Annotated in this window: 25 protein-coding genes; 12 read left to right on the forward strand and 13 right to left on the reverse strand. The window is 50.1% G+C overall.

Going from position 1 to position 41,950, the window contains the following annotated elements:
- Positions 1-614: 614 nt before the first annotated feature.
- Positions 615-5,405, reverse strand: a complete 4,791-nt coding sequence (locus ACEW9O_RS25910) for a two-component regulator propeller domain-containing protein (RefSeq protein ID WP_373553131.1) — start codon at positions 5,403-5,405, stop codon at positions 615-617.
- Positions 5,406-5,532: 127 nt separating this feature from the next.
- Between ACEW9O_RS25910 and ACEW9O_RS25915 the strand changes: the two genes are divergently transcribed.
- Positions 5,533-7,305 (forward strand): leucine-rich repeat domain-containing protein, encoded by a 1,773-nt coding sequence (locus ACEW9O_RS25915; protein ID WP_373553132.1) that lies wholly within the window; start codon positions 5,533-5,535, stop codon positions 7,303-7,305.
- A gap of 127 nt (positions 7,306-7,432) precedes the next feature.
- Here the strand turns inward: ACEW9O_RS25915 and ACEW9O_RS25920 are convergent, their stop codons facing one another.
- From ACEW9O_RS25920 to scpA, 6 genes are all read right to left on the reverse strand, one after another.
- Positions 7,433-10,282 (reverse strand): glycosyl hydrolase, encoded by a 2,850-nt coding sequence (locus ACEW9O_RS25920; RefSeq protein WP_373553133.1) that lies wholly within the window; start codon positions 10,280-10,282, stop codon positions 7,433-7,435.
- Between the two features lie 286 nt (positions 10,283-10,568).
- The gene (locus tag ACEW9O_RS25925) at positions 10,569-12,464 is read right to left on the reverse strand and encodes a heparinase II/III family protein (protein WP_373553134.1); all 1,896 of its coding nucleotides are present in this window, start codon (positions 12,462-12,464) and stop codon (positions 10,569-10,571) included.
- A gap of 78 nt (positions 12,465-12,542) precedes the next feature.
- Positions 12,543-14,330, reverse strand: coding sequence for a RagB/SusD family nutrient uptake outer membrane protein (locus ACEW9O_RS25930; RefSeq protein WP_373553135.1), 1,788 nt, complete (start codon positions 14,328-14,330; stop codon positions 12,543-12,545).
- Between the two features lie 23 nt (positions 14,331-14,353).
- Entirely contained in the window at positions 14,354-17,590 is a 3,237-nt protein-coding gene (locus ACEW9O_RS25935) for a SusC/RagA family TonB-linked outer membrane protein (RefSeq protein ID WP_373553136.1), read from the reverse strand.
- Between the two features lie 244 nt (positions 17,591-17,834).
- The gene (locus ACEW9O_RS25940; RefSeq protein ID WP_373553137.1) at positions 17,835-19,112 is read right to left on the reverse strand and encodes an erythromycin esterase family protein; all 1,278 of its coding nucleotides are present in this window, start codon (positions 19,110-19,112) and stop codon (positions 17,835-17,837) included.
- Between the two features lie 176 nt (positions 19,113-19,288).
- Positions 19,289-21,427 (reverse strand): methylmalonyl-CoA mutase, encoded by a 2,139-nt coding sequence (gene scpA / locus ACEW9O_RS25945; protein WP_373553138.1) that lies wholly within the window; start codon positions 21,425-21,427, stop codon positions 19,289-19,291.
- A gap of 196 nt (positions 21,428-21,623) precedes the next feature.
- On the opposite strand from scpA, the gene ACEW9O_RS25950 reads away from it, so the two are divergent.
- Positions 21,624-22,679: an Rpn family recombination-promoting nuclease/putative transposase gene (locus tag ACEW9O_RS25950; protein WP_373553139.1), complete on the forward strand. Its 1,056-nt coding sequence runs from the start codon at positions 21,624-21,626 to the stop codon at positions 22,677-22,679.
- Between the two features lie 15 nt (positions 22,680-22,694).
- Here the strand turns inward: ACEW9O_RS25950 and ACEW9O_RS25955 are convergent, their stop codons facing one another.
- The 4 genes from ACEW9O_RS25955 to ACEW9O_RS25970 form a co-directional block, all read right to left on the reverse strand.
- Complete coding sequence (locus ACEW9O_RS25955; protein ID WP_373553140.1) at positions 22,695-23,684, reverse strand: AAA family ATPase; 990 nt, start codon at positions 23,682-23,684, stop codon at positions 22,695-22,697.
- A 79-nt stretch (positions 23,685-23,763) separates the two neighbouring features.
- The gene (locus tag ACEW9O_RS25960; RefSeq protein WP_373553141.1) at positions 23,764-24,828 is read right to left on the reverse strand and encodes a hypothetical protein; all 1,065 of its coding nucleotides are present in this window, start codon (positions 24,826-24,828) and stop codon (positions 23,764-23,766) included.
- A 132-nt stretch (positions 24,829-24,960) separates the two neighbouring features.
- Positions 24,961-25,650: an OmpA family protein gene (locus ACEW9O_RS25965; RefSeq protein ID WP_373553142.1), complete on the reverse strand. Its 690-nt coding sequence runs from the start codon at positions 25,648-25,650 to the stop codon at positions 24,961-24,963.
- Between the two features lie 171 nt (positions 25,651-25,821).
- Entirely contained in the window at positions 25,822-26,997 is a 1,176-nt protein-coding gene (locus tag ACEW9O_RS25970) for a Pycsar system effector family protein (RefSeq protein ID WP_373553143.1), read from the reverse strand.
- 219 nt (positions 26,998-27,216) lie between these two features.
- On the opposite strand from ACEW9O_RS25970, the gene ACEW9O_RS25975 reads away from it, so the two are divergent.
- From ACEW9O_RS25975 to ACEW9O_RS26000, 6 genes are all read left to right on the forward strand, one after another.
- Entirely contained in the window at positions 27,217-28,143 is a 927-nt protein-coding gene (locus tag ACEW9O_RS25975) for a bestrophin family protein (protein WP_373553144.1), read from the forward strand.
- 79 nt (positions 28,144-28,222) lie between these two features.
- Positions 28,223-28,840, forward strand: a complete 618-nt coding sequence (locus ACEW9O_RS25980; protein ID WP_373553145.1) for a hypothetical protein — start codon at positions 28,223-28,225, stop codon at positions 28,838-28,840.
- 184 nt (positions 28,841-29,024) lie between these two features.
- Complete coding sequence (locus tag ACEW9O_RS25985; RefSeq protein ID WP_373553146.1) at positions 29,025-29,546, forward strand: gluconate 2-dehydrogenase subunit 3 family protein; 522 nt, start codon at positions 29,025-29,027, stop codon at positions 29,544-29,546.
- A 158-nt stretch (positions 29,547-29,704) separates the two neighbouring features.
- The gene (locus tag ACEW9O_RS25990; RefSeq protein ID WP_373553147.1) at positions 29,705-31,423 is read left to right on the forward strand and encodes a GMC oxidoreductase; all 1,719 of its coding nucleotides are present in this window, start codon (positions 29,705-29,707) and stop codon (positions 31,421-31,423) included.
- A gap of 168 nt (positions 31,424-31,591) precedes the next feature.
- Positions 31,592-32,200 (forward strand): gluconate 2-dehydrogenase subunit 3 family protein, encoded by a 609-nt coding sequence (locus tag ACEW9O_RS25995; RefSeq protein WP_373553148.1) that lies wholly within the window; start codon positions 31,592-31,594, stop codon positions 32,198-32,200.
- Between the two features lie 166 nt (positions 32,201-32,366).
- Positions 32,367-34,085 (forward strand): GMC oxidoreductase, encoded by a 1,719-nt coding sequence (locus ACEW9O_RS26000; RefSeq protein WP_373553149.1) that lies wholly within the window; start codon positions 32,367-32,369, stop codon positions 34,083-34,085.
- Positions 34,086-34,364: 279 nt separating this feature from the next.
- Here the strand turns inward: ACEW9O_RS26000 and ACEW9O_RS26005 are convergent, their stop codons facing one another.
- The gene (locus tag ACEW9O_RS26005; protein WP_373553150.1) at positions 34,365-35,078 is read right to left on the reverse strand and encodes an NUDIX domain-containing protein; all 714 of its coding nucleotides are present in this window, start codon (positions 35,076-35,078) and stop codon (positions 34,365-34,367) included.
- A gap of 159 nt (positions 35,079-35,237) precedes the next feature.
- Between ACEW9O_RS26005 and ACEW9O_RS26010 the strand changes: the two genes are divergently transcribed.
- From ACEW9O_RS26010 to ACEW9O_RS26025, 4 genes are all read left to right on the forward strand, one after another.
- Entirely contained in the window at positions 35,238-36,848 is a 1,611-nt protein-coding gene (locus ACEW9O_RS26010; RefSeq protein WP_373553151.1) for a carboxylesterase/lipase family protein, read from the forward strand.
- Positions 36,849-37,211: 363 nt separating this feature from the next.
- Positions 37,212-38,084: a DUF1080 domain-containing protein gene (locus tag ACEW9O_RS26015; protein ID WP_373553152.1), complete on the forward strand. Its 873-nt coding sequence runs from the start codon at positions 37,212-37,214 to the stop codon at positions 38,082-38,084.
- 297 nt (positions 38,085-38,381) lie between these two features.
- Entirely contained in the window at positions 38,382-39,227 is an 846-nt protein-coding gene (locus ACEW9O_RS26020; protein ID WP_373553153.1) for a sugar phosphate isomerase/epimerase family protein, read from the forward strand.
- A gap of 21 nt (positions 39,228-39,248) precedes the next feature.
- On the forward strand, positions 39,249-40,685 hold the full coding sequence (locus ACEW9O_RS26025; protein ID WP_373553154.1) for a hypothetical protein: 1,437 nt from the start codon (positions 39,249-39,251) through the stop codon (positions 40,683-40,685).
- Positions 40,686-40,952: 267 nt separating this feature from the next.
- Here the strand turns inward: ACEW9O_RS26025 and ACEW9O_RS26030 are convergent, their stop codons facing one another.
- Positions 40,953-41,645, reverse strand: coding sequence for a lambda exonuclease family protein (locus ACEW9O_RS26030; protein WP_373553155.1), 693 nt, complete (start codon positions 41,643-41,645; stop codon positions 40,953-40,955).
- Between the last annotated feature and the right edge of the window lie 305 nt (positions 41,646-41,950).

Below are 41,950 nucleotides of genomic sequence, written 5' to 3' on the forward strand. Positions count from 1 at the left end.
GGCTCTTGAGCGTGCGACCGTCGAGCCCGCTCGCGCAGCGAGCAATAAGGGACCGACGAGCGCCCACGAAGTGGCTGGTAGGGAGTTAAGCTATATCGGGTTTTTATTTTCGCGCTAAGTCGGACATCTTACGAGCGCCCACAAAGTGGCAGGTAGGGTGTCAAACTATATCAGTTTTTTCATTTTCGCGCTAAGTCGAACATCTTACACACCACTACGTGGGCGCTCGTCGGTCCCAAAATGCTCGCTGCGCGAGCGGGCTCGACGGTCGCAGGCCTCAGAGCCTACGTCACCCTGAACTTTTTACCCCTGTTCGATCAAAGGTAGGATCTAAAGCGTGCGACCGTCGAGCCCGCTCGCGCAGCGAGCAATAAGGGACCGACGAGCGCCCACGTAGTGGCTCGTAGGGAGTCACACATAACGCGATATTCATCCTTTGAGAACAGTTTTGCAGGTTATGTTGAAGGTTTTTGAAAGGGAGCATTTTTTTGAACATCTTACCAGCCGCTGCGCGGCGCGCTCGTCGGTCTTTTGCACGCGCTTGGGTCGCAGGTGCCCAGATCCTACCGCACCTTGAACATTTCACGCAGCTTGTGGTACTCTTCACTCTTCACTCACTTCACTTCCATCCTCTCCACCCCCGTCCAATCGTCCGGCACGCCCGTTTCGGCCAGGTGTTGGGCTTTGGCCAGCAGGATTTTGGCGGCAATATCGCGCGGGTTGCGGCGTAGCACTTTTTCTTTGAACACTTCCACTGCTGCTGCAAAGTCACGTTCAAAATAGAGATTTACGGCTTTGGAGAAGTCTTCCATAGTTGATCGTTTGTACCACAACATTTCGGGTTCATCACCGTCGATGCATTCGTAGATGCCCAGTTCGTGTTGTTTGCCCTTGAACAGGACTTTGCCCAAAAAGCGCAGGTTGAAGGGCGTTTTGTCCTCGATGCCCCGCAGGGAATCCTCACTAACGAGGATGTTGGCGCCATAAAACTTGGTCAAACTTTCGATGCGCGAGGTGGTATTCACCGTATCCGAAATGGTGGCCGCATCCATGCGTTTTTCGTCGCCGATGATGCCCATGATCAGGGATCCGGTGTGCATGCCCATTCCGGTTCGGATCAGGGAGCGCCCTTTGGTCAGGCGGGTCAGGTTGTAAGCCCGGATGTTTTTTTGCATCAGGATACAGGCCTTCAGTGCATCTTCAGGTTTTTGCGTAAAAATGGCCATGATGCCGTCGCCCAGATATTGATTGATGAAGCCTCGATTGGCTTGTACAATGGGGCCCAGGCGTCCGTGAAAAGCATTGACGAAGCGGAAGTTTTCTTCCGGCGTCATTTTTTCTGAGAGGCCCGTAAAATCGCGGATGTCGGAGAAGAGTACCGTTACCTCCTTCTCCGTCTGATCCCCCAATTGTACATCGGTGATGCTTTCCCGGCCCAGGGAACGAATGAACTCGATGGGCACAAAGCGCCCGGTGGCCGAGTGGATGCGGTGCAAATTGAGGTGGGTTTTCACCCGCGCCAAAAACTCGTCTTTGGTGAAGGGTTTGGTGATGTAGTCGTTGGCGCCCGTGTTGAGGCCATGCACCAAATCCTGCACCTGATTTTTAGCCGTAATCATGATGATCGGCAATTCCGAAGGCAGGAATTTTTTGCGGATCTGTTCACACACCTCGTAGCCACTCATGCGCGGCATCATCACGTCCAGCAAAACGAGGTCAAAATGTTTGCCGTTGTCCAGGGCTTTGAGGGCGTCTTCCCCATTGAGGGCGGAGGTGATGTCGTATTTCAGGGCGCTCAGGTGGCTTTTTAATACCTGTTGGTTGATCGGCTCGTCGTCGACCACCAGAATGTGTACCGGAGCTTCCCGAGAATCAACGACCAGTGCCGGAGCACCATTTTTGGGTGCTGCCGAGCTAAGGCTTTCCTTTTTCCCGGTCAGTGTAGCCACGGTTTCCTCTTGGGCTTTTTGCACTTCACTCAACAAGTTGCGCAGGGTTCCTTTACTTTCTTTGAGGCTAGGGACCTCTACTTTTTGCACGGGCATTTCCCCTTCCGAAATCGATTTGGGCAAACCAAAGAAAAACTTGGAGCCCTTGCCCACTTCGGATTCCAGCCACATGGTTCCGCCGTGCAGTTCCACCAGTTTTTTAGAAATAGACAAGCCCAGGCCCGTACCGGAAAAAGCGCGGGTCGTGGAGGCATCGCCTTGGGTGAATTCCTGGAAAATGGCTTCCAGTTTATCCGCAGGAATCCCCGATCCGGTATCTTCCACACAAACCACCAGGTTGTTGTCTTTTTCGGCAGCGTCGATTTTGATGTAACCCGTTTCCGTGAATTTCACCGCATTGCCCAGGAGGTTGTACAAAATCTGTTGCAGGCGGTTCTCGTCGGCCAGGGCCGCAGGGAAATCCACCGACACGCTATTGAGCAACTCAATGGACTTGCCCGCCACCAGGGGCGAGATGTTTTTGAGCACCACATCGGCCATGCTGTGCAAACTGATGGGGCGCTGGTCGAGTTCAATGTCGGCATTTTTGAGTTTGGAAAAATCCAGGATGTCATTCACCAAACTGTTCAGGCGTTTGCCCGAAGACACCACCATCGACAAATTGGCCTTGCGCTCGGGGTCGTTTTCGTCTTCCAGCAGCGCTTCCGACAAGCCGATGATGCCTTGCAGGGGCGTGCGCAATTCGTGGGAAGTATTGGCCAAAAACTGGTCTTTGAGTTTGTCCACCTGTTGCAAACGCTCGTTCATGCGGCGTTCCTTATCCAGTTGTTCGCGCTCCTGCTGGAGTTCTCGTTCGCGTTGTTTGAGGTTTTGGCGTTGGGTCGTCATGCGCCAGCGGTAGATCAAACCCACTCCTACGGCAAGTAAGGCTACAAAAAACAAAATCGCCCATACCGTCCGCCACCAGGGTGGGGTAATCACCACTTTGAGTGATTTAGGGCTGTTCATCCACAAGCCCTGGGCATTGGCTGCCCGTACTTTGAAGGTATAGGTACCGGGCGGAACATTGACGTATTGCGCCGATTGTTCCCCTTTGATCTCCCGCCAGTCCAGGTCGTAACCCTCCAGGAAAAACTGTACCCGGTTGTGGGCAGGATCGTCGTAGTGAAACACCGAAAAACCAATGCTGAATACATTGGAGCGGTAGCTGAGCCGAATCCGCTCTAAGGTATTCAGTGGCTGGGGCAGGATGCCATCGGTGCCCGGCGCGATCATTTTTCCCCCTACACTCAGTTCATTAAAACTCAATTCCGGAGGAATGCCATTTTTGCGCATTTGAACCGGGTCAAAAACGAAGAAACCATTGTTGGTACCCAGGCCCAATCGGCCTTTGCTTAGGCTGGTCAACTCGTACAGGTTGCTGGCAAACAATCCATTGCTGCGGTTGAAATACGAAAAGGCCTTCAGTTTGGGATTGTATTCAATCAGTTCGCTAGGGGTAGCCATCCAGATATGGCCTTCGGGGTCTTCTTCAATAAAACTAACCCGCCCCAAGGTGGCAGCGCCCAGGACTCCGGAGGGTTTGATTTCCGTAAACTGCGCAGTCGCGGGGTCAAATTTATAAATGCCTACATCCCGAATGGCCAGCCAAAATTTGCCTTTCTGATCCTGCAAAAGTGCACTCAACACGTTGCGCGGCACCTCATTGGGCCAAAAAGAAGTGATGCTTCCCGAATTTGGATCAAAGCGAAAAAATCCGCCGCCCTCGTTGATGTGAAAGGTTCTTTCGTCAAAATTAACCCCGGCGGCCAGCCAGATTTTTCCACTTTTGTCCACCGTTGGATAGGTGGCAAAAGTGGCCCGACTCAATTTCAGGTCCTCTTTTTCTCGAAGCACCCGCTGTACGGGTTTGGACAAGGGGAAGGTGGGCAAATCATAAAAGGCCAAAGAATCGTTTTGGGGAAAAAGGCGTGCTAAACCCTGAAAACCCGTGGAAATCCACAAAGCCCCGTCTTTGGTTTGCAACATTCCGGTAGGGAAACGAATCTTGTTGCGGCCCAAATCTGCCAGTAAGGTGCCCGCTGCCGAATATTTCAGGATGCGATTGGGCGATAAGATCCAGACATTGCCCATGCGGTCGTGAAAAATATGGCGGATGTCCAGTTTCTCCAACTTCCGGGCCTCGGCACCCGAAGGCCAGGCTTTAAACGTTTTTTGATCCAATTGGTATTGAAAAAAACCTTCTCCCGTCCTCATGATGACCTGATTGGGGCCATTGCCCAACAGCTTGAACACAAAGTTGATGCTCTGATCGGGTCGATCACTTAGGCTGTACCGTTGCAAACGGTCGGAGTGGCGGCGGATTTTATACACGATTTTCCCTTGCCCACCTGTAGAAACCAGCACGGTTCCATCCCGGGTTTCACAAAGGCGAAAGCAATACCTGGAAGGCAGGCGTTGCATGGGGTGGCGCCCTTGCTGCAAGGCGATGATGCTTCCATCCGCCGGATCATAGATGTTGAGGCCACCCCCGAAGGAGCCAATCCACAATTTTTTTTGTTGGTCTTCGTGGATGAAACTCACCTGCGAAAAAACCTGTTCGACTTGATCACTGGATGTTTTCCCCTTCCAATTCACGGGGTCAATGTCCCGTCGGGTAAAGCTGCGTTTATTTTGATCAAAGGTGAATAGGCCATTGCTGTTGGTACCCACCCATAGTTGGCCTTTTGAATCTTCTTCCAGCGCCCAAATCGCGTTGTTGGGGTTGTTCCCAAGGTTTAGGCCAAAGCGGGTGAAGGTACTGTTGCCGGGGCTATATCGGCTGAGCGTGAGGGTACTCGCGCCCCCGCCTCCCACCCAGAGGATGCCATTGTGATCGATCAGCAGGGATTTGATGTTTTTGGCCCCCACGCTTTGGGGGTCTTTGGGGTCGTACATAAAGCGGGTAAAACGTTTGGTCACGGGGTCAAACCGGTTGAGGCCGTCTTCGGTGCCGACCCAGATGTTGCCCACGTTGTCTTGCACCATACAGGTCACCAGATCGTTGCTCAAACTGGTCATCCGACCGGGTTCGTGTACAAAGCGGGTGAAGGTTTCTGTTTTGCGGTCAAACAAATTCAATCCAGCTTCGTAGGTGCCGACCCAAAGATTATTGTTTTTGTCCACCAGGCACCATTCGGTGTAGGAACTGGACAGGGAGTTGGCGTTTTGGGGGTCGTGGTACCAACTTTTGTACTGAAACCCATCGTAACGGTGCAAACCATCCTGGGAAGCAAACCACAGGTAACCTTCCTGATCCTGGGCAATGTTGTTGACACTATTGCCCGCCACATCTCCGGGCAATTCCAACAAATTGACGTGATAACCTGGGGTGAATTGACCAAACAGGCGCATTGTGCTCAGACACAAGCAACAAAAAAGAATAAAGGATAAGGTATAAAAATAGCGCTTCTGCATGTTCCTGACTCTAATAAACAAATATAGCCAATTTAAGAATAACTGAAGGGACAATGTTATTTTTGAATCGTTCCTTAGCTTGTGGGACTTTTTTACAAGCTGGACACCATCAAAAGTAAATTGATCCATGCGCTGTTACAACTTAACAACAGCTAGACAACACCTTGCGCAGGTCAGTTCCCTGATTCTGGATGGCCAACAATTGGAACAACTTCCTTCCGAAGTCTGGAAAATGCCCCTGTTGGAAACCCTGGATTTGCGGCGCAATGCCCTGAAGGTATTGCCCGAAACAATCGGAGCACTCAAATCTCTGAAATACCTGTTTTTGGGGAACAACCAACTGCAAGAACTTCCCCAATCCATGCCCAATGTAGTACAAATTGACCTGAGTGGAAACCGCTTCAGCCATTTTCCTACTGTTTTGGCCCAATTGGAACAACTACAAACGATCAATCTTGGTTCAAATCAACTGCGCGGGTTCCCCAATTTATCCTTTCCTGCCCTCAAAGAATTGCATTTATCCGGCAACAAAATAGCGGCTTGTTTGCTTTCAGCGGCATTTTTGCCCAAGTTGGAAAAATTGCATTTGTCGCGCAATGGCCTGCGTAAGCTCGAAATACAAGGGGCTTTTTCAAGCCTGGATACCCTGGATCTGGCGCACAACCACTTGGCTGCTTTGCCGGATGTTTGGTCGGACACTCCTTTTTTACGGCACTTGAATTTGAGCAACAATCAATTGGCCCAATTGCCTTCCACTTTGAGTCAATGTAGTTGGCTCAAAACTTTAAAACTCGCCAAAAATAAACTCAGTAGCACCCCCAATTATTTTACGGCCCTGCACCGTTTGGAGGAGCTAGATTTGAGCGGCAATGCCTTGCCCAGGTTTCCGGCACTGCCCACTTCTTTGCGCACCCTGGATTTGGCAAACAATCAGTTGACCCAAATTCCGGCAGCTTTTTTTCAAACCACCACCCTGCGCTACCTTAATTTGAGCCAGAATCCACTACGCCATGTCAAAGGGCTGGGGCAGGCGATCCAGTTGAAGCAACTGATGCTCAAAGGCCTAAATGCAGCCGAGCTGGCTTTTGAATTGTTGGCACTCCCATCCTCCGTGGCCATAAAAAGCAGCAGCAAAGACCCGCAATGGACTCGCTTGTTGAATTTTGTACACGCCTGCCAACGCAAACAGCTCCCCGCCCCAACCAGGAGTTTGCTTTGGAATGCGCAAGAGGGAAAAACGCCCCTTGGCAGCTTGCCCCTGCCGGTCGTGCTGCAAGGCATGAACCTGGGTATTCCCACTTTTCAGCAACAATTGCGGCAACACCTGCTGGAGGAGCGTTCACAGCCCATCGTGCCGGAATCGGGCGAGGGCATTCGCGCCTTGGCCATCATTGGGCGCAGCAGCCAAACGCTACAAGAACTAAAAACCCGCCTGGAACAACGAGGCATCACCTTGTTGAAACCCGATCAGTGTAGCCATTGGGTTTTGGCCAAAGCGCCTTACCCGGAAAACAGTCCGAATTCGCAGGAAATTCATTGGTTGGATGAGCGCAAGTTGGAGCAATTGCTCAGCACCGACTCCCTCGGGCTGGATGCCGATGAACAGCAAAATTTGCTGCAATTGCTGTTGCACAAGGAGCCTGAATATGTACAATTGGCGCTGCAATTGTTGACCCATCAGGGGGTTCCGCATGGGATTTTGCCTTACTTGTACCTGGTTTGGCGTTGGACCAAAGTGGCCAAGCTGCGACGGGAAATGCGGGCCTTGCTTGAGCGGTACTGGCCTTCGGCGCAGCGGGAGGTGTTGCGCAGCCGGGAAAAGGTCAGTCGGGATATTTCGAGGGAGGCCTTGGAGCAGCGGGTAGCGGAGTTGTTGGAAACATTGCGGGTGGGTTCTTAGGTGCCCCTTAAGTGTCTTAGGTTTCTTAGGTGGTGAAGAAAAAGCCTGCGTAGCAGGCAGTGTATTTTTCACCACCTAAGAAACCTAAGACACCAAAGGGGCACCTAAGAGACGGTAGTTTAATCGGTTACTCCCCACGCATCAGCCGCACTGGCCCCAACAGCCCCGAGTCCAACAACTGCCACTCCGGCCGAATCGTCACATTCGTTTTGGTGACCCGTTCATTTTGCGGTTTACCCCGGTCGCCCACCAGCCGATTGCGCCAGGAATTCACCACCATCACTTCCAGTTCATTGCCTTTGGCCTTCAACAAACCCGCGACCGGCACCCGGAAAGGAGGGCACCACAACACCCCCAGATCCTTGCCATTCACCTTCACATGTGCAATGCCCACATCTTTTACCGCACCCAGATCGAGAAACAGTTGCCCATTCAAATCCGCCGCATCGAAACTCGTGCGGTACATGGCAGCGCCGGAGAAATATTTGATGCCCGGCTCGGGGCGCTCGGTCCAGCTGATCAGCGAATCCAGTTGCATTTCTTGATGACCGTATTCGGGGTCGAAGAGCACGCGCCAGCGGGTTTTCAGGGTATCGATAGCGCGATAGCTGAGGTAGTTTGGCGCTTTGGAAGCAGCAGTACTACCTGCGGGCAAGCCCTTGCGAAAAACCACAAAGATGGAGCCATTGGGGCCAAATTCCAGCGGCACCAAGGTTTTGCCTTCCTTTTGGTAAAAAGTGCTGGCGGGGCGGATTTCCCCCGTTACGGCGTCCCACAATTCGGGCTGTTTGCCCTGCATGCGGAAAGCGACAGTAACTTGCGTACTCAGCGGATTTTGGCTGCTGATGAAATAAATGTCTTCCCCTCCGACCTGCCGATGGATGTAGTCATAAATTTTTCCTTCTGGTTTTTGCACAAAAGCGCAGTCGGGGGCCAGGGTAGCGTTCAAGACCTCCCGCGCCGTTTTGCCCCAAATTACTTTGCCGCTGCCTACGCTGCGCATCCCAACAGCCACCGGGGTTTTCCCCCACAAGTTGAGCACAATCAGGGCCCGCTCCTTTTCCGCCGCCGCGCCACCGACCAAACTGGCCGTACTCAATGGCGGCGTGCCAATCACCGTAGCACCCGCCAGTACCAAGGCCTGTACTTTTTTCAAAGCCGCCAAAGACAATACCTGGTGATTGGGCAATACCAGCACGCGGTAACTCACCCCATGCGACAGCACAATCCGGCCGTTTTTCACAGCCAGGGCCAATAATTTATCCTCGTTGATGAGGTCGTAGTCGTAGTCGGGCAGGGCACCAGCGGGGTCGTCTTCCTTGTAGCGCCCCAGGTTGGGAATGTGGTCGCCGTAGTAGTACAATACATCGGCCACCGAGCGCCCTTGTTGCAGCATCATTTGGCAGCGGCTCAGGTATTGGATGAAGGACCCGGAATAATGCCACCAGGTCACATTGGGGTTGAAATGGGTGCCTGCGAAATACTCTTGCCCTGGTAACCCCATCTCGCGTGGTGAGCAGGTGAAGGTATGCAGGTAAACGAGGTTCAGCCCGGCGCAGTACTCGTGGTCGGCACTGGGTTTCATGTCGGCCCAGATCACGTCGTTCCAGTGTGGGCCGATGGTGGTAAAGGATTCGGCGCCCACCAGTTTTTTGTCAAAAATTTTGGCTGCACTGGCGGCTTGTTTGACAAAAAAGCGGTCAATGGGTTTCGAGCGGTGGGGCGAAGGCGACCAAAATTCACTCATCATGATTTCGGAGTGGCTGTAGTTTTTGAGGCCGTCAAAAGGGCCAGCGTGTGGGCCCGCCGATTCGGGTTGGATGCCCAGACCGTATTTTTTGGCGCGTTCGGCAAAAACGCGGTAGTGATTGTCCGAAATGCAGTCACCCAGGGTTTTGCGCAAGTCGTTCAAAAAGCGGTTGCTGACCTCGCGGCTTTCGATGATTTTGCCCGCCAGCACGGGTAGGTAAGGAAGGGGATCATAACCCCGGCGTTTTTTGAACTCGGCCTCAAAGCCATCCGTCCAGTTCATACCTCCGGCCTCAAAGCTGTCGGTTTGCAGGTAGCGGAGGGTTTTGCCCGCCCGGTCGCCGATCATTTGCAGGAGCGGTTCCACGTGGGTATCCCAGTAGCGGTTGAAATGTTTGGCACTCATGTAGTCCATCACCCGGCCTTGCCATTTTCCGCTGGAGGTCGAAACGTGGGCATCGGTGGGCGAGTACCCCAGGCGAATGAGCGTCCAGTCTCCGGGTGGGGCTGCCCAGTCCAGTTGGCCATTTTTAAAATAGGCGTTGAGGTTCAAGACTTGTTTGAGGGCGGCATCTTCTTCCCCGGGGGTGCCGGGGATGTCCGTCAATAAGGGCCGGGTTTCAGGTACCGACCAACCTACTTCCCGCGTAGCGGCTTTATTGGCAAAATCGCGGATGGGCTGGCGCTCTTGGGTTGCTTTGTAGGGAATGGCCAACACCACGATGTCGCGGTAATAGTCGTCGCGGCTGGGCGGCTGCGCCAAAGTTTGTTGGATGCGGGTGCCGCCCTGTACTTTAGTTTCCGAAAAAACCACCTGTTTGGCGGCTTCTTCTGGGGTGATGTCGGGGCCACCCAAATTCCAGCCGCTCTGGATGCTGAGCGACATCACCAGGCCGTGTTTTTCGGCTTCGTTGATGGCGTGTAGGTAGAGGTCGCGCCAGTCCGGGCTGCCAAATAGGGGGCCTGCGGGCACCTGGGCATTGCCGCGTTGCTCCGCACCTCCAGCGTCAAAAATGCAGGCGCCACTGAACCCTTTGGCTTTCATCTCGGCCAAATCGCGGGAGATGGCCGCCTTGGTGACGTTGCCGTTGAGCCACCACCACCAGCAGCGGATGCCGTAGCGTTGGGGGGGCGTCTGGAAATCGGTCGGGGAGAGGGGGCTTTGGGGGGCTTGGGCATGGCCCATCGCCAAAAAGAGCAGGCAGAGGAGGCTGTAAAGGACGCGCATAAAGGATGGATTGGTGCTTGGGAAAAAATCGGGCATAAGGTCGGGATAAAATAGGAAGAGTGAATATAAAGAGATTTTAAACAGTTCGATATTCCAAATTTTGATGGTTTTTGATAGGGGTTTCTTTGGTGTTCCTTTGGTTTCTTGGGTGTCTAAGGTGGTGAAATAATATTTTGCCCTGCTGCGCAGGGCTTTTTGTTTTTCACCACCTTAGACACCTAAGAAACCAAAGAAACACTTAAGGAGGTTACACGTCCAGGATGCTAATTAGTGCTAATTTCATCCATCACTGCCCCATCAACCGAACCCCGATTTTCCCTTTACCACCCTTGAACAAATAAGCCGGGATCCGCAATTCAAGCCGCTTCAAACCCGGAATTTGCCGATCAAGCTCCAATGGTGCCGGATACAGGGAAATGACCGAGACACTGATTTCAGGATGGGAAAGGTTTTCCAGTTTCAATTTTTTGCCATTCTGGGTTAAAAGCGCACCTCCTTTCACGAGCTCGACATCGGCGGTAGTCATCAATTGCCAGGTGACCATTTTGGTGGTGGGAATGGTTTCAATTTGGTCTTCGATGAGCAAGGACTGAGGGCCATCCTTGACGAATCTACGTTGGGCACTTTTTAGTTGCCCCGCAAAGGTGGGGGTCATTTCAATACTCGCTTCGGGGTTGGGGCCTGATTTGAAATCAGCAATGGTGGCCAGGCCGTCCGTCACGTGTAAGGAATCGTTGACGGTCAGGGTACTGTGTCCGTAGTTGTTTTTGGTGAGCAGGGCCCAACGTTGGCAGGTTTGGCAGCGGCTCCACAGGTCAAAACCCACCTTTTCCAATAAGTGATATTCCTGATTGCCGGGGTCTACCACCCAGCGGACGCCATTCACTTCAAAAACAAACGAACCACCATCCATGTTGCCGTGGTTGACCGTTCCACGGCCCCCTTTGCCTCCGAAATAGTACTGGTGTGGGTCTTCGGGGCCACTTTTGAATATGACGATCGGGTTGGAGCCATTGCCGCGCCAGGCCTCCGGCACTTGGACGTCCTGGGCTTCTTGGTACTGCGACAACCAAACCAAACCAGCGCCGTCCAATCTGCCCAGTTTGCCCATTTTTTCGGCTGGGCGCAAAAAACGCTCTTTTTCAAAAAACACCTTGTTGCCTGTTTTTGCAGCAAACCAGGCCAGGGTGACATCGCCGTTTTCGCCACGCTTGTCGCCACAATCGGCAAAATTATAATACCAGCCGGATGGGGCCACATTGAGCACTTTGTAGGTGGCACTTTCCACAAAAGCGGGGTATTTTGACAGGCCAAAATCGGTGCCGAAGGCGCTTTCAAACATGGCCGCAGTCACGACGCTAAAACTGGTTCCGTAACCCCAATAGGTCGCGCCTTCGGGGTATACGCCATCGGGGCCGTATTCGTCCAGGGCATGGGGCATGCCTTCCAAAGCGCGATGAATGGTTTGAGCGGCAAGTTCAGGTTCCTGTTCGGCAATTACGATCGCCGCTGCGATCATGCCCCCGTGGCAGACTTGATTCCAATTGTTGGTGCCGTTTACCCAACCGGTATTGCCTGCTTTGTTGTAACTGGGTTTGATGCCTTTTTCGATGAGGGCGGTTTTGGCCAGGGCCGCGGTCGTTTTGGGCAAATCCTCGCCCGCCCAATCCAGCGCAAAGGCAACTGCCAGAGACATTTCAGCCACATCCAGGTAGTGGGAGGGGTTCCAGTCGGAGAACTTGCACACGGCCAGTACCTCTTCGTTGATGCGGTTCAGGATGGTTTTGTCTTTTTCCATCCGGTAGGTCATGCCCAGCATGTTGATCCGGTACAACATTTCGCGGGAAACAGCCAACAACCTACGGCCTTCCATCACCCGTTCAAGCAAGGGCGCAGTAGTGATTTTTTGGGCATTGAGGCGGATGGCCTGGTACATGCTTTTGATCACGGGATCGGCGGTGATCTTTTTTTTCAGTTCTTTTTCAATGTCGGCGTTCAAGACCAGGCGCGGGCTTTTTTTGCGCAGCTTTTCTTTCAGGTAGGATACGGACATTGGGTTTTCCAGCTTTGGTTCAGGGGTAGTGGTACTGTGGCTTGGCGACCAGACGAATGCAGTACTCAGGGAAAGTACGCTGGCCAGGGTAATGGAGAAAAAAATGGAAAGGGAGTTGAGTGTTTTCATTTGGTCTTATTGTGAAAATGATAATATTTAAGAACCTGTTCCATCTCTGCTAAACCGAGATGGAACAGGAAAAAGGGATCACCAGCCCGGATTCTGCTTAATGGCCGGGTTTTGCGACAAATCGTTCAAGGGTATCGGCCACAAGTAATGTTTGGCTTCATCGAATACTGGCGTGGCAAAGTCGGTACCCAGGTACACATTGATGTAAGGGACTCCGTTGACCAGACTGAACTTCACGTTGGCCTTCGGATACCGCGCTTTGGCAGCGTCGTCCCAGCGGATGCCGTAGGAGGGTACTTCCAGTTTTTTGCCTTGCTTCCAACGCCGAAGGTCGTCGTAACGGAAACCTTCCATGAACAATTCGATGCGGCGCTCGCGGCGGATTTCTACGATGAGTGGCGAAACGCCGTCATTCACGTAACGGGGATCCACGGGTACACTACCGATGTTCAAACTGGGCATGCCCACCCGGCTGCGCAGCTTGTTGATGGTGAGATCCAGGTCTGCTTGGGTAATGGTGCCCAACTCCGCCACAGCTTCGGCGTAGTTCAACAAAGCCTCGCCAAAGCGCATGGTAATGGCGGGCGTGTTGGAAATATTGTAGGTGGCATAAGCGGTGTTGTTGTCGTACACTTTGATGATGTGGTAACCCGTTTCGCTGGGCATGCCTCCGTCCATACCAGCCAGACGTGGGTAGGGGCGGGTATCATTGTTGCCGAAGGCGTAGAATTTTACGTCGTCGGGATGCAGGATGGTTTGCCGCAAGCGGGGATCGCGGTTTTCAAAGACGTCTTCAATCTTGGCATCCCCTTTATAAAGTGGAGACAAAGAAATCGGAAGCCCATCGGTGCAGAGGTAGTCTTCGACCATACTTTTGGTGGCACCACCATTGTATTCCCGATGGTAACTTTGTACATGGTTGGTAAACACCCCAAGTTGATACCTTCTCCAATACATGACTTCCGCAACGCCAGTTAGGTCATTCTGAATGCGGTGAATGGCATTGTAGTCGCGGCTAGGGGTGCCGGTGCTGTACAGTTTGTAAGGCCCTTTTTCAATGATTTCTTTGGCCGCCGTCGCCGCTTCTTGCAGCCATTTTTCGGGATTGGAGCCGCCGTGGTATTTTCTCCAGGTACCTTCAAACAAACATACCCGGGATTTTATTAACAGAGCTGCCCAACGGTTCATCCGGCCTGGACCAGCACCATCGCCCCAGTTGGCAGGAATTTTTTCGGTAGCAAAAGTGAGGTCGGCCAAAACATTGTCCATCACCTCTTCCCGGGGTGTACGGGCGGCATAAAGTTCTTCGGAATCCACCGTCAATTCGTGATCGACCCAGGGGGCATCGCCGAATTTGGCAACTTTATCCGCATAAAACCAGCCCCTGAACAAGCGAGCCTCACCGGCATATCTGTCGATGGTGGCTTGAGGAATTTTGGCTTTGTTGTAATTGTCCAGGCCAATATTGACAGCTCGAACAAAATTCCAGCCTTTGTAACCGTACCACTGACCATCGCCACCAGCACTCGAAGGCACGGTGTGTTTGCCAGACCGAAGCTGTTGATAAGCCAAATGGCGCGAATGCCTCGGCGCAATATTGTCGGAGTATTCATCAATGTACCAGATGCCGTATTTTAGACTCTCGAAGCCATCGTCGTGCCCCATCATGATGGATACGTTGTTGTCGTCAACGGCGGCAAGGTGGTAAAGGCCGTTGTTGTACACCCGCAGGTCGTTTTCGGAATTCCAGAAGGTTTCATTGCTGATTCGGTCCAATGGAGTTCGGTCCAGGAACTCGTCGTTGCAGCTGGTAAAAAGATAAACCACCACCACGAATAGAGGATATATTAATCGTTTATTTTTCATCTTATCTGGTATTTAAATGATGGTTAAAAAGTGATGTTGGCACCAAAGGAGAAAATCCGTTGCATGGGGTATTCTACTGCTCCATCGGAATTCAAACCAGAGTACTGGTCGTTGAAGACACTGGTGTGCAAGGATTCAGGGTCCAAAGGTTTGCGGATTTTGGAGTATTCCCACAAGTTCATCCCAGCCATGTAAACCTGCGCCCCACCAATTCCTACTTTCTGCAACATATTTTGAGGAAAATCATAACTCAGCGTCACGTTTTTCAAACGGACATAACTGGCGTTCTGGAGGTAACGCGACTGGGTCTGCACATTTTGCTTGGTGTTGGTAGAGATGTGTGCAGCGGGAAAATAAGCATCGCGGTTTTCCTCCGTCCAGGTATCGGTAATGTAGTACCATTCCACGTGGCCAGCATTGTATGGGTAGAACCAGGTCCAGTTGCCATCTGAAGGCGCATAGTCGCGTCTGCCAACACCCTGGAAGAACGTGCGTAAGGAAAACCCTTTGTAACTCAAGTCAAGATTTACGCCGAAGCTATATCTTGGCGTAGCATTGCCAATGATTCTGCGGTCACCTGGGTTAGCTAAGGTATTGTTGCCTGGGCTGATGATGCCATCGCCGTCAAGGTCAGCGTAGTGAACATCGCCGGGCCGCCAGTTGGCACCCAATCTGGATTGGTTGGCGGAAGCAGCCACTTCTTCAATGGTTTGAAAGATGCCGACGGTTTCATATCCCCAAATTTCGCCGATCTTTTGTCCCACATACCGTTCGGACAAAGCGCCGGTAGGATTATCGTATTTGGTGATTTCGCTTTGCCAGTCCGATAAGGCCAGTGTAATGCGGTATTTCCAGTTCTGCGCGATCTTGTCTCTCCAGGTTACAGAGGTTTCCCAACCCGAGGTTTTAAGGTCAGCAGCATTGGATCTGGGGGCGTTAGTACCCAGGATGGCCGGGTATTCCACGTTGGTCAACATGTCTTTGGTTTCCCGGGTGTAAATGTCAAACGAAGCATCCAAGCGTTGGTCAAGTACGGTAAAGTCGATACCCAGGTTTTGAGATACTACCGTTTCCCAGGTCAAGGTAGGACTGACCAGTCCGGCGGGAGATACGTAAGGTGAACGATTCCCCGACGACAACATGAACGGAGAGGTGCTGATGCCCATCGTGGAGATGTAGGGATAAAAATCGTTACCCAACAACTGGTTGCCCAACGTACCATAAGAAGCCCGAACTTTCAGGTTGTCCACAAATTTTCTGGTTCCAGCCATAAATGGTTCTTCCGAAATCCGCCATCCCGCAGAAAAGGAAGGAAAAAACCCGAAACGGTCTTCGCTGGGGAAGCGGGAAGTTCCGTCATAACGACCATTGGCTTCGAATAAATACTTGTTCTTAAAAATGTAATTGAAGCGATAAAACATTCCTCGCAAGGCCACATGCGATTTACCGCCAAAGGTTTGCTGAGCGCCCGTCGTTGCGTTGATGTCGGGTACCAGTGGCGTGATCAAAGATCTGGCCGTTGCCTGATGCCACTGGTTGCGCCCCCATTCCTGATTAAAGCCAACCATGGCTTTGATAGAATGACTGGGCGAGGGGTCGATCGAATATTCAGCATAGGCATTCAAAACAGAATATTGGTTGTAATCGCTGCGGTTCGTAATAAAGTCGTCGCCGCTGAAGCCATTGCCGACGCGAATACCCGCTACCAAATCCTGGTTTTCGAGTACATTGACCTTACTGGCTACATCCTCGTAGGAACGGTGAAAGTTGTTGTAGGAATAATCCCCCCTTATTTTTAGTCCTTTAAATGGGGTCAGGGTAATGCCTTGGGTCAACCATAGGTCATTCGCGGTAAAGGTTTCACGGCCACCTTGTTCCAGATAGGGGAAGAAGTTCAAGGTACCAAAATACATGCCGATGTATTGTGAAAACTGGTCGCGGTCCCCCGGCGTGAGGTAATATTCCAGGTCGGGAAACGCGATCGGGCGGATGGGATCAACCCTGGCTAAGGTATTGATGTTCACGTCCCAGTTGTAAAAGTGGGGTTGATCATTGAGTTGGGTATTGAACACCACTTTTTCGTCAAGGCTCAACCAATTGTTGACTTTAAACTCCGCTTTCACCAGACCATTGTAGCGTTTGAAATTTTCATTGTTGTCGTGTTTGAGGTACCCGTCCTTGTTCAACAAGCCAAGGGATACATAAAAGGAAGCCTTATCCGTAGCGCCCGAAACACTGAGGTCGTACTTTTGCTGTGGCGCCAAATCAGTCACCAGGCTATTCTGATAATTATTGAATCCATAGTGTTGCAATACCCCATTTACAACACCCCATGCTGGCCCTGTACCTTCGGAGTAGGCTTTGGTGCCTGCTACAAAATCCGGGTTGTAAGAAGGATTGCCGTTGGTGCGAATGTTGGCTTGATTGCGAGCCAAGACAAACTGGTACGGATCGTTCACGGGATCTATATTTAAAATGGGCTTGGCCGCGGATAATTCTGTAGAAAGTTGGATGTTAACTTTACCCGTCTTGCCTTTTTTGGTCTCTACCAGGATCACGCCAAAAGCCGCCCGCGCTCCATAAACCGCTGCTGCTGAGGCGTCTTTCAATACGTTCACACTGGCGATATCGTTCGGGTTGATCCGCTCCAAGGCCATCGGGACTCCGTCGACCAGAATCAGTGGGGATCCACCATTGATGGATTCGAAGCCGCGGATGTTGAAGTCGGCTGCGGTAGTGGGGTCACCATTCCGGATGTTAATGTTCAGGTTGGGAATGAGTCCTTGCAAGCCCTGGCCTACACTGACAATGGGTCGTTGGGCCAGCTCTTCGCTGGTTATGGAAGCGACAGCCCCCGTCAGGTTCACTTTCTTTTGAGTACCATAACCTACTACCACTACTTCATCAAGTAACTTGGAATTGGCGGCCATCACGATGTTGATCGAGCTGCGGTTGGCCACTGCAATTTCCTGGGTCAAAAAGCCAGTGTAAGAAAATACCAGTGTACTGTTTTCGTCCACTTCAATCGAATAGGCACCGTCCAGTTCAGTGACGGTACCTTGAGTAGTCCCTTTCACCAGGATGGAAACCCCTACCAGGGCTTCTCCATCTGCATCGGTAACCTTACCCTTTACGGTGAGGCGAGGGGGATCGAGCGAAAAATGAGCCTTGTTGCCCAAAAGCAGAAGGGGGCTACCCACAACTGCTACGAGCAAGCATAGCGTAAATGCCGATAGGTTAAAGTTGTTTTTACTGTTCATAACACCGACAATTTGATTTAAAACAATATGGTTTCGTAAAATGGTGTGCGTTCAGCGTTTTGCAAACGAATGATTGACAAGTTCAAGGCAGTATAACTTGTTGGGTATTTTTGTCTGTTTTCGAGAGGATATTCTATAATCTATCTTATTGACGGAATTTTTAAACGGGACACTTACTTGATACGGAATTTTTTTTCAAAAAGACAAAAAATAAAATAGGAACTGATATATATGAGGTTTAGTACTACTCAAAAAACTTCGGCCCCTTCACCTTTTTCACTACAATCAGCGCATCATACTTCTTAGTCGGCGTAAACAGAATCTTACCCCCACTTTCCAACTCAAAAGCGGGCAGCGGTTTGAACAACCAATCCTTGCCCTTACCCGGCTGTTGCCCGCGCAACTCCAGGAAATTGATCGCCTTGGGCAAGCGGCCAAAACGTTCACCAATGCCCCCGATGCTGTCATCTTTGAAGGGTTGCACATCGCGCATCCAGTGGCGGAATAGCTCGCCACCACTGGCGTACAAGCCGATGTTGTACACCTGCTTGCCAAAACGATCGGCGACGTAATTGCCTTGCATTTTGAGGGGTTTGCCAAAGATGTCCACCGAATTGCTTTCGGTGCCGATGTGGGCATTGTGCGCCCAGTAGATGATTTTCTGATTGGGGTAAGCCACATCGGCCAGCCACATCAGGTTTTCGGCCATGATGCGGTCGCGTAGTGCAAATTGTTGCTGGAGCCGGATGGCGCGGTAGTCGAGTGCCCAGTATTCCAGGTAGTTTTCCAGGGCCCGGCGGGTGAAGGCGGCGAGGAGCGGTTTTTGAGGAAAATCTTCCCGGATTTTGGCTTCGTTGTTTTCCAAAAAATCCAAAACCCGATTGATGACCCGCTCGTTGGTTCGAATTGCAGCGATGAGTTGGGTGCTGTCGGGAATGAGGCCGTAGAGGAGGGAGGTCGTCATGAAATTGTACTCCACATCGCGGGAAAGTTCGGTGTTGTACTTGCGCAGGAAGTCGATTAGGAAGTTGTTGAAATAATTGGAAGAAGACTGGCAATCGGGGCCAGCCAGCGCGAGTGGGCGATCCCCCCTAGCTTGGGTTTTGGCGTATTCAAAAAGTGGCAGCATTTCTTCAGCGCGGAAATTGCCAAACACGGAATTGTACATCAGGCTCTTGGCATCTTGGTCCTCCTGATGCAGCCAAGCCAAGTTAATGTCGCCAAAGCCACCCTCGATGACCAACACATCGAAGTTCATTTCTTGATGGAGGTACTCTACCAAGCGGGTTTTGAGCTGGTAAAATTCCGCCGCGCCGTGCGAACTTTCCCCAATTTGCACCAGTCGAATGTCTTCGAGTTTTTCCTGCAAAAAAGCCAGATCGCTGAAGTCATTTCCATCGACGCTGGCAATGGGGATGCTGTTTTTTTTCAACCATTTCAACTCCTGACCAGCGCGTTGGCAAGACAATTGGGGCAGGATAAACAACAACAATAGACCCAGGGAGAGGAAAAGACGCATCATTTGGTGTTCATTTTCCGGAAATATAGGACAAAATAAAGACTTATGAAAGGCGAGGGTTGAGAAGGTTTAGGGAAGTTGAGAAGGTTTAGGCTACCGCGAGCGATTTTGACAATGTCCTTGTCTAAGTCGCTCGCGGCAGCCTAAACCTTCTCAACCTTCCTCAACTTCCCTAAACCTTACGCTACCATCTCCATCAACAACTTCAATAAAGCAGCAGCAGCCTTGGAAATTTTTGTGCCGGGACCAAATACCCCCACTACCCCTTGCGCGTACAAAAAGGCATAATCTTGTGCCGGAATCACCCCACCAACCACCACCATGATGTCGTCGCGGCCCAGTTTGGCCAATTCGGCGATGGTTTGGGGCACCAGGGTTTTGTGGCCCGCCGCCAGGGAAGAGATGCCCAGGATGTGTACGTCGTTTTCCACCGCTTGTCGGGCAGCTTCCGCAGGGGTTTGGAACAAGGGGCCAATGTCCACATCGAAGCCCAAATCGGCAAAACTGCTGGCGATTACTTTGGCACCGCGGTCGTGGCCGTCTTGCCCCAGTTTGGCAATCATGATGCGGGGGCGGCGACCTTCCAATTCAGCGAATTGATCGGCCAGTTCCTGTGCTTCGTGAAAATCAATATCGCTCTTGGCTTCACTGCTGTATACCCCGGAAATGGCCCGGGTTACGGGGGTGTAGCGGCCAAAAATGTCTTCCATTGCGCTCGAAATCTCACCCAGGGTAGCGCGTAGGCGGGCGCAGGTGATGGCCAGTGCCAGTAGATTGCCTTCGCCAGTTTTTGCACATTGTTTCAAGGCTTGCAACGCGGCTTGACAAGCGGCTTCATCGCGCTTGTTTTTGGTCTCTTGCAAGCGGCGGATTTGGGCATCCCGCACGGCACCATTGTCTATTTCCAAGGTATCCATGGGGGCTTCTTGTTCCAGGCGGAAGACGTTCACCCCAACGATTTGATCTTTGCCACTGTCAATGCGGGCTTGTTTGCGCGCAGCGGCTTCTTCGATGCGCAATTTAGGCAGGCCTTCTTCAATGGCTTTGGCCATACCGCCCAGTTCCTCGACTTCTTCAATCAGGGCCCAGGCGCGTTTCACCAGTTGGTCAGTGAGGTATTCCACGTAGTAGCTGCCCGCCCAAGGGTCGACAGCTTTGCAGATGTCGGTTTCTTTTTGCAGGTAAATTTGGGTGTCGCGGGCAATTTTGGCCGAAAAATCGGTGGGCAAAGCGATTGCCTCATCCAGGGAGTTGGTGTGCAAAGATTGGGTGCCACCTAAGGCTGCTGCCAATGCCTCAATCGTGGTGCGACCCACGTTGTTGAAAGGATCTTGTTCGGTGAGGCTCCAGCCCGATGTTTGGCAGTGGGTGCGCAGCGCCATCGACTTGGCGTCTTTGGGGTTGAACTGCTGTACAATTTTGGACCACAACAATCGCCCGGCACGCAGTTTGGCAATTTCCATAAAATGGTTCATGCCGATTGCCCAAAAGAAGGACAAACGTGGCGCGAAATCATCCACATCCAGCCCGGCTTGGATACCCGCACGCAGGTATTCCCAGCCATCGGCCAAGGTGTAAGCCAGCTCCAGATCGGCAGGTGCACCTGCTTCCTGCATGTGGTAACCACTAATGGAAATGGAGTTGAACTTGGGCATGTGTTGGGCCGTGTAAGCAAAAACATCTGCAATGATGCGCATCGAAGGTTCGGGTGGATAAATGTAGGTGTTGCGCACCATGAATTCCTTCAGGATGTCATTCTGGATGGTGCCACTCAGTTGCGCCGGACTGACCCCTTGTTCTTCCGCAGCAACAATATAGAAGGCCATAATGGGAATCACCGCGCCATTCATGGTCATGGAAACTGACATTTCTGCCAAAGGGATTTGGTCAAAAAGGATTTTCATGTCCTCCACCGAATCGATGGCGACGCCCGCTTTGCCCACGTCGCCTTGTACCCGCTCGTGGTCGGAATCGTAACCGCGGTGGGTGGCCAGGTCAAAAGCTACGGAGAGCCCTTTTTGGCCCTGAGCCAGGTTGCGGCGGTAAAAGGCATTGCTTTCTTCGGCAGTAGAAAACCCCGCGTATTGCCGGATGGTCCAGGGGCGAATGGTATACATGCTGGCATAGGGGCCGCGCAAAAAAGGTGGAATACCTGCCGCGTAGTTCAGGTGTTGTACTCCCTCTAAGTCGGAGGGGCCGTAAGCAGATTTGACGGCTATTTTTTCCGGACTTTGCCAGGGTTCAGTACCTTCCTCAGGGGGATTGGCTCCTCCCAGGTTGAGATCGAGTAGAATATTGCGAAAATCAGGGCGCGCCATAGGGCTGGGTTGATAGACTTTATGAATAGAAAATCTAAAGATTCAAGTGGCAAATTAAGCTATTTTGGGTGGAAAGCAAAGTGAGGGTATGGATTGGGAGGGGGTGACTTTTTGCAGCAGGGTTGAAATTAAATCAAAAATTAAATAATTTTTTAAATTTAAAACTTTTTATTTATTTTTGACCAAATTTTACCCTATGCCTAAAAAGCCCTCCAAACCACACGACGAATTCTTCAAAGCTGCATTTAGTCAGAAGGATGTAGCATTAGATTATCTTCAAAAAATGCTTCCAGCTGCTTTATTGGAAAAGTTGGACTTAAGAAAAATTAAACGCATCAATGGATCCTTCGTGTCACCATCATTGAGGGAGTTCTTTTCCGATGTAGCCTATCAATGTCCTTTGCTAGATAGTGAAAAACAGGTCATGGTTTCTTTTATTTTGGAACACAAAAGCAGCCCTGAATCCAGGCCACATTTGCAGTTGCTCCGCTATATGCTTGACAGTTGGGAGGAACAGTTAAAGCAAAAAAAAGACCTAACCTTGATTGTCCCCATCATCATTTACCACGGCGAAGAAAACTGGCATCACCGTGACTTATCCAGTTACTTTGGAGAGCAGATTCCTGAAAGCTTTAAAGCATATTTGCCAGAATTTGACTATATCTTTACCCATGTAACTGCAATGAGCGATGCTCAAATCCTAGCTTTAGGGAAGGGACTTTTGGTCAATGCTTTTTTGATGTTAAAGCACATTCATACCCCAGAATATATTTTGCATAATCCACAAGTGATTTTTGTTAACCTTACCGAACCGGGAAGTCCTCGTGACTTCATTGTGGCGATACTTGCATATTTTTTGAAAAACACCGAACTTGCTCAAGAAAAAATTCAAACGTTCATCAAAACCTTACCAAGCGTTTTAAACCAAACTGCAATGAGCACTTATGAGATGATCTTGGAAGAAGGTCGAAAGAGAGAAAGAGAAGTCAGCCATATCATGCTGGAGAAAGCACTTCAACGCGAGCAATTAGAACGCCAAAGAGCAGAAGAAGAGCATCTAAGAGCAGAAGAAGAGCGCTCAAGGGCAGAGGAAGAGCGCTCAAGAGCAGAAGAAGAGCGCCAAAGATTAAACAATGTCATTCTCTACCTCTTTGAGACTGCCCAGCTCCCTATTGCAGAAATAGCAATAGTGACCAACCGAGAAGTCGATTACATTGAAGCACTGATTGCCCAGAAAAATTCAGCAGAATAGCGTTAATTAATTTCCTTACACCCAATCCACAAAGCCCTCATTCATCCACTTCCGAATCGCGTTCAAATCCTCCCGGGTTTTGACCAACAAAGACAGGTTGCGCAGCAGTAGCGGCTGCAAGTCTTTTAAATCTTCCGTAGGAACATCCATGGGCAGGCCCATCATGTTGAGCCAGGCAATCAACTCGGCTGTGGCGGGTGGTTTGCGTACGGCCACTTCGCGTACTTTGTAGAAATATTCGATCAGTTTGGTCAGTACTTTTTCCTGTTGAGGACTGATTTGCTCGTCCAGCCCCAGTTGGGTTTTGGCAATGGCGAATAGTTGATCTGAGGGTGGAAAAGGAATATGGTAAAACACACAACGCCGCAAGAAGGCATCAGGCAGGTTTTTTTCCGAATTACTGGTCATGATCACCACGATGCGTTGGCTATCGTGGTGTTTGAACTCGCGGTTGTCCAGTTCCTTGATGCGAAAATCCAGGTTTTCAATCTCGTTCAGGATGTCATTGGGGAAGTCGCGGGGCGCTTTGTCGATTTCATCAATCAACACGACCGTACTACGTGGGCCATCTACCAAGAGGCTGCCCAATAAATGCCCGTGTTCATTGGCATTGGGGTAACTCAGGGCAATGGCTTTGCCCAGGGCTTGCAACTCGATAAAATCTCCGGTTTTGGCCAGTGCAGTGCCATCTTCCCGCTTGATATTGGCCGATTGGAAGTGCCCCAAGGCATCGTAGGTATAAAACAGGTCCCGTGCTGCCGAAGTCGTTTTGGTATAAAAACTCAGAGGTTCCGCTAAAAACTGCACGCCAGCTGACTTATCCTGGGCCAAATCATAGGCCACTTTGTAGGCCAGTTTGGTCTTGCCAGTGCCCGGTTCACCCGTCAACAAAAGGGGCTGCCCCAGCGCAATGGCCAATTCCACAGCATACTGCAAACCTTCGTCCAGTACGTATTGGCTGGGGTGAAAGGGTTTGCGGCGGTAATCTTGGATTTTGAGTTTCATATGCTCAGGTTGAGAAGGTTGAGGGAGGTTGAGTCTCCGGTCGCTGAGCGTAGCCGAAGCGCCGGAGACTCAACCTCCCTCAACTCAACTTATCGTTATAGCTTTTAATCAATTCCTGCAAAGCCTCTTGCACATCAATCATGTAGTGCTCCGAGCCAGGGAAACGCTCTTGCAAGATCTTCTTGCGTTCGCGCGGATCGGGTTGAATTTTTTTGTATTTGCCCAGCCAACGGTCAATGTCTGCAATGGCCACTTTATTGAGTTCGGGCAAGGCCTGGATTTTCGGGTTGTCGTCCACCTTGTCGCGTACGTCGTTGGCCAGATCGGCGTCCTCTTCTTCAAATTCCACCGAAAAGAAAAACAACAACCGTGGCTGATTGGCCCCAATGGGGGAACTGCAAAACTCGTCCATAAACCAACGGGCAGCCTCCGGGGTATGATCGGAAAACCAGGAATATTTATCGATGTTGATGTACACACAAACGTAGTCACTGCCGCCCAGGTCGCGCAATTGCGGGCTGGCTTGCAGGATATCGCTCAATCTGCGGCTCAATAGAGGCCCCAATTGATTCGGTTGTAGCGCAAAAGCGGCAAAAAGCCCCTTGAGTAACTCCGTTTTGTAATCCTCCAGAGGTTCGTAACCTTCAAAAGTAATCTCGATGGCTTTGACCTTGCAGGCACTGGCCAATCCGGCATGGAGGTAATCCAGGTTGCGCCCTTCTAAGTCCATCACAATGCGCCGAAACATTCCCGCGTGCAAATGCAAGTCTCCGCCGTAGAGGTAAAAAAACTGGACTCTTTCCTCGGGCTTGGCTTGCAATTGAGCGTTAATGGCTTGGGTTTGGGGGCTGCGGTCGCAGGTATAGCTGTGGTGCAGGTGTAAAAGATTAGATTGGCTTTGGTTGTTGAGCAAGTCCAGGAGGGAATCCTGAATTTGGTTGAATTCCAGGTTGTAGGCATCCTGACTGATGATGCCCTTGGCTTTGCTGATTTCAAGCCGACTGTAGCGCGATTGTAAGGCAGTAGCTGTTTTAAACAGTTCTACATCGGCATTGTCCACCCCTTGAACCCACTCCGCGAGTGCTTTCTCCAGCTCGGCTTCGGCGAGCAGTTTGCGGATTTTGTCTTGTTGGGCTTGGGTCATGTGGCTTTTAATGCATGGTAATTATCGTAAAACTACTATTTTTTAAGATTTATAATGTGGTAAATTTGGTAAATGACTGGGGAGAAAGCCCCATCTTTAGTGGCTTCCTCTCCAGTTTTTATCTAAGCTTACTTATTTCTTCGCATCCGTCTTCGCCGATTCCACCAAAGCCTTACTGGCTACAATGGCAATCTCTACCCGGCGATTTTGCTCCCGGCCGGAAACGCTGTTATTCGAAGCTACCGGCTTTTGTTCGCCAAAACCTTTGGTGGTTACCCGTTTTGCCGTTATGCCATTTTCCTGCAAAAAACGTGAAACCGCAGCTGCCCGATTTTCCGACAATTTTTGGTTGTGTTCATCGCTCCCTGTAGCATCGGTATGGCCCATGACGATGATTTCGGTTTTGTCGTATTCCTTCATGGTTTCGGCCATTTTGTCGAGGTTGGCACGCGTGGCGGCTTTGAGCCCATAAGAGTCTACATCGAACATGATGCCCGAGTCAAAAGTGACTAGGATCGATTCCCCGACGCGTTCTACTTCTGCACTTTGCCCCAGGTCTTGTTTCAACTTTCTGGCGTGTTTGTCCATGTAACTGCCGATGATGGCCCCGGCAATACCCCCCACAGTAGCCCCAATGAGGATACCCTTGGCATTGTCACCTCCTTTGGCAATCAATACCCCGACCAGGGCACCAGCGGCTGCCCCGACGGCCGTGCCCTGAGCGGTACGGTTGCAGGAAAAAGAATGGAGAAGGAGTAAGGCCAACAAAAAAATGGGCCCTGCTTTGCGTAAGGTGGTTAAAAACATGAGCTTGATCTGCATGGTGTTGTTCATTTGGTTTATTAAGCGGAGCTTGTTCAAAAAAACTTAAACAAGCTCGAAAATCCTTTTTATGACGAAAAAATAAGGCGAAGCGACATAATTTTTCGAGGCTTAATAAAACAATAACACTTTTATCCGCGCAGAATAAAAATTTGTTAATGGCTTACAGTCTTAGGATTGTAGAAAAAAAATCAAGTATTCTGCACCCGCCACACCTACTGAGGCCACCATACCAATCATAAAAATGATGTAACAGATCCGAAGTTGGCGGTACTTGCGCCCCAGGGATTTGCCCAGAAAAAACAGGTCGCGCATGATGGAGTCTTCCAGGTTTTCTTCTTTGGAAGTCACTTCCTGAATGCCCAATTTGTAGTCGGCATAAGACATGCTGTAAAAGTTGCCAAAAAAGAAAAGATTGGAGCGGCCAGCCTTAATGCTGTCCATATCGGTGAGGCCAGTCATTTTCATGGGCACTGTAGCCAGGGTGGCAAAAACCATGGAGGACAAACAAGTGCCCAAAATCATGATAAAAGGAATGATGTACTCTGGGTGTTGGCGCAGTTGGCTGACCAAAACGGGCATGGCAATGGTAATGATCAAAGCATTGACAGAAAGCATGATGTTGGCCTTGTTGTCGGCCAGGTTGCTCAAGTCCATGTGGTTGCGCAAGGCGGTTTTGAACATCATTTGAGAACTGCGGCTTTCCACAATTGAAACCCTGCTCGCTTCGGAATTTCCCCCTGATTTACGCCCTTCCTTGACCCATTTTTTTAGCTTTTTGCGGTTCAGTTCCTTCATCGCCACAAACATCATTTTGGCGGCGGGGGTGTAGTATTCGTGGTTTTTGACAAAATCGAGGTTCAGTTGGTACCAATCCTGGTCTTCATCCCAACGCCCCAGAACCTCGCGCCATTCCAGGCGCAAATTGTCCAACTGTTCGCTATAATCGTCGCTGCCCAAATGGCCATAATCGGCATCGCGCACAATTTCCTGCAACAAACCCTGGGGGCGTGCACCGGGATTGGTTACCGCGATACAAGCTTCTACAGCCTTGATTTTTTCCTCTGGATAAGCCTGAATCCGCAAAAATTCAGCACCAATGCGGGCACTGGCGGGCTCATGGTTTTGGTATACCTCCGTAATGCCCACATCGTGCAACAAACAAGCCAGTTCAATCAGCTCCAGTTCTTCTGGACTGGTTCCGCTCAGTGAGGCAATCTGCACTGCAGAATTGCGCACGGAAAGGGTGTGTTGAAGGTTGTGGTAACAAATCTTTGGATCCAATTTATTGGACAGCAATTCGGTGACAAATTGTTCTGTAGCTATTATGATTGCACTTTTGGCCATGGATGTTGCAGACTTTTCCCGCCAAGATAAAGATTTAATGATGAATGATGAATGGTGAACGGTGAGATATGTTTATTGCGAGGTGAAAGGACGACAAAATTGGGTCAGCGGAGCTTTTTTTTAGACAATCGGTCGATTTTTGAAACCTTTTAGACAACAGTTTCGTATAAGCACCCTAACACGATTTTATATTCTTATACCAGGAGAATTTAACATACTATGGAAAACACCAGCCTTAAAAGCGATTACGCCTTGTCGGCCCCGATGGCCGCGAACAGCCCCCAACACTGGTTTACTTTTTTATTCCGCTTCAATCAGGGGGATACGGTGCGCAAACTTTTTCCCCTGATTTTGCTCGTCAGTGCCTATTCTGGCTTGGTCGCTTATCTGGAAATAGAGGTTTGGCAACTCAATGAAAACAGTCATGTGCGCAACGTATCCGTGATGCATTCCCTTTTGGGTTTTGTGATTTCCTTTCTACTGGTTTTTCGCACCAACACCGCTTATGAACGCTGGTGGGATGGCCGCCGTTTGTGGAGCCAACAGGTGCAACACAGTCGAAATTTGGCCATCAAACTGGCCGCCATGTTCCCCCTAGATGCGCCCGAACGGAAGTACTTCCGCATTTTGATTCCGGCCTATTCGGTGGTTTTGCTGCGGCACCTGAACAAAAAAGCACCCGAGCAAATGGATGATTTGGACAACCTTCCGCACGACATTAAAACCCAATTGGATTTCCAGAAACACATCCCCAATCAGTACATCGGCTTGATGCACCAATATTTACAAGGGATGTTTCGCGAAGGACGCCTACAGTGGGGGCAAGTCCTGTTTGTCAATGCGGAGCTGCAAGCTTTTACTGAAATTTGCGCCAGTTGTGAGCGCATTCGCTATACGCCCATTCCACGGTCTTACAGCACTTTCCTCAAAAAATTCATCTTCATTTACATCATGACCCTGCCTTTTGGGTATGTGTTTAATTTGGGTTACCTCATCATTCCCATTGTAGCTTTTGTATTCTACGTATTGGCCAGCCTGGAATTGATTGCCGAAGAAATTGAAGACCCTTTTGGTGGTGACGACAATGATTTACCACTTTCACGGATTGTGCAGGGGATCAAAAGTCAGGTGGAGGAGGTGATGTAAAAATGGTAATATTGTTGCCCGAGGAATGAGAGGCGAACAGCTCAAGGAAAAGCTAAAAACACTCCTACCTTAAACAACCATGCTACTCAAAGATACTTTTACTGCCTTAATCCAGACCTATACACAGGACGCTGCTGTGATAGAACCACATTGGCTGGAAATTGAAAAAGCTTACAGTGGCAAAAAACGCCACTACCACAACCTCACGCACCTGGAGCAGTTGTGGCAGCAGCTCCTTCCTCTGAAAGCCGAGATTACCGACTGGGATACCGTACTGTTTTCCCTTTTTTACCACGACATTGTGTACAACGTACGCCGTCAGGACAATGAGGAAAAAAGTGCAGAACTGGCCAAACAGCGTCTACAAGCCTTGCCTTACCCGCCCGCAGGAATTGAAAAATGTATAGTGCAAATCCTGGCTACCAAAAGCCATGCACTAAGTTCTGATTTGGACACCAATTTATTTACCGATGCTGACCTGGCCATACTTGGTCAAGATTGGCCAACTTACCACAGCTACACCCTGCAAGTGCGCCAGGAATACGCCATTTATCCCGACCTGCTCTACAAACCCGGGCGCAAGAAGGTTTTGCAGCATTTTTTGAACATGGAGCGCATCTTCAAAACGGCGCATTTTTTTAGTTTGTACGAACAGGTCGCCCGAACAAACCTGAGTAGGGAAATTGGCGAATTGTAGTTCAACCCGATCTTTTGTTCGTTTTTGCCCACCCCTGCCATAATATCACTTTTGCAAAAGGCAAAAAGAAAAAGAATGTTACTTTAGTGCGGCAAAAGGGTAGCCTTCATTTTGATCGTCTTAAGATGGTTGGATTCCCCATTTGTTTAAGTCTATATCGACAAAATACTAAGGTCAAATCATCATGAACCGCAGACAAATCGTCAAGGGCATGGCCGCCACCGTAGGGGGCATGCTGGTACTGCCTGCTTGGGCCAGTGCCTGGAATTCGAAATCCTTGCAGGGGTTTCAAAGCAACTTTATAGGTCTGGAAGAGGCACTGTTGGCTGAAATTGTAGAAGCTATCATTCCAGAAACCGACACGCCAGGGGCCAAAAAATTAGAAGTGCACCGCTTCATCGATAAAATGCTGGCGGATTGTTTTGACCAAAAAAGCCGCGACGTTTTTGCCAAAGGGTTAAAAAGCGTGGAAACCATGGCCAGTCAATCCTACGGAAAATCTTACCTGGCTTGCACCCCCAAACAAAAACTGGAAGTAATCACCACCATGTCCAAAGCTGCTGATGCCGACGACCAGGGCTTCGCCCGTTTGGCCAAAAACCTCACCATCCGAGGCTACCTCAGTTCGGAATACGTGATGACCAAGCTGACGGGTTACGAAATGGCCCCAGGGCGGTATCATGGCTGTGTGCCGGTGAAAGCATAGTTTTTCATTGAGTTGAGGAAGGTTTAGGGAGGTTTAGGAAGGTTGAGGCTACCGCAGCGATTTTGACAATAGTCATGTCCAAGCCGCTGCGGTAGCCTAAACCTCCCTCAACCTTCTCAACCTCCCTCAACCTTCTCAACTTTTCAAACCACTCAACAATGTCAAATCTCAATATAGCAGCCATCAAACGCCGCACTTACGACGCCATCGTCATCGGTTCGGGCATTAGCGGTGGCTGGGCAGCCAAAGAATTAACCGGGAAGGGGCTAAAAACGCTGGTGCTGGAGCGTGGCCGCGAAGTCAAACACGTGGTGGACTATCCCACCGCCCAATTGCACCCTTGGGAACTCCCCCACCGCGGCCAGCTCAAGACTGGGGTCGCCGAGGCCAATCCGGTGGTGAGCAAATGTTACGCCTTTGGCGAAGCCACCGAGCAATTTTTTGTCAAAGATGCCGAGCATCCTTACATCCAGGAAAAACCTTTTGATTGGATTCGGGGCTACCAAATGGGCGGTAAATCGCTGCTCTGGGCCCGCCAAACCCAACGTTGGTCGGAGTTCGATTTTGAAGGCCCCGCCCGCGACGGTTTCGCCGTGGACTGGCCGATTCGCTACGCCGACATTGCGCCCTGGTATAGTTATGTAGAAAAATTTGCGGGTATCAGTGGCAATCGCGATGGTTTGCCCCAATTGCCCGATGGCGAGTTTTTGCCTCCTCACGAAATGAACTGTGTGGAGCAATACTTCAGTGAGTCGATGGCCAAAGCATACGGCGGTGCCCGCCCCATGATCATGGGGCGTTGTGCCCACATCACCCAACCACAACCGATCCACCTGGAGCAAGGCCGCAGCAAGTGTGCCAACCGCACCTTGTGTGAGCGGGGTTGCCCCCTGGGAGGCTACTTCAGCAGCAATGCTTCTACCTTGCCCTGGGCCGCCAAAACGGGCAAAATGACCTTCCGCCCGGATTCGGTGGTGCATTCCATCATTTACGACGAGAAAAAACAAAAGGCTACAGGTGTACGCATCATCGACAGCAACACCAAGCAGATGGAGGAATACTACGCCAAAATCATCTTTGTGAATGCGGCGGCCTTGAATACCAACCTGATCCTGCTCAATTCTACCTCCAATCGTTTCCCCAATGGCTTGGGCAACGACAGCGGTTTGCTGGGTAAATACGTCGCTTTTCACAACTACCGCGCCACCATCAACGCAACTTACGAAGGTCACCTGGATAAAACGACGGATGGTCGTCGCCCCAATTCGGGCTACATTCCCCGTTTCCGCAATTTATTGAAACAGGAAACCGACTTCTTGCGGGGTTATGCCTCAGGTTTTGGAGCCAACCGTGGCCAAAGAGAGGATCGTAATGGCTGGGGTGAGGAACTCAAAACGGGCATCCTGAAACCCAAAATGAATGACTTCTGGTCGGTCGGTTCCCACATGATGGGTGAAACCATACCGAAGGAAAGCAACTACGTGGCCTTGGATAAAGACCAACGCGACCCCTGGGGCATTCCCCAACTGCGCATTTCGGTGGATTACGACGACAACGACGTCAAAATGACCAAAGACTTCTTTGAGCAGTTGACTGAAATGTACACCAAGGCTGGATTCAAAAACATCCGTACCTCCGATTCGAACCGCACGCCCGGGCTCGACATCCACGAGATGGGTGGTGCGCGGATGGGCAAAGACCCTAAAACCTCCTTGCTCAATGCCTGGAATCAACTGCACCAGTGCAAAAACGTTTTTGTGACCGATGGTGCCAGTATGACCTCCACCTCCACCCAAAACCCTTCGCTGACCTACATGGCCCTGACGGCCAGAGCGGCGGATTATGCGGTGAAGGAGATGAAGAAGAAGAATTTGTAATGGTTGAGGAGTTGAGAAGGTTTAGAGGGTTGAGGAAGGTTGAGGCTACCGCAAGAATGGGTGTGGGTGTGATGTGTGCGTGTGAAAGTGTGTACGTCGCTGCGGCAGCCTCAACCTTCCTCAACCCTCTCAACCTTCCTCAACCGTTCTCAACTCCAACCTATAATCATGCACAGACGAGAAGCATTAGCCAAAGTAAGCCTCTTGCTCGGAGGCGCACTCTCTGGCCCCACGCTAATGGCCTTGGGACGTTGGGAAAACGCTGCATCTGCGGCCACCCTGCTCGACAAACTCAATTTGTCGGCCCAACAAAAACAAATCATTGCTGAAGTAGCCGAAATGATCATTCCCCGCACCGATACGGTAGGGGCCAAGGATGTAGGTGTACCCGCCTTCATCGAAATGATGATCAACGATTGTTACTACGCACCCGAGCACCGCAGTTTTATGGCGGGTTTGACGGAGTTAGAAGGTCTGAAATTCCTGCAACTGAGCGCCGCGCAAAAAACGGATACGCTCAAACAAATCGAGCAAAAGACCAAGGAACAAATGAAAGCCTACAATTCCCAGACCATCAAGTTTGGCGACAACCAGGATCTGGAAGCCATGAATTCGGTCAAACTGGGCTTACCATTCTGGCGCTTGATGAAGGAACTGACCCTGTTGGGCTATTACACCTCCGAAGGCGGCATCAAAGCGTCCTTCGAATACGTGCCTTCGCCCGGCAAACTGGAGCTCACCAAGCTCAAACCCGGCCAAAAAACCATTGTCTATTAGCAAAGCCACCTGGAAACATTCAAAGCGCATCAAGTTTTAGCCACCGAAAAACAAACCCTCGTCAACATCCAACTTTGGGTCCTTTGTGCCCTCGATTGGGTCCTTTGTGCTAAAAAAACGCCGCTTTTGAATTAATTCCTCCGTGACCTCCACAACTCAAATCGCAATGAACCAAACCAACATAAACACCCAAAAAGCCAATAAATACGACGCCATCGTCATTGGCTCCGGGATGACCGGGGGGATCGCCGCCAAAGAGCTCACCCAAAAGGGCCTCAAAGTGCTCATGCTGGAGCGCGGCCGCGAAATCAAACACCCTGAAGATTACGACACCGCCAACAAAGGCCCCTGGGAATTCGAACACCGCGGCAAGGTGCCGATCAACTCTGCTGAAGAATACTGGTCGAACAACCGCTTTGGCACCCTCGCCAACGAAGAAGCTGGCGCTTTTTTCACCAACGACAAACAAAATCCCTTCATCGAAAAACGGCCTTTCGACTGGATTCGGGCATACCATACCGGTGGCAAATCCATGCACTGGGGCCGCCAAACTTACCGCTGGGGGAAGCACGATTTTGAGGCCAACGCCAAGGAAGGGGTCGGCATCGATTGGCCGCTTCGTTACGAAGACATCGCCCCCTGGTATAGCTACATCGAAAAATTTGTAGGCGTCAGTGGCCAAAAGGAAGGCTGGGACATCATTCCCGACAGCGACTTCCTGCCACCCATGGCCATGCTGCCACCGGAAATACATTTCAAAGACGCGGTGATGAAAAAGCTGAACCGCAAGGTGACCATTGGCCGGATTGCCAACCTCTCGCAGGCGCAACCCATCCATACCGCTCTGGGCCGCGCTTCCTGCCAGTACCGCAACAAATGCTCCCGGGGCTGCCCACACGGCGGTTACTACAGCTCGATGGCTGGGGCCATTCCGGCTGCGGCGCAAACCAAACGCCTGACCATCCGCCACAACGCCATTGCAGAGTCCTTGATTTTCGATGAAAAGAAACAAAAGGCTACGGGCGTACGGGTGATCGATCAAGTGGACAAATCAGTTACCGACTATTTTGCCAAAATCATCTTTGTCACCGCTGGTTCAATGAACTCGGCGGCCTTGATGCTCAACTCCAAATCCACCCGCTTCCCCAACGGTTTCGGCAACGACAGCGAACAATTGGGCCGCAACGTGATGGACCACCACCTGGGCTCGGGTGCTACCGCTACCGTGGAGGGTTTTGAAGACGATTATTACTTTGGTTCCCGCCCTACGGGACTATATATACCCCGCTTCCGCAACTGGGATGGCAACCAACGTAAGGACTACCTGCGCGGCTTCGGCTACCAGGGTGGTGCCAGCCGCAGCAGTTGGAACCGGGGGGTAGGTATGGACGGCTTTGGGGCCGAGTTCAAAAAAAGCCTGACCGAGCCCGGCGGCTGGACCCTCGGCTTCGGTGGTTTCGGCGAAATCCTGCCCGATCCCAACAACCGCATCTACCTCGATCCCCAGAAAAAAGACCAGTGGGGCATCCCCATGATCGTGTTCGACGCCGCCTTCAGCGAAAATGACCTGGCGATGCGCCGCGACATCATGGTGGCTGGTGCCGAAATGTTGGAAGCAGCGGGCTTCAAAAACATCACGACCTACAACCGGGAAACGCACATGGGCCTGGGTATCCACGAAATGGGTACTGCGCGCATGGGCCACGATCCCAAAACTTCGGTGCTGAACAAGTACAACCAGGTTCACGCCTGCAAAAACGTGTTTGTGACCGATGGGGCGTGCATGGTGTCGGCTTCCTGTGTGAATCCTTCGCTGACGTACATGGCGCTTACGGCCAGGGCGGCGGATTACGCGGTGGGCGAGTTGAAGAAGCGGAATTTGTAGGGGCTAGTCCGCTGGTTGAATGCATTACTTGCTTGCCCTTTACTTCAACTTGCGCTAAAAGGTCAAAAGGACTATCTTTGAACAAATAAATTGCAACATGACCCGGGCCTCCGCCATTTTGGCTCACGATGTTCCTGCTTCGCTCATCTATGAATGGGACGATGGGCAACCCATTTATTATCGGGGTTATCAAGAAGTATTGATGGGCAAAAAAACAGCAGAAGAAATCATGGGCGACAGCACTTTACAAGCCTGGATCAAAAGCAAACTTTATCTTTTTCAACTCTTAATAAAACTGTACAAATACGGCGCCTTATGCGCCCCTCCCGAATATTGTTTTTCATGCCGTTCCAACAAGTTCAAGCTCAACATCCGGCGCTGAAAAGTAGTGCGCAACAGATTCGTCCCTAAAATCGCCTCGTAAGCTTGTTGCAGTTCTTTCATGGTAAACTTGGGTGGCAATAGATTACCCCTCGCCAATTTCCGATCCAGATTATCCCGCAGCGTTTGTAAGGCTTTTTCAACGATCAGCGCGTGATCCATCATCAGCGGCGGCAAAGCATTGACGGAGTACCAACGGCAAGAGTCGGATAGGGCATCCGGCTGGGGCACCACATCCTGGTAATTGATCAAGGCATAGTAGGCCACCGAGATGAAGCGCTCCAACATCCAATGGTATTTTTCCGGAGAAAGCCCATTGTTGACCAAAATGGTCCGCATCGGTTCTGCATTGTTCCGATCAGCATCGCCAAAAGTGTAAAACTGCTCCAGGTGAATATTGTCCAGCCCGGTCCGCTCCTTCAAACCACGCCTTACCGCATCATTCAAGTGTTCGTTTTTTTGTACAAAACCTCCCGGTAGAGCAAAAATATTGGTGTTGTGGTATTCCATGATCAGGATTTTCAACTGCGTGCCAGAAAATCCAAAAATCACCGAATCGAAGGCGAGATGGGGTAAATGTTCTGTAGCAATGGGCGGAGAGGTCTTCTGCATAAGGGCGTACAAACGTTTTTCTCAAAAGTAATAGGATTTTTTCAAAAATAGCTTTATTATTGTCACGAATTGAGACAATAGGATTTTGCCCATTTTACATATAGCTGTAATCCAAAACCTCCAGGCTAAATTTTTATTAAAAACATACATCCATTCGCAATGAAAAAACTAGGATTGTGCTTCCTTTTACTGGGAGCTACCATTGCTGCTTTTGCGCAGCAAATCACGGGCGAAAACGTAGCCGTTGCCAACACCGATGCCGGTAAAGTACGGGGCTACATCAACAACAGCATTTTCACCTACAAGGGCATTCCTTACGCCGAGGCCAACCGTTTTGAGTCGCCTCAGAAGCCCAAACCCTGGACGGGGGTGCGCAGCTCGTTGACTTATGGCCCCGTGGCGCCACTAATGACACCCACCAACGTAACCGCGGCTGGCGACGAATCAGAATTTGTGTTTAACCACAGCTGGGGTTTTGCTGGAGAAGACTGCATGCGCCTCAACGTTTGGACGCCCAGCATTAGTGACGGCAAAAAACGCCCGGTGATGTTCTGGATCCACGGAGGTGGGTTTACCGCAGGTTCTTCGCAGGAATTGCCTTCTTATGATGGCGAAAATTTGGCCAAAAAAGGCGATGTGGTGGTCGTATCCATCAACCACCGGCTGAACATTTTGGGCTATTTGGACCTTTCGGCTTATGGCGACAAGTACAAACACTCCGCCAACCTGAGCATCCTGGATATGCGGGTGGCGCTGGAATGGGTCAAGGCCAACATTGCCAATTTTGGCGGTGATCCCAACAACGTAACCATCTTTGGCCAATCGGGTGGTGGTGCCAAAGTGAACACCCTCATGGCCATGCCATCGGCTAAGGGTTTATTCCACAAAGCCATCAACCAAAGTGGGGCTTTCCGCTCGAATATGTTGGGAAAAACAGAAACCCAGGCCATTACCGCCGAAGTACTCAAAGTGCTCAAGCTGGCACCCAACCAGGTCGATAGCCTCCAAAAAATTCCTTTTGCACAATTGAGTGCTGCCGGAACCCAGGCATTGCGGACTGTTGCTGAGCGCATGCGCGCAGAAGGCAAAACAATTGGAGGTTTCGGCCTCAGTTGGGGGCCCAGTCTGGATGGCGATTTGTTGCCTTATCAACCCATGTCGCCAGAAGCGCTGGACTTGTCCAAAAACGTTCCGCTGCTGATCGGTACGGTGAAAAACGAATTTATGGCTTCGGGGCGGGCCGGGCTGAGCAATGGTAGCCAGGAGCAGGTGATGGAATACATCAAAAAACAACAGGGCGATAAAACCACTTCCTTTGTTGCGGCGGTAAAAAAGGCCTATCCTACTGATAAAAAACCCTCGGATTTGGTGGATGTCGACATGACGTTCCGCCCAGGTGCAGTGAGTCAGGCGAATATCAAATCGGCTTTAGTTGGCGGTGCTCCGGTGTACATGTACTTTTTCACTTGGCAGTCGCCAGTCATGGGGGGCAAATACAAAGCCATGCACTGTATGGAATTGCCGTTTGTGTTCAACAACATCGCCCGCTGTGCGGAAATGACCGGTGCTACCAAAGAAGCTTATGCGCTGGCCGCCAAAATGAGCCAGTCCTGGATCAACTTTGCCCGTACTGGCAACCCCGCTCATGCTGGGCTTCCCGCCTGGGAAAAATACAGCGAAGCCAAAGGCGCCACGATGTTTTTTGACAACTTGTGCCAGATACGGTACCATCATGATCAAGATTTGATCAAACTGGTGGCTGCACAATAATACTGAGGTGTATCTTAGGTGTCTCCGGTTTCTTAGGTGGTGAAATTAATACCTTGCTTCGCAAGGATTTGTCTTTTTCACCACCTAAGAAACCTGAGACACCTAAGATACACCTTAGTAAATTTTAGCCAACCCTCCTTCTTTCGTCTTCTACCTCGCTGTTTCTTTGTCTCGCTCTGGCAATCGTATTTCTCCCAAATCGCTGGGTAACCGAAACCCTGACAACCTTGGAATCCCAGGTGGTAAATAACTCCAGGTTAAGCTGGCTAATGTGCTAAAATGAATATCTTACCGTGCATTTGATCACAAGGGGCGATAAAAAAATGAACACTTATTTTTGCCCCACTACCAAGACAAGTTCCAATGAAAAAAACATTTTCCCACATCCAGGTCATAGGTGCTTTGTGCGCACTCCTTATCCTCCTGAGCTATTCCAGCTGCTCCACCACCAAAAAAAGCGCTGCCTCCAAAGGCTGGGTCTCCCTCTTCAACGGCAACGACACCAAAGACTGGATCGTTAAAATTTTCCACCACGAAGTGGGCGACAACTACGGCAACACCTTCCGCGTAGAAGATGGCATGATCAAAGTGCGCTACGACCAGTACGACAAATTCAACAACCGCTACGGGCACCTTTATTACAAACAACCTTATTCGCATTATCACCTGGTCATCGAATACCGCTTCGCCGACGAATGGCGCAAGGACGCCCCCAGCTACACCCAGCTCAACAGCGGAGTGATGTTCCACTCCCAAGACCCGCGCACCATGCCCAAGGAACAGGACTGGCCGATCTCGGTAGAAATGCAATTCCTGGCCGGACTGGGCGACGGCAAACCCCGCCCCACGGGCAACATGTGCTCACCCGGCACCGATGTCATTTTCCAGGGCAAAAAAGACCCCCGCCACTGCATCGAGTCCAGCTCCAAAACCTACGGCAAGGACGAATGGGTACGCGCCGAGCTCATCGTATTGGGGGATTCCCTGATCACCCACATCATCAATGGCGAAGTGGTGCTGCAATACTCTCAACCGCAGATTGGCGGCGGCGTAGCGAATGGCTTCGACCCGAGCATTAAAGTCGATGGGAAATTGCTCAAGGATGGTTTTATCGCTTTGCAAAGTGAGGGCCAACCGATTGATTTTCGCAAGGTGGAGTTGTTGAATTTGGAGGGGCTGAGTCGGAAGTCGGCTTTGTATCAGAAGTATTTTGCGCCTCCGGCGGAGATGAAATAAAAGTAAAAACGTGTAAAATTTGGGAAAACCATCTTCTTCCCCAAAATGGAAGCTGTGGTACGCAATCTATCCGTTCGGAACCCGGAGATTTAGTTGAAATGATGACATGCCTTAAGGGCGAAGGCGCCATTTGACGTCTAATGGAATACAAACCCGGGAGTTCTAGCATCGCTTCTAAGGTGTGCCTTGGTGCCTTTGGTTTCTTAGGTGGTGAATAATCCTTTTTTTTCACCACCTAAAAAACCTCAGACACCTAAGAAACACTTCAGGAGTTTAATTCCCAATATCTCCAATCCAATGAAAAACGTCAGCTTTCTCCTTTTTAGCCTTTGTTTGTGCATCACCAGTTTTGCACAACCCCGTTTTGGCAAATTGCTCAAAACCACTCCCGGCGTAGTCTCCTACACCTACCGTAACGAGTTTGCCAAAAACGTGCCCCAAACCCTCGACAACATCAAAGCACTCGGCGTCACCAACATCGAATTTTCCAATTTATTTGGCAAAACCTCCAGCGAGCTCCGCGCCATGCTGAATGAACGGGGCATGATTTGCACCAGCTACGGCGTAGGCTACGATGCCCTGCTCAACAAAATGGATGCCGTGATTCAGGATGCCAAAACCCTGGGCGCAGAATTTGTACGCGTAGCCTGGATTCCTCACACCGCGCCAATGGATTTAACGCTGGCGCAAAAAACCGTGGCCGACTTCAACAACTTCGGTCAAAAACTCAAAGAAAATGGCCTCACTTTTTGTTACCACAACCACGGCTTCGAATTTTTACCCTACCAAAATGGCACCTACTTCGATTACATCGTACAAAATACCAACCCCGATTACGTTTCTTTTGAAATAGACATCCTCTGGGTATTCCATCCCGGCCAGGATCCGGCAGCTTTGCTCAAAAAATACCCTTCCCGTTTTCGCTTGATGCACGTCAAAGACCTGAAAAAAGGCGTGAAGGGCGACTTTAGTGGCGGCACTCCAGTAGAAAATGATGTGACCCTGGGTACCGGGCAATTGGACTTACCCAAAATCATGAAGGCGGCCCGCAAAACCAAAATCAAACACTACTACATCGAGGATGAAAGCCCGATTGCTGGTCAGCAGGTGCCATTGAGTTTGTTGTATTTGAAAGGTATGTAAATTTACATAAAAAATCAATCTATGCGGATCTCTACCACCCGTGCAGCTCAATGGATTTTCATTGGGCTTTCTTTGTTTTTATTCGGAAACAAGCTCAATGCACAAACCCCTACTCAAATCAAGGGCGTTTTCCCCCAAATGGCCATTGTAGCTGACCACAAAGACCGTACCGAAGCGGGCATTGGCGCAGTCATACCATGGGCCAATAAACTCTGGGCCGTGGGCTACGTGGCGCACATTCGCGGCTCCGGCCTGGGTTTGTATGAAATCAGCGCGGACATGACTAGCCGCCAGCATCCGGCCAGCTATACGGGCACTTACGCCAATCGCCACATCCACAACGAATCGGATCAAGCCTTCATCGGCCCTTACGCGATCGATACCCTGGGGCGGGTGCGCATCATCGAAGACCTGAAGCGGCACCGCCTCACCGGAACCATGCAGCACCTGACCCGCCCGGATTCCATGGTTTATTTTTTGACCATGGAAGGTCTGTTTTTTGAAACCAACGTGTACACGCTCAAAAGCAAACAGCTGTACAATCTGGTGAATGAACTGGAGATCCCCAAAGCGGCACAGGTGCATTTCAAAAGTGCCTTTACCCAGGATGGGCGGGTAGTGGTAGCGAATAACTCTTATTACGAAGAAGACTTTTTGGGCAAAAGAGCAGCAGGGCGCCTGGCTGAGTGGGATGGTAAAAAATGGACCATCCTGGATCGCAATCCTTATGTAGAAGTGGCGGGCAAAAACTGGTCGGACAAAACCTACGGCAACGCCATCTACGCCACGGGTTGGGATCAAGGCTCGGTGATTTTGAAGTTTTACAAGGCTGGAACCTGGAAAACTTACCGATTGCCCAAAGCCAGTTATGCTTTTGATCACGCCTGGAATACGGAGTGGATGCGCATTCGGGAAGCACAAACCGAGCGCTACCTCATGGACATCCACGGGATTTTTTACGAAATGCCGACCATTACCTACGGTGGAAATATTTTAGCTATTCGACCGATTTCCAACCACTTGCGCATCATACCTGATTTTTGCTACTGGCGGGGCATGCTTGTACTGGCGGGGGATCAGGTGGATCGTTCTACCGGACAACCCCAATCAAACTTCTGGTTTGGCAACATCGACGAGTTGTGGCAAATGGGTAAACCTACCGGATGGGGCGCGCCTTGGTGGGAAAAAACGGTACAGAAAGGCGAAGTTTCTGACCCGTTTTTGATGACTGGTTTTGATAAAAAAGTGGTACACCTGACGCAGGATTCCGACCAGGAAGTGGAGTTCAAAATTGAAATTGACTTCAAGGGAACTGGTGATTGGCATACTTATAAGACCATCAAAGTACCCGCCAAGGGTTATGCGCACCACGAATTCCCTACCGGGTTTTCCTGCCACTGGGTGCGGGTGACGGCAAGTAAGGCTTGTAAAACGACGGTTTATTTTGTGTATAGTTGAGGTTGCCTCAAAATGGCACTCCAAACGTTTTTAAGCACAAAGGCTACAAAGCAAAGCGTTGCCAACGTCTAACTTTGTGTCCTTTGTGTGCCTTTGAGTCCTTTGTGAAAAAAATATCGCTTTGGTAGACATCATCAATTGTGATCTGCTACTTATTTTGAAATGCATTATCGGCCTGCGCAAGGAGTGGGCAGGGAATTTGGCCTTGTTGTTGTTACTTTTGGTTTGTGAATAAATATATTTCATGTTTTATTTAGATTTTAAAATCTACCAATAACTCTCAAGTGGTTTTGGTCTTCTTTTTCCAGAATTGAATTCATCTAAAATAACATTTCTAATATTTATAGCTTCGAATACCTTCATTTTAAGAAAGGCAATTGCTACCTCATCCCTTGGAATTTCAACAATATGTAGTTGGTTTTCTAAGCTGACACTTGGACTGTATGAAACAAAGTACCCATGTATTGAATCGCTAATCCAAATCTCGCCTTGAACTTGCCAAAAATACTCCGATTTCTTACTTCTTAGCGTGTGTGTATCGTGAATTTTTGTTGTGTAAGATATATGATTTTCAACATTGAAAGGACATTTTATCTGAGCTACAATTGCTTTACCAGGAAAATTAGAGTCTTCAATTATGACATCGGGAGTAGCGCCTATGTCTGGAAATTGAGGGTGCAAAATAAAGCCAGATTCTTTTGTAGTTAAATTTGTTTTTTTGGCAAACTTAATTATCGCCTCTTTTTCTAATGTATTTCCCCATCTGGTGGCATCAGTATCCCGCCTTTCATAGTAATCATTATAAAATAATTGAGCAGCAGCCTTTTCTATACAGTTCATTGCAGACTTGGAAATACTAGCCGTTTTGTCAGCAGGTTTAGATACGATACTTGAAAAATTGGATGCTGTGAATTTTCCGATACGTGCCCTAAACCATTCATTAGTTCTTTGCTTAATCATGTTGTTTGATTTAATGTTTCCCAATCAATTTTTGATACCACTTTAAATTAGTTAACCTCTTGATTTCAAATTCTTTTTCATGGATAACTTGGTCTAATTTGGCTATTGTTTGTTCCTGGTTAAGAATAGTAGTTTGGGTGGCTTTTATAATTTTTTCAATTTGAGCATACTACTGGACATTTTTACAAAAAGGCTTCCTTTGCGGTTTTAACAAGCTAAAGACATGCCTTAAAAATTCAAGGAGGGAAAAACACTTTTTGGTCAAGACGCTCAATCCTTCCCTAAAAATAGAGACCTCCAGGGTC

The organism is Haliscomenobacter sp., from assembly GCF_041740695.1.
GTDB lineage: Bacteria > Bacteroidota > Bacteroidia > Chitinophagales > Saprospiraceae > Haliscomenobacter.

Coding starts and splice junctions, on each gene's coding strand:
- ACEW9O_RS25910 (WP_373553131.1), bottom strand. CDS start 5,405: ATGCAGAAGCGCTATTTTTATACCTTATCCTTTATTCTTTTTTGTTGC.
- ACEW9O_RS25915 (WP_373553132.1), top strand. CDS start 5,533: ATGCGCTGTTACAACTTAACAACAGCTAGACAACACCTTGCGCAGGTC.
- ACEW9O_RS25920 (WP_373553133.1), bottom strand. CDS start 10,282: ATGCGCGTCCTTTACAGCCTCCTCTGCCTGCTCTTTTTGGCGATGGGC.
- ACEW9O_RS25925 (WP_373553134.1), bottom strand. CDS start 12,464: ATGAAAACACTCAACTCCCTTTCCATTTTTTTCTCCATTACCCTGGCC.
- ACEW9O_RS25930 (WP_373553135.1), bottom strand. CDS start 14,330: ATGAAAAATAAACGATTAATATATCCTCTATTCGTGGTGGTGGTTTAT.
- ACEW9O_RS25935 (WP_373553136.1), bottom strand. CDS start 17,590: ATGAACAGTAAAAACAACTTTAACCTATCGGCATTTACGCTATGCTTG.
- ACEW9O_RS25940 (WP_373553137.1), bottom strand. CDS start 19,112: ATGATGCGTCTTTTCCTCTCCCTGGGTCTATTGTTGTTGTTTATCCTG.
- scpA (WP_373553138.1), bottom strand. CDS start 21,427: ATGGCGCGCCCTGATTTTCGCAATATTCTACTCGATCTCAACCTGGGA.
- ACEW9O_RS25950 (WP_373553139.1), top strand. CDS start 21,624: ATGCCTAAAAAGCCCTCCAAACCACACGACGAATTCTTCAAAGCTGCA.
- ACEW9O_RS25955 (WP_373553140.1), bottom strand. CDS start 23,684: ATGAAACTCAAAATCCAAGATTACCGCCGCAAACCCTTTCACCCCAGC.
- ACEW9O_RS25960 (WP_373553141.1), bottom strand. CDS start 24,828: ATGACCCAAGCCCAACAAGACAAAATCCGCAAACTGCTCGCCGAAGCC.
- ACEW9O_RS25965 (WP_373553142.1), bottom strand. CDS start 25,650: ATGCAGATCAAGCTCATGTTTTTAACCACCTTACGCAAAGCAGGGCCC.
- ACEW9O_RS25970 (WP_373553143.1), bottom strand. CDS start 26,997: ATGGCCAAAAGTGCAATCATAATAGCTACAGAACAATTTGTCACCGAA.
- ACEW9O_RS25975 (WP_373553144.1), top strand. CDS start 27,217: ATGGAAAACACCAGCCTTAAAAGCGATTACGCCTTGTCGGCCCCGATG.
- ACEW9O_RS25980 (WP_373553145.1), top strand. CDS start 28,223: ATGCTACTCAAAGATACTTTTACTGCCTTAATCCAGACCTATACACAG.
- ACEW9O_RS25985 (WP_373553146.1), top strand. CDS start 29,025: ATGAACCGCAGACAAATCGTCAAGGGCATGGCCGCCACCGTAGGGGGC.
- ACEW9O_RS25990 (WP_373553147.1), top strand. CDS start 29,705: ATGTCAAATCTCAATATAGCAGCCATCAAACGCCGCACTTACGACGCC.
- ACEW9O_RS25995 (WP_373553148.1), top strand. CDS start 31,592: ATGCACAGACGAGAAGCATTAGCCAAAGTAAGCCTCTTGCTCGGAGGC.
- ACEW9O_RS26000 (WP_373553149.1), top strand. CDS start 32,367: ATGAACCAAACCAACATAAACACCCAAAAAGCCAATAAATACGACGCC.
- ACEW9O_RS26005 (WP_373553150.1), bottom strand. CDS start 35,078: ATGCAGAAGACCTCTCCGCCCATTGCTACAGAACATTTACCCCATCTC.
- ACEW9O_RS26010 (WP_373553151.1), top strand. CDS start 35,238: ATGAAAAAACTAGGATTGTGCTTCCTTTTACTGGGAGCTACCATTGCT.
- ACEW9O_RS26015 (WP_373553152.1), top strand. CDS start 37,212: ATGAAAAAAACATTTTCCCACATCCAGGTCATAGGTGCTTTGTGCGCA.
- ACEW9O_RS26020 (WP_373553153.1), top strand. CDS start 38,382: ATGAAAAACGTCAGCTTTCTCCTTTTTAGCCTTTGTTTGTGCATCACC.
- ACEW9O_RS26025 (WP_373553154.1), top strand. CDS start 39,249: ATGCGGATCTCTACCACCCGTGCAGCTCAATGGATTTTCATTGGGCTT.
- ACEW9O_RS26030 (WP_373553155.1), bottom strand. CDS start 41,645: ATGATTAAGCAAAGAACTAATGAATGGTTTAGGGCACGTATCGGAAAA.